Raw genomic sequence first — 55,846 nt, 5'->3', positions numbered from 1 at the left:
CGGTCGGCCGGCGGATCTTCCACCTCACGCCCGCACACGGGTTCGCGGCGGAGATCTCGGCGGCGGCCGTGCTGTACACGACGGCGTTCGTGTTCGCCGCGCCCGTGTCGACGACGCATGTGGTGACCTCGGCGGTGATGGGCGTCGGCGCCACCAGCAGGCAGTCGGCCGTGCGCTGGTCGGTGGTCGGCGACATCGCGCTCGGCTGGGTCCTGACCGCCCCCGCGGCCGCGGGGATCGCGGCGATCGCCTACGGCGTGGTCTCGCTGTTCTAGCGGTAGTTCGCCTCGTAGCGGGCGCGGACCTCGGTCTCGGCGCGCTCGTTGCGCGCGTCGCGGATCGCCTTCGCCGTGCCTGCCGGGTGCCCGTGCTTGACTGCCCGCATGTCGCAGCTCTCCTCCACGTACGACAGGGAGAAGTAGGTGCCGACGATCACGAGCAGCAGCGACATCGCCAGCCGCAGCCCCAGCGGGCCGGGGAACAGCAGGCACGCCGCGGCGAGCGGCAGCACCAGCACGCTCATCCGTGCGACGTGGCGCCACACCCAGGTCCGCGCGGAGACGTCGCGCAGGACCCACGGGCGCAGCGAGGCCGGCAACCGGCCGCCCACGGCGTACCAGAGCCACTGGATCGGGTTCGGTCGTTCAGCCATACCTGTACGCTAACACTTAGTACACTAACTATTAAGGTGACAAGCATCATGGACCTCGGGCCCGACCCGCTCGCTCTCGACCGGCAGGTCTGCTTCGCGCTGTCGGTGGCCTCCCGCAGCGTCATCGCGATCTACCGGCCGCTGCTCGAGCCGCACGGGCTGACCCACCCGCAGTACCTCGTTCTCCTTGCCCTGTGGGAGAAGTCGCCGCGCTCGGTGCGTGACATCGGCGAGACGCTGCGACACGACCCGGCCACCCTCTCCCCCATGCTCAAGCGGCTCGAGGCACTCGGCTACGTCACCCGCCGCCGTGCCAGGGCCGACGAGCGCCAGCTCGAGGTCGACCTCACCGACGCCGGCCGGGCACTGCGCGCGGAGGCCGAGAAGATCCCGTACAAGGTCGTCGAGGAGCTCGGCATGTCCGTCGACGAGCTGGAGTCGCTGCACGCGGCGCTCTCGCGGGTCATCGCCGCTACTCGATGACGCCCGGCGCCACCAGGCCCGACTCGTAGGCCACCATCACCGCCTGCGCGCGGTCGCGCAGCTCCAGCTTGGCGAGGATCCGGCCGACGTGCGTCTTCACGGTCTGCTCGGCCACCACGAGCCGCGCGGCGATCTCCTTGTTGGACAGCCCGCGCGCGATCAGCACGAGCACCTCACGCTCGCGCGGGGTGAGCCCGTCGAGCGACGGCGGCGTGCCGACCGCGCTGGGCTGGCGGGCGAAGTGCGCGATCAGCCGGCTCGTGACCGTCGGCGCGAGCAGCGCCTCCCCGGCGGCGACCACCCGGACCGCCGACACGAGGTCCTCCGGCGTGGCGTCCTTGAGCAGGAACCCGCTCGCGCCCGCCCGCAGCGCCGAGTAGACGTAGTCGTCGACGTCGAACGTCGTGAGCATCAGGACCCGCGCGTGCGTCGGTGTCCGCAGGAGGCGGGCGGTGGCCTCGACGCCGTCGAGCACCGGCATCCGCACGTCCATCAGCACGACGTCCGGCTCGGCCGCGGCGCACACGGTCAGCGCGGCCTCGCCGTCGGCGGCCTGGCCGACGACCTCGATGCCGTCCTGCGCGGCCAGCAGCGCGGCGAACCCGGCGCGGACCATGTCCTGGTCGTCGACGATCACGACCTTGATCACTGTGTCTCCCTCATCGTCTCCCCCATCGGCAGCGTCACCCGGACACGCCAGCCGCCGTCCGGCTGGTCCACCTCGAACGTGCCGCCGAGCAGGGTGGCGCGCTCGCGAAGCCCGACCAGCCCGTGCCCCTCCTCGATGGGCGCGGCCGGCTGGGCGGGTGCGGCGTTGACCACCTCGATCGTGAGCTTTTCCTGGACCGAGAGCGACACGGTGGTCCGCGCGCCGCCCGCGTGCCGGGCCACGTTCGACAGCGCCTCCTGCACGATCCGGTAGGCCGACAGCTGTACCACGCTCGGCGGTGTCGCGAGGTCGCCGTCGACGACGAGCCGGACCGGCGTGCCGGCCGCGGTGATCCGCTCGACCAGCTCGCCGACGTCCGCGAGCGTCGGCTGCGGCGCGAGCACGGGTGCGTCCTGCTCGTCGCGCAGGGCGGTGAGCAGGCCACGCAGCTCGGCGAGCGACCCGCGCGCCAGCTTGGCGATCCCGGTGAACTCCGCGACCACCTGCTCCGGCAGGCCGGCCAGGCGGTAGCGCGCGGTCTCCGCCTGGACGGTGATCATGGACATGTGGTGCGCGACGACGTCGTGCAGCTCGCGGGCGATCCGGGCGCGTTCCTCGACCATCGACCTGCGGGCCCGCTCGGCCGCGCTGACCTGGCGTTCCTCTGCGAGCTGGCCGGCCACCCGGCGGCGCGCGTGCACGACATCGCCGACCACGACGCCGACCCCGCACAGCGCGACGCCGGTCAGGACGCTCGCCCAGTCGCCGCGCTGGAAGGTGAGCTGCAGCCCCGCGCCCAGCACGCCGACGGTCCCCAGCGCGGCGACGGCCTGCCGACGGTTGCCTTGCGCGGCAACGACTCCGGCCATCGGCGCGAGCACCGCGACGCTGCTGGCCGCCCACGGCCACGGCTCGCCCGACGACACCGGCGTGGTCACCAGCGTCGTGCCGAGGACCCCGCCGAGCGTGAGCCACCACGCCTCGAGCGGGCGCCACCGGTAGATGAGGATCGGGACCGCGCGGACGGCGCTGAGGGCGAGCGCGGCCGGTGCGCCGGTTTGGTAGTGCTGGACGAGGTCGAGCGTGCCGAGCGACAGCATCGCCGTGGAGGCGACCCCGATGGCACCGCGGCGCAGCCAGCGTCTGTTCACCGGGGCGACCCTATGCGGTGGGCCGGTGCAGCGCCCGGATGACGGCGAGGCAGGCGACCTGGATGCCGAGCGCGACCATGGCATGCTCGAACCACGCGCCGGCGAGGGTCGGGCCGCCCCACGCCCCGGTGAGGCCGGGGTCGGCGGTGAACGGGTGCCCGATGGCGCCGACGGTGTCCGGCCAGAGCGGGTACAGCCAGCCGCGGGCCACGAGGTAGAGGGCGAGCACCGCGAACGGCCACGCCACGAGTGCCCTGAACAGGCCCGGCCGTGGCTGGATGCGGAGGCGCGTGAGCAGTGCGTTCGTCATGTCCTGGACGCTATGCGCGGCGGCGGCGCGGATCGTCGGGCCGCGGAGCCATCCTGAGCGTCATACCCGGGTACTGGACAATCGGGTCATGCATGTCGGGTCGATCGTCATGGGCGCGTCGGACGTGCGGCGCGCGATGGAGTTCTGGGGCCGGGCGCTGGGCTACGTCCCGCGCGACGAGCCGGAGGACACGTGGGTCGTGCTCACGCCCGCGTCCGGCGGCGGGCCGAACGTGTCGCTGATGCTGAGCGAGACCCCGGTGCAGGAGAAGCCACGCGTGCACCTGGACCTGTACACGCCGGACCAGGCCGGCGAGGTCGAGCGCCTGCTGGCCCTTGGCGCGTCCCATGTGGACTGGCAGGACTACCCCGACGACGCGGACTTCGTCGTGCTGGCGGACCCGGAGGGCAACCGGTTCTGCGTGATCCAGCACGGCTGACGGCCCGCGCTCCCACCACGTCGTCCACAAGTCCGCCCGAGGACACCGAAACCGTCGGTGGCGCTCAGTACGCTGGGTTCCGGGGGCCGGAGGCCAAGCCGGTCAGGCGAGGCCCTCCGACGCCAACATCCGCCGCACCACCTTTCCTGTCGCGTTGCGGGGTAGCTGGTCCATGAAGATCACGTCTCGCGGCACCGCGTAGCGCGGCAGATGCGCGTGCACGTAGTCGCGGACCATGTCGGCGCTCAGCATGGCGCCGTGGCGTAAGGCGACGTACGCGGCGAAACGCTGGCCGTACTCCCTGTCCGGCACGCCGACCACCGCCGCGTCCAGGATCTGGGGCAACGTCAGCAGCAGCTCCTCCACCGGCCGCGGGAACACGTTCTCGCCGCCGGAGATGATCATGTCGTCGTCGCGGCCCGAGACGAAGAGCCTGCCGTCGGCGTCCAGGTAGCCCCTGTCGCCCGTCACCATCATGTCGTCGTAGAGGCGGTTGCTCCCACCACCCGTGTAGCCCTCGAACAGCATGTCGTTCCCGACGCAGATCTGGCCCACGACGCCGGGCGGCACCGGCCGGCCGCGCGCGTCGAGAATCCCCACCCGGGTACCGATCGGGCACCGGCCCGCGGTCGTCGGGGCCGCGCGCAGGTCGGCGGGGTCGGCGATGCTCGCCCACGACACCTCGGTCGAGCCGTACAGGTTGTAGAGCACATCACCGAACTCGTCCATGAACGCCGTGACGAACCCCGCCGACATCGGCGACCCGCTGCTCGCCACCACCCGCAGCGACGACGTGTCGTAGTTCCGGATCACCTGCCGCGGCAGGTCCATGATCCGCTGCAACATCACCGGCACCGCGAACAGCGACGTCACCTGGTGCTCCTCGATCGCCCGCAGCGCCGACTCCGCGTCGAACCTGCGCTGCAGCACCAGCTTCGCGTGCAGCGGCATCCCCAGCTGCATCGCCGCGAGCCCCCACGTGTGGAACAGCGGCGCCGCGATGAGCATCCGCTCCCCCGCCCGCAGCGGGATCCGCGACAGGACCGCCGCCGCCGTGCGCAGGCCGTGCGGGTTGCGCCGCCGCGCGCCCTTGGGGTTGCTGGTGGTCCCGGACGTCAACACGATGATCTTGCCCGCGACAGCCGGCGGCTTCACCTTCTCCGCGGATCCCTGCTCGATCAGCCCGTCGACGGTCGGCTCGGCCCCGCCCCACGTGCCGATCCGCGGCAGCGCCGGCGGCAGCTCGTACATCAGGTGGAGGAACTCCTCGTCCGCCAGCATCGCGACCGGCCGGTGGGTCTGCACGGCATCGGTCACCTGCGTCGCCGACAGGCCCGTGTTCAGCAACAACACCGACGCGCCCAGCTTCCCGCACGCGATCATCGACTCCACGATCGTGCCGTGGTTGCGGCACATCAACGCCACCCGCCGGCCCTGCCGCACGCCGAACTCCGCCAACGCGTTCGCCAGCCGGTTCGTCCGCGTGTCGACGTCGGCGAACGTCAACGCGCCGAGCTCGTCCGCGATCGCGTCGTCCCGCGGCACCCGCGCGGCCGCCGCGCTGTACCCACCGGCCGTCGTGGCGCCCCACCGGGAGAGCGCGTTCAGCTGCTTGGCCACCCGGTCCGGCCGGCCCGGCGAGATCACGCCCGCCTTCGTGAGCACTCGCGCCACCGCCAGCTGCGACTGGCCTTGCGCGGCCTGGTCCAGACCACCGCGGGACGTCGTGGTCGCCCGGCCGGCCAGGTGGTCGTCGACGAGCCCGATCGCCCGGCGCGCCCGCTTGCGCAACGACGACGCGGTCAGCGACGAGTTTTCCGGCAGTGAGATCGCCAGGTGCAGCTCGGTCCTCCGCCGGTCGACGGCGGTGAGCCGGATCGCGACGTGCCCACCCGGCCATTGGTCGCTGACGAGCACCAGGTGCTCCGGCGACCGGTGCACCAGCACCTCGACGTCGTGGCACGCCACCGGCCCCTGGTCGACGCTGAACCGCACCTCGTACTGCGTGCCGACCGCCGCCTCGGCGTGGCCGGTACGGTGCGACCAGGCGATCTCGCGGACGAACCGCGGATAGGCCTCCAGATCGTTCAGCACTCTCCAGAGCCGATCCTGCGGTTGGTTGAGCAGTTCGATCACTTCGACGAGGTCTGTCGACACGAAGCTCCTCCGTTCGCACGGGCGAACGCCCAGAGCTAGATTTACTAGCAGTGTGCTCCATTCGGAGCAAGAGCGGAGTCCCGAAATGTGGACTCTAGAAAACCTTACGTACCAACATCTCTGTGTCAACCGCCGGATTACGGGGCAGGGGTTGCCGCTGTCCGGTCGGTTCAAACCCCTTGCGCACGAACGGCCGCCGGGCCGCGCCGTTCCCGTCCGCTACCTGTCGCTCCACCTGTGACCAGCGGTTTTCCCGCGTCCAGTCGATCACTTCGGTGACAAGCAGGTGCCCGATGCCGTGACCGCGCAGGCCCGGCCGCACCCGATCGTCCGCCTTCGGACGCACGTGACCGCGCTCAGGCGGCAGGACGGGTCAGGCCTCGATGGTGCCCGGCGTCTTGCCCGCCGGAACCACGACCGTCCCCTTCGCCCGGGTGGCGAGCAGCGGCGGGTCCAGCACGTCGGCGGCCGATGGGCCGCGGGACGGCGCCGCCCGGCACAGCACGCGGGCCTCGAACTCGAGGTCGCGGGACCGGTTGCCGACCCGGACGAGCGTGGCGGTCACCTCCACCACGTCGCCGGCCTGGACCGGGGCCAGGAACTCCACGTTCGAGTACCCGGCGAAGAGGCTCTCGTCGCCGTCGGTGTGGATGGACAGGTCCGTCGCCACGTCGCCGAACAGGGCCAGGCCGTACGCGCCGTCGACCAGGTTGCCGCCGTAGTGGGCGTCCGCGTACGGCACGTACCGCCGGTGCGTCACCGAGAACCCCTCGACCAAGCTCACGCGGCCACTCCCCTGTTCTGCGCCATCGCGTGGACAAGATAGCTCGCGACCTCACCCGGCGTCGTCCCGCGGCCGAACACCCGGTCGACGCCGAGGTCGCCGGCCATCATCGGGTCGAAGCGGGGGCCGCCGGCGATGAGCACCGGGCACCGGTCGCCCATGGCCTCGCGGAACGCGGCGGACATCTCCCGCGTGTTGAGGATGTGCGCGTCGCGTTGGGTGACCACCTGCGACACCAGCACCGCGTCGGCCTTCTCGGCGCGGGCGCGTTTCACCAGCTCCGGCACGGTCACCTGGGCGCCGAGGTTGAGCACGCGCAGCTCGCGGTAGTACTCGAGGCCCTTCTCGCCGGCGAAGCCCTTGATGTTGAGGATGGCGTCGATGCCCACCGTGTGCGCGTCGGTGCCGATGCAGCCGCCTACCACGACCAGCTTGCGGCGCAACAGCTTCCGGATCACACCGTTCACTTCGGACGGTGACAGCAGCGGGTACTCCCGCTCGACGACGGTGACCTCGTCGAGGTCGACGAGGTGCTTGGCCGACCCGTAGACCACGAAGAACGTGAAGTCGGCGCCGATGCCGTGCGAGTGCACGACCATCGCCGGGTCGAGGCCCATCTTGTTCGCCAGCTGCATCGCCGCACCCTCGGCCTTCGGGCCGGCCGGCACGGGCAGCGTGAACGACACCTGCACCATGCCGTCCCCGGTGGTGTCGCCGTAGGGCCGCACGTGCCTCTTCGCCGGCTCGTCGCGCGTGGCGGTCACCTGGTCGCCCCCTCGTCGAGCAGGTCGGCGGCGGGGTTCACGTACCCGGACGCCTTCTCGACCACGCCGTCGGCACCCTTTCCCTTGTCCGGCGGGCGTTTCATGAGCCCGAACGTGCCGTCGGCGATCGCGTCGAGGAGGCCGTCGCGGACGATGCGGTCCAGCAGGTCGACGGCCTCGCCGAGCACCTGGTGCGCCCGCTTGACGATGAACCCGTCCGGCGCCGGCCGGAAGTCCTCGCGCAGGCCGGCCGCCGCGTTGAGGACGTACCGGACGTTGGCCAGCGCGAGGTCGCGGTCGGACAGGAACGGCGTGACGACGGCCTCGGTCATCATGCCGACCAGCAGGATCGACTGTCCGGTGAGGACACCGGCGAGGTTGAAGAAGCCGTCGAGGAGGTAGCCGTTGAAGACGTCGCCGGTCATGTGCTTGGTGGGCGGCATCCACTTGAGCGGCGCGTCGGGGAACAGCTCGCGCGCGAGCAGCGCGTGGGAGAGCTCGAGGCGGAACGAGTCGGGCACCGTGGGGTTGATCTCGAACGCGTGGCCGAGGCCGAGCAGCTCGTCGGGCAGGCCGGCCTCGTGCGCGAAGTGCTCGTTGAGCAGCTGCGAGACCGTGACGGTGTGCGCGGCGTCGACGGCGTCGGCGGTGGTGAGGTAGTTGTCCTCGCCGGTGTTGATGACGATGCCGGCGCGGGCGTGCACCTGGCGGGAGAACCGCTGGTCGACGAACGTCCGGATGGGGTTGATGTCACGGAACAGGATGCCGTACATCGAGTCGTTGAGCATCATGTCCAGCCGCTGCAACCCGCCCAGCACCGCGATCTCCGGCATGCACAGCCCGGACGCGTAGTTGGTGACGCGGATGTACCGGCCGACCTCCTTGGACACGTCGTCCATGGCGGCCCGCATGATGCGGAAGTTCTCCTGGGTGGCGTACGTGCCCGCGAACCCGTGGTGCGTGGCGCCCTCCGGCACGTAGTCCAAAAGGGACTGTCCGGTCGAGCGGATCACCGCGATGATGTCGGCGCCGGCGCGGGCCGCGTTGGCGGCCTGGACGACGTCCTCGTCGATGTCGCCGGTCGCCACGATCAGGTAGATCCACGGCCGCTGCTCCGGGTTGCCGAGCTTGGCGATGAGCTTGTCGCGCTGGGCCCGGTTGCGGTCGACCGTGCGGAGCCCCTTCGCGACGGCGGTGCGGCCGGCCTTCGCCGCGCGCTCGGCGTCGCGGCCGGTGGGGACGGTGTACCGGACCTGGCCGGCGGCGGTGGCCCCGGCCAGCTCGGTGAGCGTGGCGAGGTTGTGTTCCTTGAGCGCGTGGAACGCCGGCAGGACAACGCCGTGCTCGAGGCCGCAGTGCTCGCGGACGGTGTCGACGACCCGGTTGACCCACGGCACGTCGCCGGCCCGGTGGGTGGTGTCGGCGCCGGTGATGCCGGCGAGCCGCAGCGTCGCCCGTTCGACGGCCACCGTGGTGTGGGCTCTGGCGATCGTGACGACCGGCTCGGCGGCCCGCGCGGCGAGCTTGCGCGCGGTGTCGACCACTTCGGGATCCAGGTCCAGCAAGGGCATCATCGCACCTCCGTCGAACGGGTCGCTTCGCTCGCCACGTAGATCGTCGTTCCGTCAAGGACGGTGCGCAGGCAGGTCCGGTCCCGCCATACCGCGAACGTGGCGGGAGCGCCGACCTCCAGCGTGCCGCCCTGCTCGCCGGCCGCCGCCCAGCCGCCCGCCGTGTGCGCCGCGAACGCGGCCTCCCGGCCGAGCCCGGAGCCGGGTGTGCGGTGGTCGACCGCGGCGTCGACGGTGGCCCACGGGTCGACCGGGGTGACCGGCGCGTCCGAGCCGAACGCGAGGGTCAGGCCTTGCGCCACGAGCATGGCGAACGGGTTGAGGCCGGCGGCGCGGTCGGGGCCGAGGCGCTGGGCGTACATGCCGGCCGGGCCGCCCCACGTGGCGTCGAACAGCGGCTGCACCGAGGCGACGACCCGGAACCGGGCCAGCTCGGCGGCCTGCTCGACGGTGATCATCTCCAGGTGCTCCAGGCGGTGCCTCGTGCTGGCGAGGGCCTGCTCCCCCACCACCTTCTCGGCCAGCTGGAAGCCGGCGACGACCTCGGCGACGGCCGCGTCGCCGATGACGTGGAAGCCGGCCTGGACGCCCTGCTCGGTGCAGGCGACGAGGTGCGCGGCGATCTGCTCGGCGTCGAGGTAGCGGGCACCGCTCGTGTGCGGCGCGTCGGTGTAGGGCCGGGTGAGGGCGGCGGTGCGGGAGCCGAACGCGCCGTCGACGAAGAAGTCGCCGGCCTTCCCGCGGGCGCCTGCCGGGGCGTCACCGGCCGCGCCCCAGTAGCCGATGACCCTGGGCAGGTTTCCCCTTATCGCGAGGAGGTCAGCGAAGTCCTGGGCGCCCGTGATGTCCGGGCCGCCGCACTCGTGGACGCAGGCGATGCCCCGCGACGCGGCATGCGTCAGGAAGGACAGCTGGGCCGCGTGGCGCTGCTCCGGGGTGATCGAGTCGCCGAACTGCCTGCGGACATGGTGGTGGGCGTCGCGGGTGAGCGGACCGTCGTCCGACCAGCCCGGGGCCGTGCGCGCGGCGGGCACCCGGTCGAGCAGCGCGGTCGAGGCGAGCGCGGAGTGGACGTCGATGCGGGACAGGTAGACCGGGGTGGTGCCGGCGGCCGCATCGAGCTCGGTGCGGGTGGGCGGGCGGTTGTCGGGCCAGCGGGTCTCGTCCCAGCCGTGGCCCCAGAGCACCTCGTCCGTCCCGGCGCGGTCACGGACGGCGTCGAGGACGTCCTCGCGCGACTCGGCCTTGGTGAGGTCGAGCCCGGTGCGCAGCAGGCCGGCGGAGGTGGCGTGCACGTGGGCGTCGACGAACGCCGGGGCGAGGTGGGCGCCGCCCAGCTCCACGGTCGGGCCGGCCTGGGGCGCTGCCGAGGCGTCGCCGAGCCAGGTGAGCACGCCGTCCTCGACGGTGAGCGCGGTGGCCGTCGTGCCGTGGATCCGGGCGCCGGTGAACAGGGTCCTCATGTCCGGGAAGTGTGCCGCTCGCGGCGCTCGAACAGGTCGCGAACCCCTGGGGTGTCGCGCAGGAGGTCGAGGGCGAAGGTGGCGTGACCGGGGACGTAGCCGTTGCCGATGAGCATGCGGACGTCGGCGGCGAGGCCCTCGGCGCCGAGCGCGGCGGCGGAGAACGACGTGGCCATGGAGAAGAAGACGATGGTGCCGCCGTCCGCGGTGGCGAGGACCGCGCCGTGCTCGCAGCCGGGGACGTCGACGCAGACGACCGTGACGTCGACCGGCGCGCCGACGGCCTCGGCGACCGCCACCGGGTTGCGGGCGTCGGCGATCACGACCTCGTCGGCCAGGCCGCTGGCCTCGACGGCGCCGGCCTCGGCCCGGGTGGGGACGAGCGCGACGAGCCGGCCGGCGCCGGCGCGGCGGGCGGCGGCGAGCGAGAGCGAGCCGGACTTGCCACCGCCGCCGAGGACCAGGACGGTGGCGCTCGGGCCGGCGTCGCGGACGACGCGGTCGGTGAGCGCGGGCGCGCCGCAGACGTCGAGGACGGCGAGGGCCAGCTCGTCGGGGAGGTCGTCGGGCAGGACCGCGGCGATGGAGCGGCCGAAGAGGACGGCGGTACCGCGGCACGGGACCTGCTCGCTGTCGCCGGACCAGTCGGCGAGGCCGTCGTCGACGCGCAGCGGGGTCAGGGTGAGCGAGACCAATGTTGCGATTCGATCACCCACGCGCAGCCCGAGCGGCGACTCGGGGCCGACCTCGCGGACGGTGCCGAGCAGCATGCCGCCCGATCCGGTGACCGGATTGTGCATCTTGCCGCGCTCTTCGATGATCTCCAGCACGGCCTTGCGGACCGCCTCCGGCTCGCCGTGCTGCTCCCTGAGCTGGCGGAAGGAGGCGGCATCCAGGTTGAGCCGCGCGACGTCCACCACGACTTCATCGGGCCACGAGCGGGACTCTGTCGAGAGCCGCCAGGCTTGCTGGGGCAGCACCCCGGCCGGTTCCAGCACCCGATGCAACCCGTAGGGGGATGACGACACGCTCGACCACCATCTTCCGTAGGATTTGCGCCAACGATACGTTCTGGCAGCATATCTTTACGTCACCCTAGCGGCGAGGAGAACAGATGACGGCGGCGAACAACCTGGAGTCAGCCGCCACGACGGTCTCCGAAGCAGTCGACGAGACCTCGCGGCAGCCGTACGAGTACGTGCGGCGGGAGCTGGTGGAGCCGGACTGGCGGCGGTTCCCCGGCTGGCGGGAGGTCACGGACGCCCAGTGGCGTGACGCCCAGTGGCAGCGGGTGCACTGCGTGAAGAACGTCAAGCAGCTCCGGGCGGTGGTGGGCGACCTGCTCGAGGAGTCGTTCTACGACGACCTGGTGGCGGACCAGGAGCGGCTCGCGACGATGTCGATGCTGCTGCCGCCCCAGATGCTCAACACGATGGCGCCCTCGGTGGACGGCTCGTTCACGAAGGCGTTCCTGGCGGACCCGATCCGCCGCTACATGATGCCGGTGGCGAGCGACCGCGAGCCGGAGTGGCCGAACCACCCGCACTCGTCGCGCGACTCGCTGCACGAGGCGGAGATGTGGGTCGTGGAGGGGTTGACCCACCGGTACCCGACGAAGGTGCTGGCCGAGCTGCTGTCGACGTGCCCGCAGTACTGCGGTCACTGCACGCGGATGGACCTGGTCGGCAACTCGACCCCGCAGGTGGACAAGCACAAGCTGACGCTCAAGCCGGTCGACCGGCAGGACCAGATGATCGAGTACCTGAAGCGGACCCCCGGCGTGCGGGACGTCGTCGTGTCCGGCGGTGACGTGGCGAACGTGCCGTGGCACCAGCTGGAGTCGTTCCTGATGCGGCTGCTCGACATCGACTCGGTGCGCGACATCCGGCTGGCGACCAAGGCGCTCGCGGGGATGCCGCAGCACTGGCTGCAGCCCAAGGTCGTCGAGGGCCTGGAGCGCGTCGCCCGGACGGCCGGCCGGCGCGGGGTCAACCTGGCGATTCACACGCACGTGAACCACGCCCAGTCGGTGACCCCGCTGGTGGCCGAGGCCGCGCGGACCGCGCTCGAGGTCGGCGTGCGCGACGTGCGCAACCAGGGCGTGCTGATGCGTGGCGTGAACGCGACTCCGGATGACCTGCTGGACCTGTGCTTCGCCCTGCAGGGCGAGGCGAACATCCTGCCGTACTACTTCTACATGTGCGACATGATCCCGAACGCGGAGCACTGGCGCGTCGCGGTGTGGGAGGCCCAGCAGCTCCAGCACGCGATCATGGGTTACCTGCCGGGCTACGCGACCCCGCGCATCATCTGCGACGTCCCGTACGTGGGGAAGCGCTGGGTCCACCAGCTGGCGGAGTACGACCGCGAGCGCGGCATCTCCTACTGGACGAAGAACTACCGCACGGGCATCGAGCGCTCGGACCCGGACGCGCTGAGCCGCCGCTACCCGTACTACGACCCGATCGCCACGCTCCCGAAGGCAGGCCAGAAGTGGTGGGCGGACTACGAGTCCACCACCGCCACGCCGGCCGAGTCCTAGCGGGCCGAGAGAACGCCCGGCGAGCGCAGGGGGCCCGCCGGGCGTTCTCCGTCAGTTGACGGTGTCCGGGCGCGTGCGCAGGCCGCGCTCCGAAGTAGACACCGCGGCCATGTCCTCGGCGTCGCGCTCGAAGTCGAACACGGCAGCAGGCCGCCGCCCTCCGCTTCTCGAAGGCGCGCCACTCTGACCCTCGGTAACGGGTCATACGCAGGGTGAAGTGGCGAGCTGTGGCCCTACCACCATCGTGTTCAGTCAGGAACACTCTCGCAGGTCGGTCGCACACCGTTAGCGACCAAAGTGACCCTAGGAGAGTGGCGTGTCCATCCGAAGAAGGACGCTCGCGGCGGCGATCTTGCCCGTGCTCGCCGCAAGCATGATCGGGCTGACCGCGGCCGTCCCGGCCCAGGCGGGCCCCGCGGTGACCACCGCGGTGACCCAGCAGGACGACCTCCTCGACAGGCTCGAGGCGGTACCCGGGCTGACCGTCGTCTCCGAGAAGCCGGCGCCCGCGCCCGGCTACCGGTTCTTCTTCCTCACCTACCGCCAGGCCGTCGACCACCTCAACCCACAGGGGCCGACGTTCGAGCAGCGCCTCCAGCTCCTGCACCGCGACACCAGCCGGCCGATGGTGCTGCACACGACCGGCTACGGCATGCCCGAACGGGCCTTCCGCTCGGAGCCGACCGCGCTCATCGACGGCAACCAGATCTCCATCGAGCAGCGGTTCTTCACGCCCTCGCGGCCCGAGCCGGCCAACTGGACCAAGCTCAACATCTGGCAGGCGGCGACCGACCACCACAAGATCGTCCAGGCGCTGAAGCCGATCTACTCCGCCAAGTGGATCTCCACCGGCGCCAGCAAGGGCGGCATGACCTCGGTCTACCACCGCCGGTTCTACCCGCGTGACGTCGACGGCGTGGTGGCCTACGTGGCCCCGAACGACGCCAACAACAAGCAGGACACCGCCTACGACGACTTCTTCGCGAGCGTCGGCTCGACCCCGGCCTGCCGCACGGCGCTCGAGACCCTGCAGAAGGAGGCGCTGACCCGGCGCACGAACCTGGTCAACCTCTACGACCAGTTCGCCGCCGCCAACAACCTCACGTTCGACCGGGTCCTCGGGTCGACCGACCGGGCCTTCGAGATGACCGTGCTCGACACCGAGTGGGCGTTCTGGCAGTACTCGCGCGAGGCGGACTGCGGTGCGGTGCCGCCGGTGACGGCCACCGACCAGCAGATCTTCGACTTCATCGACAACGTCGCCGGCTTCGCCTTCTATGCCGACCAGGGGATCCTCCCCTACGCGCCGTACTACTACCAGGCCGCGACACAGCTCGGCTGGCCGCAGCCGAAGTTCAAGTACCTCAAGGGTTTGCTGCACTACCCGAACCTCTACGTGGCCAACTCCAGCCTGCCGCCGGAGCTGCGGTCCAAGCACGACCCGTGGCCGATCGCCGACGTCGACCGGTGGGTCAGCAAGGACGCGAGCCAGCTGCTGTTCGTCTACGGCTCCGACGACCCGTGGGGTGCCGAGCCGTTCCACCCGAGCAACAAGGACTCGTACACCTACACCGCGCCGGGCGCCAACCACGGCGCGAACATCCGGGCGCTGAACCCGGCCGACAACGCCGCGGCGACCGCGACGCTGTTGCGCTGGGCCGGCGTGAGCACCGCCCCGGCCGCCAAGCGGTCCGCGGCGCTCACCGAGCTCGACAGGTGGGACCCGCGGAACATCCGCCGCCCGCTCTGATCATCACCGCCGAACGGCGCCTTCCGGCTTCCGGGAGGCGCCGTTCGCCATGAGCCGGGCCGTCACCAGCATCGCGGCCGGGAGGAGGATCACCGGGAAGCCGGACGGCTCGAGGATCAACGCGCACGCCAGCACCCAGCAGGCGATCGTCCAGGTGACGTAGCCCGGCAGCGCCCGGCCCTCGCGCGCGAGGCGGGCGAGCACCAGCCCGAGCAGCGCCGTCGGCACCGCGAAGCTGCCGACCAGCTGCCAGAAGAACGCCTGGGCCTGCGGCATCGGCGCGCCGATCGGGAGGTCGGCCCAGAGCGCGCCGGAGAGCCAGTCGGGGACGAAGCCCACCGACGTCGCGAAGAAGAACACCAGGTGCGCGGCCGCGATAGCCGCGAGCAGCCGGCCTGCCCAGATAGTCAGCGTGCGGGGGCGACCGATCAACGGTTGCGTGGGCACGCCCACCATCGTCGCGCCGCCCGGCGGCGCGCGGCACTACGCTTGAGCACGATGCGACCGCGGGGATGGCGAGCCTGGATCGGGCTCATGGTGATTGTTCTGCTGCTCGGCTCGGTTCTGCTCGTGGGCGACGACCTCGTCCCTGAGCCGACACCGTTACCCGGTCCGCCGCAGGACGCCCCGCGCGTGGTCGTGGCCATGGGCGACAGCACGATCTCCGGCGAGGGCGCGGGCGACTACGAGAAGGGCACCGACGGCCAGAACGGCAACTGGTGCCACCGGTCCCCGCACGCGTCGGTGCACCGGATGGACCTGCTCACGATCGACCGGACGTTCAACCTGGCGTGCTCGGGCGCGCCGTCGCCGCAGGTCGGGCTGGGTGACGTCGTGCAGTACACGGAGCCGTCGCAGGCCGAGCGGCTGGCGGCGATCGCCGCGCGGAACCGGGTCGTGGCGGTGGTCGTCGGGTCCGGGGCCAACGACGAGCCGGGGTTCTCGCACGTGCTGAACGCGTGTGTCGAGGCGTGGATCGGCCGCGGCGAGCCGTGCGGCGACTCGGTCGGGCCGAAGTGGCAGGAGCGGGTGGACAAGATGGTGCCCAAGCTCGTGCGGGCGCTGTCGGACATCCGCACGGTGATGGGCAACGCGGGCTACGCGGAGGACGACTACCAGCTGATCGTCCAGTCCTACGCGGCGCCGATCGGCACGGATGTGGCGCGGGGCCTGCAGGACCTGTCCGGCTGCCCGTTCCGCTCCGACGACCTGCGCTGGGTCGAGCGGACGGCGGTGCCGGTGCTCACCGCGGGCGTGCGCCTGGCGGCGGCGCGGGTGAACGCGCGGTTCCTGGACCTGTCCCGCGCGGGCATCGGCCACGAGGCCTGCTCGGCCAGCCGCGACCCGGAGCACCACGAGTGGTTCCGCCGCCTGGCCGTCCAGTGGGACGACCTGCAACACGAGGACCGCGCGACGCACGCGTTGCAGGAGTCGTTCCACCCCAACGCGTTGGGGCACGCGCAGTTCGGCAGCTGCCTCGGCGAGTTCCTGAACACGCCGGACCGGGCCGCCGCGTGCCTGGCGGGCGCGGACGGCAACCTGCACGCCGCCTCGTCCCGCGGTCCCTAGCGCGCGGTCCTCGTCGCGCGGTCTTCGCGCGGTCCTCGTCGCGTGGACATCAGAGTGCGTGACCGCCGGCGACCTGGACGACCTGGCCGGTGATCCAGCGGGCCTGGTGGGAGGCAAGGAAGACCACCGCGTCGGCCACATCCGCCGGGTCGCCCACGCGTCCTAACGGGATGATCGACGTCAGGGCCTGGACCTGGTCCTCCGTGATCCATCCCGTTTGGACCGGACCGGGGGCCACCGCGTTCACTCGGACGCCGCGGGGGCCGAGGTCGAGGGCCGCGGCGCGGGTGAACGCCTCCAGCGCGGCCTTCGACGTGCCGTAGCCGATCTTGCCGGGCAACGCGCGGGCGGCGTCGGTAGAGATGTTGACCGCGCACGTGCCGCCGCGGCGGGCCAGCTCGGCCGTGAGCAGCGCCGGGGCGATCGCGTTGACGCGGTAGTGGCGCTCGAGGTTGGCGGCGGTGAGCCTGTCGATGGTGTCGGGGCTCTCGCGGTGGGCCGCGTTGTTCACCAGCACGTCGACGCGGCCGAGCGCGGCCTCGACGTCGTCGAACAGGCAGCGTGGGGCGTCCGCTTCGGACAGGTCGGCGTCGACGGCGACGCCGCCGAGCTCCTCGGCCAGCGGGACGGCGTCGGTGGGCAGGGAGTGCTCCCAGTGGGCACCGTCGGGCGGACCGGGCTCGGCGGCGAGGTAGTGGATCGCGACCCGGGCGCCCTCCGCGGCGAACGCCCGGCTGATCGCCGCGCCGATGCCACCCGCTCCCCCGGTCACCAGCACCACCTTGCCGGCCAGGCGGGTATCGATCACGTCCCCGACTCTGCCACGTCGGCGGTGCCCAGCGTTCACCCGCGTGCCCTACGTTGGGCGGCGCCCTGCTATCCCGACCGACGGAGGTTCTGCCGTGCGGGCCCTGCCCCGATCCCTGTTCCTGCTGCTGGCACTGCTCGGCCTGGTGGCCGGCGCGGTCCCCGCCGCGACCGCGACACCACCCCAGCAGCGGGTCGAGCCGCTGGCGCAGGCCCACGCGCACAACGACTACGAGCACGCCCGGCCGCTGTTCGACGCGCTGGACCACGGCTTCACCAGCGTCGAGGCCGACATCTTCCTCGTGGACGGCGACCTGCTCGTCGCGCACGACCCGGCGGACCTCGACCCGGCCCGCACGCTCCGCTCGCTGTACCTGGACCCGTTGCGGCAGAAGGCTCTCCACGGCGGCATCTACCCCGGGCGGCGGGTGGACTTCCAGCTGCTGATCGACATCAAGACCGAGGGCGAGTCGACCTACGCGGCGCTGGACTCGGTGCTGCGCTCGCCTCGGTACGCGTTCCTGTGGACGTCCTACCGGTCGGGCCGGGTGTGGCGCGGCCCGGTGACGGCGGTGGTGTCCGGCAACCGGCCGCGGGCGACGATGGAGGCGCAGCGCAGCCGGGTCGCGTTCTACGACGGCCGGATCGCGAACCAGTCCGACCTCGGCCCCGGCGCCGACGCGCGCCTGACGCCGCTGGTGTCGGACAACTGGACGACGCTGTTCTCGTGGACCGGCGCGGGCCCGATGCCCGCCGACGAGCGGGCCGAGCTGCGCGCCATCGTGCGGACCGCGCACGACGCCGGCCAGCGGGTCCGGTTCTGGGCGACGCCGGACGTGGCCGGGCCCGAGCGCGAGGCGATCTGGCGCGAGCTCGTGGCGGCGGGCGTGGACCACATCAACACCGACGACCTCGCCGGCCTGGCGGGGTTCCTGCGTTCCTCGGCTCGGCACGCGGCCTGACCCTCGTGACGGTGGCGCCTCTGTCCTGGGGCGCCACTGGCCCCTCTCGGCGCGGTGGCGGCCCTCGCGGGGTTTGGCCCTCGCCCATGGAGAACGCGACGGCCCCTGCGCGGGAACCGGTTCCCGCCTAGCCTGGGGCGGTTTTGCGGGCCCGGAAGGCTGCGGCTTTCACGCGGTTCTGGCACGCGGTCGAGCAGAAGCGGCGGGTGCCGTTTCTCGAGATGTCCACGTACACGCGGTCGCACGCGGAGGCGTTGCAGATGCCGAGGCGGTCGATGGCCGCGTTGCCCAGGACTGTCGCCAGGGCTGTTGCCATCGAGGCCGCCCAGCTTTCGGACCAGGACGCGTGTGCGCTGTGGAAGTGCAGGTGCCACGGCTCGTCGTCGTGGCGGGCCAGGGTGGGGATGGCGTTCGTGGCTCGCATGATGGCGTTCAGGGACGCGCAGGCCTTGGCCACCTCGCCGGCGTCGACCAGCTCGACCACCTCGCGCAGCTGGGTCGCCCAGGCGGCCAGCTCCTCGGCCTCGGCGGCGGTCGGGTGGTCGGGGGTACGGGAGGGCGGCACGGCGTCGCGGACGGCCGCCACCAGGTCGGCCGGCGGCGGGAAGGGGCGGCCGTGGCGCTCACCCGGGGTGACGTCGTTGATCAACGTCACGACGTTTCCCACCACGTCACTTGTGTGACTGTCAAAGTCCACTTGACCAGTTACCTCCACGTCAGCTAGCGTCACTGTCATCAAGCTTATAGCCAGTTACGGAGGTGCGCCATGCAGGTGACGACGGCACAGCGGTGGGTGCGGCGCTGGGACGCTCAGCAGGAGCGGTACATCCCCGACCGCGAGGAGCGGTTCCGGGTGGTGATCGACGTGGTGCGGGCCGCGGTGGGCACCGGGCCGGCCAGGGTGGTCGACCTCGGGTGCGGGCCCGGGTCGCTGTCGGCGCGGATCGCCGCCGCACTCCCCCAGGTCGACGTCGTCGGGGTGGACGCCGACCCGCTGCTGCTCGGGCTCGGCGCGGCCAACACCGGACCGCGGGTGAAGCTGATCGAGGCCGACCTCTGCTACCCGTCGTGGCCGGACCGCACGGGGCTCGCCGGGCCGTGGGACGCCGCCGTGTCGTCGACCGCGCTGCACTGGCTCGACCCCGACTCGCTCGCCGCGCTCTACCGGACCCTGGCCGAGCGGCTGCGGCCCGGCGGCGTGTTCGTCAACGCCGACCAGATGGGACTGGGCGCGTCTACTTTGGACGCTATCGCGGGCGCGGTGCGGGAGGCCCGGACCGCGCGCGTGGGCACCGACCGCAACGAGGACTGGGCCGAGTGGTGGCAAGCCCTCCGCGAGGACGCCGAGCTGACCCCCCTGCTGGACGGCCGGGACCACTCCACGTCGCACACCGAGAACGACCTGACCGTTCACCAGCAGGCAGCGCTGCTGCGCGCGGCCGGCTTCGCGGAGGCAGGGCCGGTCTGGCAGTTCGGCGACGACCATGTGCTTGTGGCGGTCCGTTGAGGGGACCGGTCTTCGTCCGGAGTGGACGGTGGGGCCGGGGCTTGCACGTGGGGCCGTTACAGGGCTGGGGATCGGCCCTCGTACGGAGTGGACAGGACGACTGTCGTACGGGTGGAGACCTTGGCGGCCTCGCGGATCTGGCGTAGCAGCTCCTCCAGGGCGGCTGGGGAGGCCACCCGCACCAGGAGGATGTAGGACTCGTCGCCGGCCACCGAGTAGCAGGACTCGATCTCGCGGATGTGGGTGAGGCGTTGGGGATAGTCGTCCGGTTCGGACGGGTCGATGGGGGTCAGGGAGATGAACGCGGTGAGGGGCAGGCCGATGACCTCCGCGTTGAGCTGCGCGGTGTAGCCCCGGATGACACCGCGCTGCTCCAGGCGGCGCACTCGCTGGTGGACGGCCGACACCGACAGGCCCACGCGCTCGGCGAGGTCGGTGAAGCTGCATCGCCCGTCGGCGGAGAGCTCTCGGGCTATGGCCTGGTCTATGGGCTCCAGCTCCGAGGCGGTCATCGGGTCGGGAGCACGGTCAGCTCGTGCGGCCGGGTGTTGAGCGGCTCGACGCCGTCGGGGGTGACGACCACGATGTCCTCGATCCGCGCGCCCCACCGGCCCGGCTGGTAGATGCCCGGCTCGACCGAGAACGCCATGCCGGGCTCGAGCGGCAGCTCGTTGCCGGCGACGATGTACGGGTCCTCGTGCACGTCGAGGCCGATGCCGTGGCCCGTGCGGTGGATGAAGTACTCCCCGAAGCCCGCGTCGGCGATGACGGAGCGGGCCGCCGCGTCGACGTCCTGCGCGGCCACCCCGGGCCGGACCGAGGCGACGGCCGCGGCCTGGGCCGCCTGCAGCACGGCGTAGGTGTCGGCGACGTCCGCGTCGCGGGGCTCGCCCATGACATAGGTGCGGGTGCTGTCCGAGCAGTAGCCCTCGGGCACCGGCCCGCCGATGTCGATGACGACCACGTCGCCCGCCTCGACCACGCGGGCGGACTGCGAGTGGTGCGGGCTCGCGCTGTTGGGGCCGGAGCCCACGATGACGAACTCGGCCACCGCGTGGCCCTCCTCGACGATGGCCGCCGCGATGTCGGCGCCGACCTCGGCCTCCGTGCGCCCGACCCGCAGGAACTCGGCCATGCGCGCGTGGACGCGGTCGATGGCCGCACCGGCCCGCCGCAGGCCCTCGACCTCGGCGGCGTCCTTGCGCATGCGCAGCTCGCGCACGATCGGGCCCGCCAGCGACTGCTCCGCGTCCGGCAGCGCGCGGCGCAGGGACAGCACGTGCAACGCCGGCATGACATCGCCGAGCGCCACCCGCGACACCTCGCCGAGCAGCGACGCGACCAACGCGTACGGGTCCTCGTCGTCGACCCACGTGGCGATCTCGACACCCAGCTCGTGGGTGGGGACCGCCGCATAGCCCGGCGCCTCCAGCTTCGGCACCACTAACACCGGCGCCCCACCCACGGGCAGCACCAGGCAGCTGAGCCGCTCGAACGAGCTGCCGGAGCCGCCGAGCAGGTAGGTGAGGTCGGAGCCGGGCGCCATCAGCATGGCGTCGACGCCGGCGGCGCCGGCCGCGTCCCGGGCGCGGTCGAGTCGCGCACGCAGGGCCGTGGGGTCGGTGGCGGAAACGGTGGTCGACATGCCGGAAAGCCTAGTCCCGGCGTCAGGTTGACGTTGTCAGCGACATGTCAGGGACCTGTGAGGGCGTCTCAGGGCCGTATCAGCCGCACGGCACATCGTCGGGGTCACCAACCCGACTTCGAGGGGACGAACCATGAACCACGCCGTGCTGGCCGAAGGACTGGCCAAACGGTTCGGGGAGACGACCGCGCTCGACGGCGTCGACCTCGCCGTGCGCACCGGCACCGTGCTGGGCCTGCTCGGGCCCAACGGCGCCGGAAAGACCACCGCCGTGCGGATCCTGGCCACGCTGCTGCGCCCGGACGGCGGCCACGCGCAGGTGTGCGGGTACGACGTCGTCCGCGACGCGCACCGGGTCCGCCAGCTGATCGGCCTCACCGGGCAGTACGCCTCGGTCGACGAGATGCTGACCGGCGCGGAGAACCTGCTGCTCATCGGCAGGCTGCTGGGTGTACCGCGGGCGCGGGCCAAGCGCCGGGCCCGCGAGCTGCTCGAGCAGTTCGACCTGACCGGCGCCGCCAACCGCGCGGCCAAGACCTACTCCGGCGGCATGCGGCGCCGCCTCGACCTGGCCGCGAGCCTGGTCAGCCGGCCGCGGGTGCTGTTCCTGGACGAGCCGACCACCGGGCTGGACCCGCGCAGCCGGCTCGACATGTGGCAGGTCGTCCGCGACCTGGTGGCCGACGGGGTGACCGTGCTCCTGACCACCCAGTACCTGGACGAGGCCGACCAGCTGGCGCACGACATCGCGGTCGTCGACCACGGCCGGGTGATCGCCACCGGCACGCCGGCCGAGCTCAAGGCCCGCGCCGGCGCCCAGCCCCTGGTCGTGCGCCCGGCCGACCCGGCGGACCTGCCGATCGTGCTGTCCGTCGTGCGCGACGTGACCGCCACCGAGCCGGTCGTCGAGGGGTCGACCGTCACGGCGTCGGTGACCGACCCGGCGCTCCTGCCGGCCGTCGTGCGGCGGCTGGACGACGCCGACGTGCTGGTGGCCGAGCTGGCATTGCGGGACGCCAGCCTCGACGAGGTCTTCCTCGGCCTCACCGGCCACCGCGCGACCACCGGCGAGCCCGCCACGCAAGGAGTGCCGGCATGACCACCATGACCCTTGCCCCACGGACCCGGCCCGTCGAGGGCCTCGTGCAGAGCGCCACGCTGTCCTGGCGGACGCTGGTGCAGATCAAGCACAACCCCATGGAGCTGATCGACTTCAGCATCCAGCCGATCATGTTCCTGCTGCTGTTCACCTACGTGTTCGGCGGCGCGATCGCCGGCTCGACGGGCGACTACCTGACCTTCGCGCTGCCCGGGATCGTCGTGCAGAACTGCCTGTTCGGCACGCTCAACACCGGCGTCGGCCTGAACACCGACCTGACCAAGGGCGTGTTCGACCGGCTGCGCGCGCTGCCGATCGCGCGGTGGGCGCCGCTCGCCGGGCGGATCGTGGCCGACATGGTCAAGCAGGCGTGGGCGATGGCCCTGCTGCTGGGCCTCGGCGCGATCATGGGCTTCCGGGTGGGCACCGACATCGCGAGCGTGCTGGGCGCGTTCGGCCTGCTGCTGGTGTTCGCGATGGCGTTCTCGTGGATCTCGGTGCTGGTCGGCATGCTGGTCAACGCGCCGGAGAAGGTGATGATCTTCGGGTTCGCGGTGATGTTCCCGCTGACGTTCGTGAGCAACGCGTTCGTGCCGACCGACACGATGCCGGGCTGGCTGCAGGGCTGGGTGGACGCCAACCCGGTGACCGCGGTCGCCGACGCGGTCCGTGGCCTGCTGGTCGGCGGCCCGGTCGCGGGCCCGGTGACGACGACGCTGCTGTGGACGGCGGGGATCGTGGCGGTCTTCGCGCCGCTCGCGGTCCGCGCGTTCAAGCGGCGGGTGTGACCACCAGGTCCCGCACCGTGTCCATGGTGGCGGACCGGCCACGCGTGGCCGCCTCGGCGAACACCTCGTCGCCGAGCGCGGCCCGCGTGGCCGCCTCCACCCGGACGGCGTCGGCGGAGGACAGGTCCGGCACCCCGCGGATCGCGACGCTGGCGCCGAGCAGGGCCGCGGCGTGCCGGGGGTCGCCGCGGTGCAGGCTCAGGTCGGCGGCGCCGACGAGGGCGTGGGCGATCACCGGGGCGTCGTTGGAGTCGAGCGCCAGGTCCAGCGCCTCGTCGTGGCGCGCGGTGGCGGCCGCCAGGTCGCCCTTGGCGATCTCGAGGTAGCCGAGGGAGGCCGCGATCATCGCGCGGAACTGCGCCGCGACCGAGCCGTGGGCGGCGAGCATCCTCGCCCGGGCGAGGTCCACGCCCGCGGCCTCGAGATCACCGCCGCGGCGGGCGAAGTCGGCTTCCGCGTGGGCCACGCCGGCCAGGCACTCCGGCAGGCCCAGCCGGTCGGCGTCGCGGCGCGCGGCGGCGAGGATCGCCGAGGACTCGGCGGCCCGGCCGAGCTGGAGGAGCAGGTCGGCGAGCCGCAGCCGGTAGCGCACCAGGTCCTCGTTGATGACGAGCTGGGCGAACAGCACGATCGCCTCCTGGTACAGCTCCGCCGCGGTCGCCAGCTCACCGCGCCACGCGATGAGGTCGCCCAGCGAGCACAGCGCGAACGACATGCCCCACCGCTCGCCGACCGACCGGTACGACGCGAGCGCCGCGCGGAAGTCCGACTCGGCCTCGGCGTGCATCCGGCCCGCGTTGAGGAACGCGTGGGCACGCATGGCCAGCGCGGTGCCGGCGACCCACGGGTCGTCGTCGTGCGCGAGCACATCCGCCACGTGCCGGTTCATCGGCTCGGTCGGCCGGCCGAAGGTCCTCATCACCTCCTTGATCGGCCCGATCAGCCTGAGCAGCGGATGCCGGGCCCGGTCGACGCCCTCGGCGGTGTCGACGGCCGTGGTGAAGTAGCGGAGTGCCCGGTCGCCCTCGTGGAGCCCGTCGAGGGACAGCAGCGCGCCGATCGCGAACGCCACCGACCGCACCTCGGCCGGCGTGCCCTCCCCCGGCACGGCCAGCGCCTCGGCGGCCAGCTCGCCGCCCTCCGCCTTGTGCCCGTGCAGCCACCAGTACCAGCCGACGTTGGCGAGGAACCATTGCGCGGTGCGGGCGTCGCCCGCGGCGATCGCCGTCCGCAGCGCGGCGTTGAGGTTGTCGTGGTCGGCGTCGAGCCGGCCGAGCCATTCCAGCTGCTCGGCGCGGCGCAGGTGCGGCTCGGCGGTCTCGGCGAGCCGGCCGAAGCACTCGGCGTGCGCCCAGCGGACCCGCTCGGTCTCGCCGGCCTCGGCCAGCCGCTCCAGGCCGTACGCCCTGATCGTCTCGAGCATCCGGTAGCGCGTTCCCACGAGTACCACCAGCGACTTGTCCACCAGCGCGGACAACACGTCGAGCACGTCGTCCGGCGGCAGGTCGGCACCCGCGCACACCTGCTCGGCCGCCTCCAGCGTGGCGCCGCCGGCGAACACGGCGAGGCGGCGCAGCAGGATCCGCTCGGCGTCGTCGAGCAGGTCCCAGCTCCAGTCGACGACCGCACGCAGCGTCTGGTGCCGCGGCAGCGCGAGCCGGCTGCCGCCGGTGAGCAGCCGGAACCGGTCGTGCAGCCGGGTGGCGACCTGCTCGGGCGACATCGTGCGCAGCCGCGCCGCGGCCAGCTCGATGGCGAGCGGCATGCCGTCCAGCGCCCTGCAGATGTGGATCATGTGGAGGGCCGTGCGGTCGTCGACGGCGAACCCGGGTCGCACGGCGCTCGCCCGGTCGGCCAGCAGGCGCATCGACGGGTAGGTCATCGCCCGGTCGCGGCTCGCGTCCGCCGGCGGCAGCGGCAGCGGGTCGACCGGCCACAGCGTCTCGCCGGTGATGCCGAGCGGTTCGCGGCTGGTGGCGAGGACGCGCAGCTGCGGGCAGTCGCCGAGCAACCGGTGCGCGAGCGCGGCGGCCGGGCCGACCAGGTGCTCGCAGTTGTCCAGCACCAGCAGCAGCGGCCGGGTGGACAGCGCCGCGGCGAGCCGGTCGATCGGGTCGGCGGCCTCGGGCGGGGTGGCGAGCGCCGGGGTGCTGCCGAGGAGTGCCTGCACGCGGATGCCGAGCGCGAACAGCACGGCCTGGGGCAGGTCGCCGCCGTCGCTGACCGGGGCCAGCTCGACCAGCCACACGTCCCGGATCTCGTCGAGCAGGGCGCGGGCGACCTCGGTGGCCAGCCGGGTCTTGCCGGAGCCGCCGGGGCCGGTGAGCGTGACCAGCCGGCAGTCGCGGACCATCGCCGAGACCCTGGCCAGGTCGGTGTCGCGGCCGACGAAGCTGGTGAGCCCCGCGCGGAGGTTGGTGTGCGGGTGGTCCCTGGGTGTCTCGCCGCCGCGCAGGATCTCCAGGTGCAGGGCGGCGAGCTCGGCCGACGGGTCGGCGCCGAGCTCGTCGGCCAGCGCATCGCGGACGCGGGCGTGGACGGCGAGCGCGTCACCCGCGCGGCCGGCATGGCAGAGCGCACGCATCAGCAGGGCGGCGAACCGCTCGCGCAGCGGGTGCGCGGCGACGAGCTCCTCCAACTCGGCGAGGTCCGCGCGGGGCAGCCCGGCCTCGATGCGGTCGCCCAGCACGGCGAGCCGCAGCTCCTCGAGCCGGGCCAGCGGCGCCCGGGCGAAGGCGGCGGTCGCCGCGTCGGCGAGGGCCGGGCCGCGCCACAGCTCCTCCGCCTGCCGCAGGATCGTCGCCGCCCGCGCCGGGTCCTGCCGCAGCGCGGCCCGGCCCTGCGCGGCCAGCTGCTCGAAGCGGTGCAGGTCGACGGCGTCCGGCGGGACCGCGAGCCGGTAGCCGGCCGGGGTCGACTCGACGGCGGGCTCGGGAAGCGCGCGGCGCAGCCGGGAGACCAGGGCCTGCAAGGCGTTCGTGGCCTCGGCGGGTGGGTCCTCGCCCCAGACGCCGTCGATGAGGCGCGCGGTGGTGACCACCCGGCCGGCGTCGAGGGCGAGCAGGGTCAGCAGCGTGCGCAGCCGCGCGCCGGTGATCTCCACCGGCGTACCGTCGTCGGACCGGACTTCCATCAGGCCGAGCATCGCGATCCGCACGTGTCGATTCTGCCTTCCCGGTACGACATGGCAGGCTGGCGCCTGTGAGTCGTCCTCTTGTTCTGCTGGACTCGGCCAGCCTGTACTTCCGCTCCTACTACGCGCTGCCCGATTCGATGACCGCACCGGACGGTACGCCGGTCAACGCGGTGCGCGGGTTCGCCGACACGATCGCCCGAATCCTCACCGAGCGGCGGCCGTCCCGGCTGGTGGCGTGCCTCGACGCGGACTGGCGGCCGGCGTTCCGGGTGAACGCGCTGCCGTCGTACAAGGCGCACCGGGTGGCCGACCCGGTGAACAACGTCGAGGAGGTGCCCGACACGCTCACCCCGCAGGTGCCGATCATCCTCGACCTGCTCGACGCCGTCGGCCTGGCGACCGCGGAGGCCGGCGGGTACGAGGCGGACGACGTGATCGGCACGCTGGTGCACCGCGAGTCGGTGGACCCGGTGGAGGTCGTCTCGGGCGACCGGGACCTCTTCCAGGTGGTGCGCGAGGAGCCGACGCCGGTCCGGGTCATCTACGTGGGCCGCGGGTGGGCCAAGGCCGAGGTGCTCGGGCCGCGTGAGCTGGCCGCCCGCTACGACCTGCCGGAGCTCAACAGCGGCCTGGCCTACGCGGACATGGCGCTGCTGCGCGGCGACCCGTCGGACGGCCTGCCCGGCGTGACCGGCGTCGGCGAGAAGACGGCGGCGAAGCTGATCACCCGGTTCGGCTCGCTGGAGGGCCTGCTGGCCGCCGCGGCCGCGGACGACAAGCTGGTGCCGCTGCGGGTGAAGACGGCGTTGCGGGACGCGGCCGCGTACGTGGCGGCGGCGCCGCTGGTGGTCCGGGTGGCCCTGGACGCCGCGGTGACCGTGGACAGCGCCGACGTGGTGCCCGCCGAGCCGCGCGACCCGGACCGGGTGCGTGCCCTGCAGGAGAAGTGGGACCTGGGCGCGTCGGTGGACCGGCTGCTGGCCGCGCTGGCGGCGGTCCGCGCCTAGCGGGACTGCGCGGCGAAGTCCTTGAGGTCCGGGCCGGTGGGCTTGTCCGGGCCGCAGCCCGCCGTGAGCACGGCGACGACCACGAGAGCCGCCACGAGCACGTGCCGCACCTGCTGACCTTCCGCCGGGGATGTCAGAACAAGCTACCGCACCACGCGGGGCGGTCGGTCGCGAACAGGCGGTCGGCGGCGGGTAGCGCGCCGGGGTCGGTCGCGGTGAGGCGGCCGATCGAGGCGAGCGCGGAGGGGCGCCACGTGCCGAGGTAGATCATGCCGAGGGTCTCGACGGTCATCGTCAGCGCGGCCGGCGCCCCGGTGCGTTCAGTCCCTTGTGGACTGATCAGGTAGCGGCCGGAGTTGGTGGGCAGCAAGGGATCCACGATCTCGATCACCACCGGGTCGGCGGCGCCGTAGGTCCGGCCGGCGAGCGCGGTGGGCACGTCCAGCACGCGGACCCACAGCTCGTCGTCCAGCTCGGTGCGGACGGCGAACAGGTCGACCAGCATCGCCTCGAGCGGGTCGTCCATCGGGCGCATGTAGACGGTGACCTCCTCGATGAGGTCGATGTCGAGCAGGAACCGCCACAGGTCGCTGGTGGCCTCCTGGCCGGCGGCGGTGAAGTCGAGGACACCGATCGCGGCGCCGGCGCGCACGTCGTCGGACGGGAACGGGCCGGGCCGGTACCCGACGAAGCCGTCGATCTCGCCGTCGGGGCGGAAGTGCGCGGCCACCCGGAAGTAGCCGTGCTCCATGCGGCGCTCGTAGTTGAGGGCCCACCACGCCGGCGAGCGGCCCATCATCCCGGCGCGGGCCTGCTGCAGCCGCGGGTACGCCTCGGGCAGCAGGGTGAGCGCCTCGTCCTTGCTGAGCAGCCGGACCGTGCCGGACGTCGGCACCTCCGGGCGGACACGCGCGCGGGCCGGCCGGACCCGCATGATGCGGACCCGGGTGCCGATCCCGTAGCCGAAGCGGCCGTAGATCGTCGGCTCGCTCGCGTGGAGCGTGGCGAACACGTCGCCGGCCGCGGCGCACCCGGCGAGCTGCAGGCGCATCAGCCCGGTGAGCGCGCCGCGCCGGCGGTGGTCGGTCCGCACGCCGACGGCGGTGACCGCGGCCATCGGCAGGATCGCGCCGCCGGGCAGGGTGAGGCTGGAGGTGAGCGAGGTGGTGGTGCCGACCAGGGTGGCGCCGGCGAACGCGCCGTACGTGCGGCCGGGCTCGTAGGCCTTCCTGATGAGGGCCCACTTCTCGTCGTCGAGCGGCTCGTCGTGCAGCGCCTCACGGAAGACGTCGTTGGCCACCCGCAGCTCGGCGTCGTCGTCGTCGAGCGCCCGGAACTCGAACTCGGTGGTCCGCGCGGGCGAGAGCGTCTGGGTCACCCGCCGATGATGCCGTCTCCGCCGTGGCCCCGCCAGCGAGTGCCTCGGTTCGCGGCCTACCGGCTCTCCGGCAGCCCGACCTCGTACCCGCCCGTGTCCGGCCGACCGTCCACGCCCTTCAACCGCCCCGGTTGAACCGAGCTACTTGGCTTCCGGTGTCGAGACCTCGTACTGGCCGTCGTTGTTCACGACGGTGATCTTGACGTTCATCGGCTGGTCGCGGATCGTCGCCGTGCAGTTGAACGTGTTGCCCTGCTTGACTTCCTGGTCGGCCGGGCAGTCGACCTTCGAGATGTCGGCCTTGGGCTCGTGGTAGTTCTCGATGAGGATCTTCTTCACGCCGTTGTCGCCCTCGAGGGCGGACTCGTCGAAGACCTTCTTGTTCAGGAAGCCCGGCGTGACGAAGCCGAGCACGCCGAACGCGCCAGCCGCGAGCACGATGACCACGACCACGACCCAGATCCAGGCGCCGCCACCCTTCTTCGGGGGCTGCTGGCCGTACTGGGGCGGGTACCCGCCCGGCTGCTGCTGCGGCTGACCGTACCCACCGTAGGGCTGCTGCTGCTGACCGTAGGGGTACTGCTGCGTCGGCTGCTGCTGGCCGTACCCACCGTAGGGCTGCTGCGACGGGTCGGGCTGACCATAGCCGGGCGGCGTCGGGTCCTGCTGACCGTACGGCTGCTGCGGCTGCTGCGGCTGCTGCGGCTGCTGCCCATAACCACCCTGACCGGGGCCTTGCGCCGGGAACCCGCCGGACGGCGTGCCCGACGGCGTGCCCGGGGTGGGACCGCCGCCGTAGGGCTGCTGTCCCCACTGCTGCTGCGGGTCGTTCCCACCGGGAGGCCCGTAGGGGCTGGTCATGGTTCGCCTCCGCGAAATCGAGGTCGCACGGTCGGATCTGCTGGGCGCGATCAAACCATAGCGGGAGGTATACGCCCCGTGTGCTCCGCCACGCGAATCCAACCAAGTGGCCGAGTCATGCCGTTCCCAGGGCCACGACCCCGCGCCGCATGGTGCGCACGGCCTCGTCCGCGGCCGCCCCCACCGGGTGCGCCCTGCCCATCACGTCACGCAGCTGGTCGAGCAGGTCGATCACCTGCCGGCACCACCGGACGAAGTCACCGGCGGAGATCTCCGAGCCCGCGGACTCCGACGCGGTCATCACCCGCTCCAGGGTCTCGCCGCGGGCCCACCGGTACACCGTCCACGCGAAGCCCGCGTCCGGCTGCCGGGTCCGCTCCAGCTTATGCCGCCGCTCGTCGGCCTCCAGCGACGCCCACAGCCGGGCGGTCTCGGCCAGCGCGTCGGTGACCGGGCCGGCCGGCACCCGCGGCTCGCTCGGCCCGTCCCGGCGCGCCTCGAACACCAGCGCCGACACCACCGCCGCGAGCTCCGGCGCGGTCAGCGCGTCCCAGATGCCCTGGCGCAGGCACTCGGCGGCCAACAGGTCCGACTCGCTGTAGAGCCGGGCGAGGCGCCGGCCGTCGGCGGTGACCTCGTCGTCGCCGTTCTTCTTCGCGAGGTAGCCGCGTTCGGTGAGCAGCGCGCGGATCCGGTCGAAGCCGCGGGCCAGCGAGTGGGTGGTGGCCGCGACCTTCTGCTCCAGCTGCTCGGTCTCGGCCTGGAGCCGGCGGTACCGCTCGGCCCACCGCGCGTGCACCTCGCGGTCGTCGCAGCCGTGGCACGGGTGCGCGCGCAACGCCCGGCGCAGCGCGGCCAGCTCGCCGTCGTCCTCGCCACCGCCCGCCGAGCGCCGCCGGATGCGGCCGGGCGCCTCGATGCCGGTGTTGCGCAGCGTCGACGCGAGGTCGCGGCGCGACCGCGGCGAGCGCAGGTCGACCTGCTTGGGCAGCTTGATCCGGCCGAGCGCCTCCACCGGCGTCGGAAAGTCGGCGACCGAGAGCCGGCCGGCCCACCGGTCCTCGGTGAGCACCAGCGGCCGCGGCTCCCCCAGCTGGTCGACCCCGGGGTCGATGACGATGGCGAGGCCGGAGCGCCGGCCTGCGGGCACGGCGATCACGTCACCCTTGCGCAGCGACTCCAGCGACCGGGCCGCGTCCGCCCGCCGGGCCGACGCGTTCTTGCGGGACAACGACTTCTCCCGCTCGGACAGCTTGGCGCGCAGCGCCGCGTACTCGGCGAAGTCGCCGAGGTGACACGTCATCGACTCCTGGTAGCCATCGAGGGCCTCGCGGTTGCGCTCGATCCGTCGCGCGAGCCCCACCACCGACCGGTCGGCCTGGAACTGGGCGAACGACTGCTCGAGCAGCTCGCGGGCCTGCTGGGCGCCGAGCCGGTCGACCAGGTTGACGGCCATGTTGTACGCCGGCCGGAACGACGAGCGCAGCGGGTAGGTCCGGGTCGACGCCAGGCCCGCCACGGTCTTCGGGTCGACGCCCGGGGTCCAGACGACGACCGCGTGCCCCTCGACGTCGATGCCCCGCCGCCCGGCCCGGCCGGTGAGCTGGGTGTACTCCCCCGCGGTGAGCTCGACGTGCGCCTCGCCGTTGTACTTCACGAGCCGCTCGAGCACGACCGTGCGGGCCGGCATGTTGATGCCCAGCGCCAGCGTCTCGGTGGCGAACACCACCTTGACCAGGCCGCGGACGAACAGCTCCTCGACGGTCTCCTTGAACGCCGGCAGCAGCCCCGCGTGGTGGCTCGCGAACCCGCGCTCCAGCGCCTCGCGCCACTCCCAGAAGCCGAGCACGCGCAGGTCGGCGTCGGCGAGGTCCTTGGTGCGCGCTTCGACGATCCGGCGTATCTCGGCGATCTCGGCCTCGGTGTTCATCCGCAGGCCCGACCGGGTGCACTGGGCCACCGCGGCGTCGCAGCCGACCCGACTGAACACGAACACGATGGCCGGCAGCAGCCCGGCACCGTCCAAACGGGACACCATGTCGACGCGGGACGGCGGCCGGAACCGGGGGCCGCCGCGCACGGGCGCGGCCCGGCCGCGACCCCGGTTGCGCGGGCCCTGCCACGGCGACTGCTGCCGAGCCGCGTCCTCGGTGCGGCGCAACAGGTCCGGGTTGATCTTGGCGAGGCCCTCGGCGTCCTCGCCGACGAAGAGGTCGAGCATCCGGCCGGACACCATCATGTGCTGCCACAGCGGCACCGGCCGGTGCTCGTCGACCACGACCGTGGTGTCGCCGCGGACCTCGACGAGCCAGTCGCCGAACTCCTCGGCGTTGCTGACCGTGGCGGACAGGCTGATCAACCGCACCCAGTCCGGCAGGTGCAGGATGACCTCCTCCCACACCGCGCCGCGGAACCGGTCGGCGAGGTAGTGCACCTCGTCCATCACCACGTAGCCGAGCCCGTCGAGGGTGGACGAGCCGGCGTAGAGCATGTTGCGCAGGACCTCGGTGGTCATCACCACGATCGGCGCGTTGCCGTTGACCGACGAGTCGCCGGTGAGCAGGCCGACCGACTTGGGACCGTACCGCTCGGCCAGGTCGGCGTACTTCTGGTTGGACAGGGCCTTGATCGGCGTGGTGTAGAAGCACTTGCGGCCCTCGGTGAGCGCGAGGTGCACGGCGAACTCGCCCACCACGGTCTTTCCAGCGCCGGTGGGCGCACACACCAGCACGCCGTGGCCGTCCTCGAGCGCGGCGCAGGCCTGGTCCTGGAAGGGGTCCAGCTCGAAGGGCAGCTGCCCGGCGAACTCGGTCAGCTTCGGGTGGCTGGACCGGCGGCGCGACGCCGTGTAGGCCTCGGCCGGAGACGAAGAAGGGCTGGTGGCCACATCATCAAGACTGTCACATGTCGCGCCGGCTAGGCCGCGCGGCCGACCACGGTGAGCGCCGCGGGGACGCAGCTGACCTCGACGGGGAGCGGCCCGATGCGCTCGCCGTCGGCGTAGGCGACCCAGCCGTTGGCCCCACCGCCGGCCCCGCCGAGCCGGACCTCGCGGGCCCGCGAGGTGGTGACGAGGGGGTTGTGCACGTGGTTGCCGGTGCGCAGCCCGGGCAGCATCTTCACGAGGTCGAACCGGCTGGCCCGGCCGACGAGGGTGATGTCGAGCAGGCCGTCGGTGGGGTCGGCGTCGGGACAGATCGGGATGCCGCCGCCGTAGAACGGGATGTTGCCGACCGCGATCTGGGTGGCCTCCAGCTCCGCGCGGCCGCCGTCCTCGACGACCGTGAGCGGGCCCGGGCGCAGCCTGGCCAGCTCGGCGAGGATCGCCAGGTCGTAGCGGCGCGGGCCGGACGGCCAGCGCATCCGGTTGGCGCGCTCGTTGACCGCGGAGTCGAACCCGGCGCACAGCACGCCGGCGAACCACGGCCCGCCGGCCACCCGGCCGAGGTCGATCGTGCTGCGCTCGCCGGAGCTGATGGCGGCGACCAGCGCGTCGGTGGCCTCGAGCGGGTCCTTCGGCGCGCCCAGCGTGCGGGCGAGGTCGTTGCCGGTGCCCGCGGGGATCACCGCGAGCGCGACGCCGGTGTCCGCGCAGAACTGCACACCCTGGTGGGCCGAGCCGTCGCCGCCGACCACGACCAGCAGGTCGAGGCTCGTGCCGTGGGCCTTCTCCATCAGCCGGCGGGACTCCTCGACGGTGCTCGCCGCCACGATGACGAGGTCGTCGACCGCGCCCCGCAGCCGCTGCGCGACCGTGTCCGCGATCCGGCCCGCCCGGCCGAGGCCGGACGCCGGGTGCACCACCATGGCGGCCCGCATGCGTGCGCCGCCCGTCAGGTCACGTCGTCGAAGCCGGCCGTGCGTTCCGGCACGCTCGGGTCCGGTGCGGGCTTGTCCGGCACGTCCTCCGGCTTGAGGTCGTAGTCCTCCGGGTCACCCCAGCCCTCGGCGACGGCCTCGCGGTCCTTCTTGCGGTCGTGGATCCGGGCGATCTGCACGGCGACCTCGAACAGCACGGTCATCGCGCCGGCGAGCACGAGCATGCCGATCGGGTCGGTACCCGGCGTGGCGATGGCGGCGAACACGAACAGCGCGAAGATGATGCCGCGCCGCCAGTTCTTGAGGTTGCGGTAGGGCAGGATCCCGATCCGGTTGAGCATGGTGATCAGCAGCGGCAGCTCGAAGCTGACGCCGAAGATCATCAGCATCACCAGGACGAACGAGATGTACTGGTCGGCGGCGAGGGCGGTGATGAACTGGTCGCCACCGAAGCTGACCAGCACCGCCAGGCCCTTGGGCACCACGTAGTAGGCCAGCACGGCGCCGCAGGCGAACAGGAGGGAGGCCAGCACGACGAAGATGCGGGTGAACTTCCGCTCGTTGTCGTACAGGCCCGGCGTGATGAACGCCCAGATCTGGTACAGCCACAACGGGCTGGTCAGCACCGCGCCCGCGGCGAGCCCCACCTTGAACTGGACCAGGAACGCCTCGAACGGCTGGGTCTGCAGCAGCCGGCAGTCCGCACCGGTGAGCCGGACGTCGGCCGGCAACGAGCAGTACGGCGCGGTCATCAGGTGACCGAGCGACGGGATCGGACCGACCCGCCACTGGAACCACAGGAACCCGAGGATGCAGCCGACCAGGAGGCTCAGTAACGCCAGGCCCAGCCGGTGCCGCAGCTCGTACAGGTGATCCCGAAGGGACATAGTGCCGTCGGGATTGTGCCGGCGGCTGCGAAGCTTCTTCTTCTCGCTGCCGCCTTCGTCCCGGCGGTGCGTTCTGCGCGCCACCGTTCAGGATCCGTTCTCTCAGCCTGCGTTCTTGTTCTGCTGCGCCTGCTCGACGGGCTGCGCGCCGTTGACCGGCTGCGCGCCGTTGGTCGTGGCGTTGGTCTGCGCGGGCGTCGGCGGCTGGGCCTGCGGCAGCTGCTGCTGCACGACGGGCTGGGCCGGCGTGGCCGGGGTGTCGGCGGTGTCGTCGCCGCCCCGCATGCCCTTGGTCTCTTCCTTGAAGGCCTTGGCGGACTTGCCCAGCGAACGCGCCATCTCCGGCAGCTTCCTGGCTCCGAAGAGCAGGATGATCACCCCAGCGATGATCAACAGCTCGGGTACACCCAAGTTACCCACGGTCATCCTCCTGTCTCCCCCGGCGCCCTGATGGTACGTCAGCCGAGGCATGCTTCACCCGATCGCGGGTCTCCTTCATCGCAACCCCCAAGGCCGCGGAACGGGCCCGGAGCGTGCCGGTCTCGTCGTTGATCCGGGCGTTGACCACCGCGGCCGTGGCGGCGAACCGGCGCACGGTGCGGAGCACCCGGGTGACAACCACTACGAGCAGCACCAACCCTACGGCGACCACGATCCAGGTCGGCAGGTACGACATCACGGTTCATACCGTAGTGGGCGTGTGGTCATGGTGGGGTGAGCGCCTCGGTGACCGGCACCCGGCAAGCCGCCGATCACGGGGTTACCGAGAGCTGTCCGGCACGTGCCAGGGCCCGCCTTGCTCGGTCGCGCAAGCTCACCGCCAGCTCGGCCGGCTCCTCGACCGTGACGTCGCCGCCCAGGCCCAGGAGCAGCCGGGCCATCCACGACAGGTCGGCGTAGCGCATCCTGATCCGGAGCCGGCCGCCGTCGAGCTCGGTGACCTTCTCGACCGGGTAGTACTCCGACACCCAGCGCGCGTCGGGCTCGAGCACGAGCTGGGCGACGGCCTGGTCGGGCTGCTCGCGGAACAGGCCCGCGGTGGTGTCGGTCTGCTCGGCGTAGGGCGGCGGCACGGCGGGCTCGTCGAGCTCGGTGACCTCGTCGATGCGGTCGAGGCGGAAGAGCCGCACGTCCTCGGCGCGCCGGCACCAGGCCTCCAGGTAGCTGCGCCCCTCGACGATGAGCATCCGCATCGGGTCGACCGTGCGCTCGGTGATCTGGTCCTTCGACGCCGTGTAGTAGCTCATGTGCAGGGCACGCCTGGCCTTGAGCGCGCTCTGCACGATCTGGCGGGACTTGACCGTGCGCTCGCCCTCACGGACGCCGAGCCCGACGGCGACCCCGGCTGGCTGGGCCTGCCCGGCCGCGGCCTCGATCTTGGCGACCGCGCGGCGCACGGCGTCGGCGTCGGCCACGCCGGGCGTCTCGAGCAGCGTGCGCAGCGCGACCAGCAGCGCGGTGGCCTCGGCGCCGGTGAGCCGCAGCGGGCGGTTCATGCCGGCGTCGAAGTTGACCGAGATGGTGTCGCCCTCGAAGGACAGGTCGATGAGGTCGCCGGGGCCGTAGCCGGGCAGCCCGCACATCCACAGCAGCTCCAGGTCCTTGCGGAGCTGCTTGACGGTGACGCCGAAGTCGGCGGCCACCTCGTCGACCGGGATGCCCGGCCGGGCGATGAGGTACGGCACCAGTGCCAGCAGGCGTGGCAGCCGGTCCTGCGATCCAGTCACGACTTCCCCCCGGAACCGTCCGCCACCGCGAGCAGCCGCTCGTGCACCGACTTGCGCAGCACGTCCGGCTCGAGGACGACCGCGTCCTCGCCGTAGCCGGCGATCCAGCTGGCCGACGAGTCGGTGTGGAAGACCTCCAGCTCGACGACGTGTCCCTCGACGCCGTCGATGGTGCGCTCGCCGACCACGGTGGCCCGGCGGCGCAGGCCGGCCGCGCGGTTCTTGGCCAGCCACAGCCGGACGAGCGAGGTGTCCGGCGGCTCGCCGCTGCTCTTGGCGACGAACTGCAGCAGGTCGACGTCGGCCGGGCGGGTGACCACGCCGGTGCGGCCGAACGCCTGGACCTCGCCCACGATGCGGGACAGCCGGAAGCAGCGCGGCGCGGCGCGGTCGCGGTCGTGGCCCACGACGTACCAGCGGCCACGCCACGACACGACGCCCCACGGCTCGAGCGTGCGCCTGCGGAGCTCGGCCGGCGTGGGGCGGCGGTAGTCGAACGCGACCGCCTGGCCGGCCTGGACCGCGGCGAGCAGCGGCCCGAACGCCGGCTCGGTGGTGCGCACCTTGGGCTCGACGACCGACGGCACGCCCTGGTCGACGTCGACCCCGGCGGCGCGGAGCTTGAGCAGCGCGCCGGCCGCCGCACCGGTGAGCTCCGGGGAGTCCCAGAGCCGGACCGCGAGCGCCACGGCGGCGGCCTCGTCCGGCTCGAGGTCGATGTCGCCGAGCTCGTAGTCGCGGCGGGCGATCCGGTAGCCGTCGACGAGGTCGAAGGTGGAGGTGCGGCCGGTCTCGAGCGGGACCCCCAGGTCACGCAGCTCGGTCTTGTCGCGCTCGAACATCCGGAAGAACGCCTCGTCGGTGGGCGCGTCGGAGTATCCGGCCACGAGGGACCGGATGCGTTCGGCGGGCAGGTACTGGCGGGTGGACAGCAGACACAGCACCAGGTTGACGAGTCTTTCGGCGCGTGCGACGGACACGTTTCGAACTCTAGCCCGACTGACGCACCTCAGTCCCCCCAACGCGCCCGGCGATTCGTGCGAACGGTCCGTTCGCACGGTTTCGCTACGGGTGGGCGCCGGCCGGGTGGGTGTGGACGGTGGCCGCGGCCAGGCGGGGGACGTCGTGGCACAGCCGTTGCTCGGCCGCGTGCGCGACGTCGTGTGCCTCGCGGAGGGTGAGGTCGTCCGGCACCGCGAGGTCGACCTCGGCGTGCAGCGCGTGGCCGATCCAGCGCAGCCGCACCGAGTCGACGGCGGCGACGCTGGGCGTGCCCGCGAGGACGCCGCGGGCCTTCGCGACGAGGTCCGGGTCGACCGCGTCCATCAGCCGGGCGAGCACCTGGCGGGCCGCGGACCAGGTGACCGTGACGATGGCGGCCGCGATCGCGAGGCCGACGACCGGGTCGGCCCACCGCCAGCCCAGGGCCGCGCCGCCCGCGGAGAGCAGGACAGCGAGCGAGGTGACGGCGTCGGTGCGGGCGTGCAGGCCGTCGGCGACGAGGGCGGCCGAGCCGATCCGGCGGCCGGTGCGGATGCGGACCTGGGCGGCGATCTCGTTGCCGACGCAGCCGACCACGGCCGCGACCGCCACGGCCGGGAGGTGGGTCACCTCGGCGGGCGCGGCCAGGCGGCGGACGGACTCGACGGCGGCGAACACCGCGGAGGCGGCGATGACCGCGACGACCACGACGCCGGCGACGTCCTCGGCGCGGCCGTAGCCGTAGGTGAAGCGGCTGGTCGCGGGCCGGCGGCCGAGGAGGAACGCGATGCCGACCGGGACGGCGGTGAGCGCGTCGGCGACGTTGTGCAGGGTGTCCGACATCAGCGCGACCGACCCGGACAGCACGACGACGCCGGCCTGGAGGACGGCCGTCGCGCCGAGCACGACGAGCGAGATCCAGAGGGCTCGCATGCCGTCCCGGGAGGTCGGCATGCCGTGCCCATGACCGTGCCCGTGTCCGCGTGCCACGCGGGCATAATACGTGCTCATGCACGCACGCGACGACACTGCAACAGCACCCGACTGGCAACAGCTGCCCCCGGTGGCCCAGGTCGACGCGGCGGTCGAGGGCTTCCGGATGCTGGCCGACCCCACCCGCCTGCGCATGCTGTGGCTGCTGTGCGGCGCCGAGTACGACGTGACGACGCTGGCCACGGCCGTCGGCATCGCCCGGCCGGCCGTGTCCCAGCACCTGGGCAAGCTGCGCCTGGCCGGCCTGGTCACCACCCACCGCGACGGCCGCCGAGCGGTGTACAAGGCGCGCGGCGGCCACGTCCGCCGCTTGCTGGCCGAAGCCGTCGGCGCGGCGGTCCACCACCTCCACGACATCCCCGACCACGACTGACTGGTCTGACCACTTGACCGTCAGGGCTCTGGGTCGGCAAGGTGGTGGGCATGGCATTGCAACCCGTCGCCCGGCGGTCGGTTCCCGACGCCGTGTTCGAGCAGATCCTCGCCGACGTCGTCAGCGGGGAGTTCGCGCCGGGGGACGCGCTGCCCAGCGAGCGACGGCTCGCCGAGGTGCTCGGCGTCTCGCGGCCGGCCGTGCGGGAGGCACTGCAGCGGGTGGCCGCGGCCGGGCTCGTCGAGGTCCGGCAGGGCGACACGACCACGGTCCGCGACTACCGCCGGCACGCGAGCCTCGACCTGCTCCCCCGGCTGCTGGCGCCGCGCGGCGAGCTCGACCTCTCGGTGGCGCGCAGCGTCCTCGAGGCGCGGCTGCACATCGGCCCCAAGGTCGCCGAGCTCGCCGCCGAGCGGGCCGGCACCCGGCTCGACACCGCGCTGCACGACACGGTCACCGCACTCGAGGCGTCGGACGACGCGGTCGAGCGGCAGCGGCAGGCGCTCGTGTTCTGGGACCACATCGTCGACGGCGCGGACTCGATCGCGTTCCGGCTGATGTTCAACAGCCTCCGCGCCGCCTACGAGCCCGCGCTCGCCGTGCTGGCCACGGTGATGGACGCCGAGGTCGGCCGGATCGAGGTCTACCGCGCGCTCACCGACGCCATCGTCGTCGGCCACGCCGCCGAGGCCCGCCGCGTCGCCGAGGACCTGCTCGGGCCCGCCACCCAGGGCCTGCTGACGGTGATCCGGAAGCTGGAGGAGCATCCAGATGACTGACGACACCGAGACCCGGGCGCGGGAGCGGGTCCGCGCCGACGAGGCCGCCATCACCGGATCCCGCCGCCGCCCGATCGGGTTGCGCGCGTCCGCCGCCGCGTTCTGGCGGCATCCGTCGCCGTGGCTGGTCGGCACCGTGCTGGTCGCCGCGCTGACGGCCCGGGTGGTCGTGGGCGACTGGCGGCCCGGCGACGCGCTGACCCCGGTGATCATGGTCGCCGTCTTCCCGTTCTTCGAGTGGGCCGTGCACGTATGCGTGCTGCACTGGCGACCGCGCCGGCTGGGCCGGGTCACCATCGACCCACTGCTGTCCCGCAAGCACCGCGCGCACCACGCCGACCCCCGCGACGTGCCGCTGGTGTTCATCCCCTGGCCGGTGCTGCTGTGGCTGCTGCCCGCGGTCACCGCGATCGGGCTGCTCGCGTTCCCCCGGCCCGGCCTCGGCCTGACGTACCTGACCGTGGTCGCCGTCCTCGCGCTGGGCTACGAGTGGACGCACTACCTGATCCACAGCGACTACCGCCCGCGGACGCGGCTGTACCGGGCGATCTGGCGCAACCACCGGCTGCACCACTACAAGAACGAGCACTACTGGTTCACCGTCACCAGCGCCGGCACCGCGGACCGCGTGCTCGGCACCCACCCCGACCCGCGGCGGGTGACGACCTCCCCCACCGTGCGGGACCTGCACTCCCGGGAAGCGGCCGCCGGCTAGAGCCCTCAGGTGACGGTCTTCATCTCGTCGGCCAGCAGGGCCTCCTGCTCCGGGGTGAGGCCGTTGCCGGACAGGCCGTGGCCCAGGATCAGCATCGCCTTGACCACCGCCTCCTCCCGGACGTCGGCCGGCAGGTCGCGGAGCGGGCCGTCGAGCAGGGCGGCGAGGCCGTGCACCACCGCCCACGCGGCCACCTCGGCGAGCGGGCGCCGCTCCACGCTGAGGTAGCCGACCGCGACCAGCTCGTCGAGTGAGTCGAGCAGCAGCTGGAACGGGTCGCTCTGCTCTCTCGCACGCAAGCCCGGATCGCCGGCGAGCGGGCCCTCCCAGGCGAAGACCGTGCGGAACAGGCCCGGCTGCGCCCTGGCGAAGGCGATGTACCCGCGTCCGAGCGCGGCGAGACTGCCCAGTGCGTAGCGGATGGGATCCTCGGACTGCGGGCGGGCCGCGAGCTCCTTGTGCATCGCCTCGGTGAGCTCGTGGAGCGCGGCGTCCTTCGCGGCGCCGAGGAGCTCCTCCTGGTTCGTAAAGTGTCGGTAGGCCGCGGTCGGGGTGACACCCACCAGGCGGGCCGCCGCGCGGATGGTCACCGAGGCCGGGCCGCCCTGTGCGGCGAGCTCGGCCGCCGCGGCGATGAGCGCGTTGCGCAGGTTGCCGTGATGGTAGGCGCGCTTCGATGAGCCTGAGGAAACCATGAGACCGATGTTGACACCAGCAAACATCGATGGCAAGTTAACAGGCGACAAGTTTACGTCTGTACACATTCCAGCGATGCAGGGGGCATGTCATGTTCGGTCGAATCGGCCGGTTCGTCGCCGGTCACGCTCGCGCGGTTCTCGTCGTGACTGTCCTGGTCCTGATGGGTGCCGGCGCGCTCGGGTTCACCGCGTTCGGCAAACTCAAGACCGACGGCGGCTTCCAGGACCCCGCCGCCGACTCCAGTCAGGCTCAAGAGCTACTCAAGTCGCAGTTCGGCGGCGAGAACGACGTCGTCTTCCTGATGAGCGCGAAGTCCGGCACCGTCGACTCCCCGGCCGTGCGGTCCGCGGCCACCGCGCTCACCGAGCGCCTGCGGTCCGACGCCACGCTCGTCGACTTCACCTCCTACTTCACGACCAACGCGCCGCCGATGAGGTCGGCGGACGGCAAGCACGCGATCGCGGTCGCCAAGTTCGCCGGCAACGGTGACGTCGAGAGCCTCCGGAACGCCTACGACACCGCGAGCGGGCCGCTCGACGTGACCATCGGCGGGCGGGCCGCGGTCGGCACCGACATCGGCGCCCAGGTCGGCAGCGACCTCGCGCTGGCCGAGTCGATCGCGGTGCCGATCATCCTGGTGCTGCTCGTGGTGGTGTTCGGCAGCGTGGTCGCCGCGCTGCTGCCGCTCGCGATCGGCGCGATCGCCGTGCTGGGCACGTTCGCGCTGCTGTCGATCCTCGGCTCGGCCACCGACGTGTCGGTGTTCTCGATCAACCTGACCACCGCGCTGGGCCTGGGCCTCGCGATCGACTACGCGCTGCTGATGGTGTCCCGGTTCCGCGAGGAGCTGGCGGCCGGACGCGACACGACCGAGGCGGTCGTCCGCACGGTCGAGACGGCCGGCCGGACGATCATGTTCAGCGCGCTGACGGTCGCCGTCGCGCTGTCCGCGCTGCTGATGTTCCCGCTGTACTTCCTGCGGTCGTTCGCCTACGCCGGGGTCGGCGTGGTGATCATCGCGATGGTCAGCGCGATCCTGGTGCTGCCGGCGCTGCTCGCGGTGCTGGGCCCGAAGGTCAACTCGGCGCGGCTGCCGTGGGTGAAGAAGACGCCGGGCTCGGTGTCCGCGATGTGGGCCAAGATCGCGAGCACCGCCATGCGCCGGCCGCTGCTCACCGGCGCGCCGGTGGTGATCCTGCTGGCGATCGCCGCGATCCCGTTGCTGCGCGTGGAGTTCGGCACGCCGGACGAGCGGGTGCTGACGACCGCGTCGGAGACCCGGGTGGTGGGCGACGTGCTGCGCGCCGACTTCCCGAGCGACGACAGCAAGGCCATGCAGCTGGTCACCCGCGGCCCGGCCGACGTCACCGACTACGCCGCGCGCCTCTCGCAGCTGCGCGGCGTCGAGTCGGTCGCGACGAGCACCGGCACGTACGTCGACGGCCGGTCGACCGGTCCGGGCAACCCGGCGATGGCCGCGGAGTCGGGCATCCAGCGCCTGACGCTGGCCACCGGCTACGACGCCCACTCGACCGCGGGCCAGGACCTCGTCAGGACGGTCCGCGCGGTGCCGGCGAACGGTGCGGACGTGCTGGTCGGCGGGGAGGCGGCGCGCCTGGTGGACAGCAAGGCCGCGATCTCGAGCCGGCTGCCGCTGGCCGCGGGCCTGGTCGCGATCAGCACGTTCCTGCTGCTGTTCCTCTTCACGGGGAGCGTGCTGCAGCCGCTGCGGGCGCTGCTGTTCAACGTGCTCGGGCTCTCCGCGACGCTGGGCGTGATGGTGATGATCTTCCAGGAGGGCTGGCTGTCCTCGTGGCTCGGCTTCACGCCGCTACCGCTCGACACCAGCATGCTGGTGCTGCTGTTCTGCATCGTGTTCGGGCTGTCGATGGACTACGAGGTGTTCGTCGTGAGCCGGATCAAGGAGATGCACTCGCTCGGCGCTGACCCGCGCACCGCCGTCACCCAGGGGCTCGGGCGCACCGGGCGGCTGATCACCATGGCCGCCGTGTTGCTCGCCGTCTCGCTGCTCGCCTTCGGGACCAGTGGGGTCAGTTTCATTCAGATGTTCGGGATTGGGTCCGGGCTCGCGATTTTGATCGATGCCACGTTGATCCGGGGGGTTCTGGTTCCCGTGGGGATGCGGGTGTTGGGGCGGGCTGCCTGGTGGGCTCCGTCTTGGATGCGGCGGGTGCACGGGCGGGTCGGTCTGTCGGAGGGGCCGTCGCCTGAGTCGCCGGAGGCTCCGGACTCGCCGGAGCGGGAGTTGGTCAAGGTCTGAGGCCTACCATCTGAGGCCTGTCAGAGGGGGCGCCGTGGTTCTGCACGGCGCCCTCTTCCTTGTGGGCTGCTCCTACAGGGAGGCGATCAGCCTTTCGACTCTTTCGTCCACTGCTCGGAACGGGTCCTTGCACAGGACCGTCCTCTGCGCCTGGTCGTTCAGCTTCAGGTGGACCCAGTCGACCGTGAAGTCTCGGCCCGCTTGCTGGGCGGCGGCGATGAAGTCGCCCCTCAGCTTGGCCCTCGTCGTCTGCGGTGGGGTGTCCTTCGCGGCCTCGATCTCGCCGTCGTCGGTGACTCTCGCTACCAGGTCCTTGCGTTGCAGCAGGTCGAAGATCCCTCGGCCGCGGCGGATGTCGTGGTACGCCAGGTCCAGCTGGGCGATGCGGGGGCTCGACAGCTCCATACCGTGCTTCGCGCGGTAGCGCTCCACCAGGCGATGCTTTATCGCCCAGTCGATCTCTCTGTCGATCCGGCCCAGGTCCTGCGCCTCGATCGCGTCGAGGGTGCGGCCCCAGAGCTCGATCACCCGATCGGCGACCGGGTCCGGGGAGCGCTTCGCCACGTGCTCGACTGCTCTGGAGAAATACTCGCGCTGGATGTCCAGGGCCGACGCCTCCCGGCCGCCGGCCAGACGGACCAAGCGGCGGCCCGTGAGGTCGTGGCTGATCTCGCGGATCGCCCTGATCGGGTTGTCCAGGCTGAAGTCCCGGAACTGGACGCCGTCCTCGATCATTTCCAGGACCAGGTTCGCGCTGCCGACCTTCAGCAGCGTCGTCGCCTCGGCCATGTTGGAGTCGCCGACAATCACGTGTAGGCGGCGGTAGCGCTCGGCGTCCGCGTGGGGCTCGTCGCGGGTGTTGATGATCGGGCGGGACCTGGTCGTCGCTGAGGAGACGCCTTCCCAGATGTGCTCCGCACGCTGGGACAGGCAGTACACCGCGCCGCGGGGGGTCTGCAGCACCTTGCCGGCGCCGCAGATCAGCTGCCTCGTGACCAGGAAGGGCAACAGGACATCAGCGATCCGGGAGAACTCGCCGGCCCTCGTGACCAGGTAGTTCTCGTGGCAACCGTAGGAGTTGCCCGCCGAGTCGGTGTTGTTCTTGAACAGGAAGATATCCCCGCCGATGCCCTCGTCGGCCAGCCTGCGTTCGGCGTCGACCAGGAGATCCTCGAGGATCCGCTCGCCCGCCTTGTCGTGGGTGACCAGCTGCACGAGGTCGTCGCACTCCGCGGTGGCGTACTCGGGGTGTGAGCCGACATCCAGGTAAAGGCGCGAGCCGTTGCGCAGGAACACGTTCGAGGAACGACCCCAGGACACCACTCGCCGAAACAGGTACCGCGCGACCTCGTCCGGGCTCAGTCTGCGCTGGCCGTGAAACGTACAGGTCACGCCGAACTCGGTTTCGATGCCGAAGATCCGCCGCTGCATTCTCTTAGCCTATGCGCTGATGGCCCGAAGGTGGTCGGGCCTCTCCGAGGTGAGATGAACGCGTCATCGATCCGAACGGCCGATGAACGGCGTCCGCCCTAGTCAGAGCCGTTCGAGTCACCGTCCGGCCTGGGGTCGATCGGCTCGCCCTCCGGCTTCTCGTCCGGCTCGGAACCCGCCGGCAGGACCGCGGTGAGGGCCGCGCCCTCGATGCGGCGGAACGCCCGTCGGGGCCGGGACCGCTCGAGGACGGCGACCTCCAGCTTGCCGACGGTCTGCCCACTGTCGCCGTTGCTGTTGGCCGCCGTGGCGCCGGCGGTGAGCGCGCGCACCGCGAACGCCACCGCGTCCTCCAGCGCCATGCCCTCCTCGTAGGAGTCCTTCATGGTGTTGGAGATGGGCTCGGTCTGGCCGCCCATCACCAGGTACTGCGGCTCGTCGACGATGGAGCCGTCGTAGGTGAGCCGGTAGAGCTGGTCGGACTCCGGCGTGGCCCCGACCTCGGCCACGCAGATCTCCACCTCGAACGGCTTGAGCTGGTCGGTGAAGATGGACGCCAGGGTCTGCGCGTAGACGTTGGCGAGCTGCCGCGCCGAGACGTCCTGCGGGTCGTTGGCGTACCCCCACAGGTCGACGTGCCGGATGCCGCCGCGGCGCAGGCTCTCGTACTCGCTGTAGCGCCCCGCCGCGGCGAAGCCGATGCGGTGGTAGATCTCGGAGACCTTGTGCAGCGTGGTGGACGGGTTCTCGGCCACGAACACCACGCCGCCCGCGTACTTGAGCGCGACCACACTGCGGCCCTTCGCGATGCCCTTGCGGGCGTACTCCGAGCGGTCCCGCATCAACTGCTCGGGCGAGGCGTACAGCGGCATGGTCACGGCGATGGCTCCTCGTTCGCGAAGGGGGGTTGGGGTCAGCCGCGGGGCTGGGCGGACCGCTCGGTGACGACGGCCTCGGTCACCGCGGCGGCCTCGTCGTCGGAGAGGTGCACCGTGCCCTCGGCGCCGGTGATGGTGATGATGCTGGGGTAGATCTTGCGGGCCAGGTCGGGACCGCCGGTGGCCGAGTCGTCGTCCGCGGCGTCGTAGAGCGCCTCGACCGCGTGCCGGATGGCGGCCTCGGCGTTGCTGCCCGGGTCGTAGAGCTTCTTGAGCGACGACCGAGCGAACAGCGAGCCGGACCCGACCGAGTGGAAGCCGGCCCGTTCCTCGTAGCGGCCGCCGACCACGTCGTAGGACACGATCCGGCCGGCCTTGGCCGGGTCGCCGGCCGACAGGTCGAACCCGACGAACAACGGCAGCACCGCGAGGCCGGCCATCGCCACGTCGAGGTTGCCCCGGACCAGCGCGGCCAGCTTGTTGGTCTTGCCGTTGAGGGACAGGGTGACGCCCTCGATCTTCTCGTAGTGGGACAGCTCCAGCGTGAAGAGCCGAACCAGTTCGACGGCGATGCCCGCGGTGCCGGCGATGCCCACCGCCGAGTAGTCGTCGGTGACGAACACCTTCTCCATGTCGCGCTGGGAGATGAGGTTGCCCGACGTGGCGCGGCGGTCGCCCGCGATGAGCACGCCGCCGTCGAAGGTGACGGCGACGATCGTGGTGCCGTGGGGCGGCGGCGTGCTCAGGCCGGCCGTCTGCCGGCGTGCCTGCACGGGTTCGGCCGACCCCAGCCCACCGAGCGAGCCGGGGAGCAGGTGGGGGGCCTGCACCCGCAGGAAGTCGGTGAACGAGGACGTTTCGGCCGTCAGGTAGGCAGCCGGCAACGATGCGCCGGGCGTGGCGCGAGAGGGGGTGTGTTCCATGCCTGCTTTCGTTCCTGGTTTACGGATGCCGACCGGGTGTCGGGAAGAACCTACTCGCCACCCTTTTGGACGTATGCGCGGACGAAGTCCTCGGCGTTCTCCTCGAGCACGTCGTCGATCTCGTCGAGGATCGTGTCGACGTCCTCGCCGAGCTTCTCCCTGCGCTCCTGACCGGCCGGCGCGCCGCCGTCGACGTCCTCGTCGCCGTCACCGCCGCCTTGCCGCTGAGTCTGCTCCTGGGCCATGTCGCCTCCCGGATCGGGATTGTTGTCTCAAGATTACCGGCCGGGACCGACATAATCGCGGACCAGCACGGCGATGATCGCTATTCGCTGTCGGCGAACAGCCTGGCGGACCAGTCAGCGGCGGGGTCCCCCGGTGAGCGCGTCGACCAGCTCCTCCGCGGTGGCCGAGGCCTCCAGCAGCTCTCCGACGTGCGCCTTCGTGCCGCGCAGCGGCTCCAGCGTGGGGATGCGGACGAGCGACTCGCGACCCAGATCGAAGATCACCGAGTCCCACGAGGCGGCCGCGATAGCGTTCGGGTAACGCTCCAGGCAGCGGCCCCGGAAGAAGGCCCTGGTGTCCAGCGGCGGGGTGGTGATGGCCGCGGTGACCTCCTCCTCGGTGACGAGGCGCTTCATCGAGCCACGGGTGACCAGCCGGTTGTAGAGGCCCTTCGCGAGCCGCACGTCGGAGTACTGCAGGTCGACCAGGTGCAGCCGGGGCGAGGACCAGCCGAGGCCGTCGCGGGCGCGGAAGCCCTCCAGCAGCCGCAGCTTGGCCGGCCAGTCGAGCCGGTCCGCGCACTCCATCGGGTCCCTGCCCAGCGTGTCGAGGATGTCGCCCCAGGTGCTGAGGACGTTCATGGCGACCGGGTCCTGCTCGGTGCGGTCGAGGTTCTCCGAGATCAGCTCGTGGTAGGCGTGCTGGATGTCCAGGCCGGTGAACTTGCGGCCGTTGGCCAGCTCGACGGTGGCCTTGAGCGTGGGGTCGTGGGAGAGCGTGTGGACCGCGCGGACCGGGTCGGCGAGCTTCAGGTGGTCGAACCGCAGGCCGCTCTCGATCATGTCGAGGACCAGCGCGGTGGTGCCGACCTTGAGGTAGGTGGACATCTCGGCCAGGTTGGCGTCGCCGATGATGACGTGCAGGCGGCGGTACTTGTCGGCGTCGGCGTGCGGCTCGTCGCGGGTGTTGATGATGCCGCGCTTGAGCGTGGTCTCGAGGCCCACCTCGACCTCGATGTAGTCGGCGCGCTGGGACAGCTGGAAGCCGGCCTCCTCGCCGGCCACGCCGATGCCGACCCGACCGGAGCCGACGACCACCTGGCGCGAGGCGAAGAACGGGGTGAGGCCGGCGATCACCGAGGTGAACGGGGTGTTGCGGGCCATCAGGTAGTTCTCGTGGGTGCCGTAGCTGGCGCCCTTGCCGTCCACGTTGTTCTTGTAGAGCTGCAGGCGCGGCTGGCCGGGCACGGTGGCCGCGCGCATGGCGGCCTCCTCCATGATCCGCTCCCCCGCCTTGTCCCAGATGACGGCGTCGCGGGCGTTGGTGACCTCGGGCGCGGAGTACTCCGGGTGCGCGTGGTCGACGTAGAGGCGGGCGCCGTTGGTGAGGATGACGTTGGCCGCGCCGAGGTCCTCGACCTCGGGGTCGGCGGGTGGCATGCCCGGCGCGCCGAGGTCGAACCCGCGCGCGTCGCGCAGTGGTGACTCGACCTCGTAGTCCCACCGCGCCCGCCGGGCACGCGGGATGTCCGCGGCAGCGGCGTAGGCCAGTACGACCTGGGTGGAGGTCAGTACCGGGTTGGCGGTGGCATCTCCGGGAACGGCAATGCCGTACTCGACCTCGGTGCCCATGATCCGGCGCATGTCACCACCCTACGGGGACAGCGGTCAGGACCAGGCAAGGGCGGCTCGATCCTTCCAGTAGGTCTCGGGATCCACCGCCAGGTCCGTGACCTGCGTCACCGCCGGCACGCGCAGGGCGTCGAGATTGCTCCGCAGCTGCCGCGGACCCGAGGGACCCAGCAACACCGTGTCCGCCCACGGCTGGGCCAGCACGGCGGCCAGCGCGACCGCGTCCGGGCCCACCCCGTGCCGGGCGGCGAGGTCCGCGACGGGCCGCGGCGGCGAGACCGCCAGGCGGCCGTTGGCCAGCGCCTCCTTGACCAGCACGTGAGCGCCCGTCGAGTGCGCCTCTGCCAGCGCGGGGCCCACCGACGGCTCCAGCACGTTCCAGGTCGACTGCACCGCGGTGAAGACCGGGACCCCGTGCCGCTCCAGGGCCAGCGCCCGGCGGACCGCGTCGGCCTGGCGGGGGCCGGACGTGGAGAAGCCCACGCGTACCGGGAGCGCCGCGAGGGCGTCCTGCAGCGGGAGGTCGTCGAACAGCGGGCTGTCGACGGTGAGCGAGTGGACCTGGTAGAGCGCGAGGTGTGCGCCAAGCAGCGCCGTGCTCTCCGCCCACTGCTCGGTGAACCGGGCCAGCGAGTGCTCCTTGACCTCGTGGACCGGCGCGTCCGTGCGCCACTCCCCCACGTAGGTGTAGCCCCACTTGCTCGACACCGTCACGTCGGCCGGCGCGCGGGCGCGGAGCCAGCCGGCCAGGAACTCCTCCGCGAGCCCGTAGGAGCGCGCCACGTCGACCCAGCGCACGCCAGCGGCGTAGGCCTGGTCGAGGACGTCCCACGAGGCGGCCCGCATGGCCTCGACCGTGCGGTCCGCGGGCAGTTCGGCGCGGCCGACGTTGAGGTAGGCCGGACGGCCGAGGGCGGCGAGCCCGAGCCCAAGTCGCTCGATGCCCGCCGCCCTCGGGACAGCCATGGGTCTAGAGGTACTGACCCGTGTTGGTGGCCGTGTCGATCGCCCGGCCGGACTCCTGGTTCTTGCCGGTGACGAGCGTGCGGATGTAGACGATCCGCTCGCCCTTCTTGCCGGAGATGCGTGCCCAGTCGTCCGGGTTGGTGGTGTTGGGCAGGTCCTCGTTCTCCGCGAACTCGTCGACGATGGCGTCCAGCAGGTGCTGCACGCGCAGGCCGGGCTGCTTGGTCTCGAGCACCGACTTGATCGCCGCCTTCTTGGCCCGGTCCACGATGTTCTGGATCATGGCGCCGGAGTTGAAGTCGCGGAAGTAGAGCACCTCCTTGTCGCCGTTGGCGTAGGTGACCTCCAGGAAGCGGTTGTCCTCGGTCTCCTCGTACATCCGCTCGACCGTGTGCTGGATCATCGCCTCGATGGTGGCCGCCGGGTCGCCGCCGAACTCCGCCAGGTCCTCGGTGTGGATCGGCAGGGTCTTGGTGAGGTACTTGGAGAAGATGTCCTTGGCGGCCTCCGCGTCCGGCCGCTCGATCTTGATCTTGACGTCGAGCCGGCCCGGGCGCAGGATCGCCGGGTCGATCATGTCCTCCCGGTTGGAGGCACCGATGACGATGACGTTCTCGAGTCCCTCGACGCCGTCGATCTCACTGAGCAACTGAGGGACGATGGTGGTCTCCACGTCCGAGGACACACCGCTGCCTCGGGTGCGGAAGATCGAGTCCATCTCGTCGAAGAACACGATGACGGGCGTGCCCTCCGAGGCCTTCTCCCGGGCGCGCTGGAAGATCAGCCGGATGTGCCGCTCGGTCTCGCCCACGAACTTGTTGAGCAGCTCGGGGCCCTTGATGTTGAGGAAGTACGACTTGGCGTCCTTGGCGTTGCCGTCGCCCCTGCTGGCCGCCACCTGCTTGGCGAGCGAGTTGGCCACCGCCTTGGCGATGAGCGTCTTGCCGCAGCCGGGCGGGCCGTAGAGCAGGACGCCCTTGGGTGGCCGCAGCTCGTACTCGTGGAACAGCTCGGCGTGCAGGAACGGCAGCTCGACCGCGTCACGGATCTGCTCGATCTGCCGGAACAGGCCACCGATGTCGGCGTAATCCACGTCCGGGACCTCTTCGAGCACGAGATCCTCGACCTCGGCCTTGGGCACCCGCTCGTAGGCGTACCCGGACTTGCTGTCGACCAGCAGCGAGTCGCCAGGCTTGAGCGTGGCCTCCCGCAGCGGGTCGGCGAGCCACACGACGCGCTCCTCGTCGGCGTGCCCGACGACCAGCGCGCGTGCCGGCGGCACGCCCTCCTCGACCTCCGCGAGCAGCTCGCGCAGCGTCGACACCTCGCCGATCCGCTCGAACTCACCCGCCTCGACGATGGTCAGTGCCTCGTTGAGACGTACCGACTGACCACGGCGTAACTGGTCCACCTCGACAGCAGGCGACGCCGCGACCCGCATCTTGCGGCCCGCGGTGAACACGTCGACCGTGCTGTCCTCGTGAGCCGCCAGGAAGACGCCGTAGCCGCTGGGCGGCTGGGCCAGGCGATCCACTTCCTCTCGCAGGGCCAGTAGCTGGCTCCGCGCCTCGCGCAACGTCTCGACAAGCTTGGCGTTGCGCTCGGTCAGCTGGCTGACCCGCTCAGACGCCTCGGCAAGCCGCTGCTCGAGCAGCCGCGCGTGGCGTGGCGAGTCCGTCAACTTCCGGCGCAGCAGCGCTACTTCCTCCTCGAGGAACCGGATCTGGGCGGTCTCCGACGGTTCATGCCCAGAAGCCGGCTCGGGTCCAGCGCCGTGCTCGTCGGCCTCCTCTGGCCGACCACCGGGACGATCGTGCTGCATGTCGGCACCTCCTCCCGCTAATTCTCCTACCCCCCACGGTACCGGTGCATACCGACAAAGTAAGAGCATCCACATCTCGGAACCATCGCGTCACATCGCCGAAACCGAGGTCGCGGCCGGTGGGTTGGGCCATCTCAGCGAGTCGGGGAACCGATGACCCGCTACGGTGCGTCAGGTTGAGGGCGACGTCGGGACGCCGGCGTCCACACCAGACTTGGCGACGGGGTCGCCGTGAACAAGGAGATGTACCGATGTCGCAACCGCCGCAGCAGCCAGGTCCCTGGGGAGGACAGCCCGGCTACGGACAGCAGCCAGGCCCTGGTCAGCAGCCTGGTGGCTATCCGCAGCAGGGCGGTTACCCGCAGCAGGGGGGCTATCCGCAGCAAGGCGGCTACCCGCAGACCGGACCGCAGCCGCAGCAGCCCGGCGGATACGGGCAACCGGGGCAATATGGACAGCCCGGGCCGTACGGCCAGCCGGGTGGTTATGGTTACGGTCCGCAGAAGAAAAGCCCCTTGCCGTGGATTCTCGCGGGCGGGGGTGTCGTGGTCGTCGCCGTCGTCGTCGTCCTCATCATCGTGCTGTCCGGCGGCTCGGACACGAGCAGTCCTGAAGGCGTCGCCAAGTCCGCCGTGGACGCGGTGAACAACCAGGACTACGAGGCCGTGGCCAAGATCACGTGCGGCGGGAGCGCCAGCGGCAAGGACGTCGCCAACGTCAGCAAGATGGGCCTGCCGGACGGCGTCACGGCCAGCTTCGAGCTCGGCGCGGTCAAGAAGGACAGCGACAACGCGGCCAGCGCGGAAGTGACCATCAAGCTCGGTGGCAACCTGCCGCCCGAGGCCCAGGGCATGAGCCAGATCAGCGCCACGCTCAAGATGAAGAACGAGAACGGCAGCTGGTGCATCGACAAGCTGCAGCCCAACCTCTGACGGGCGCCACAACTCGATGACGATCGCCGCCGGGCACGTCCCGGCGGCGATCCTCGCATACGGGGCCATACGATGTCGTTCCGTAGGGGAACGGGTCGTTCGACGGCTCCGTCTAGCTAGGTGTTCGCACACATGTTGAAGGAGTCCCGGCCGAGATGACCTACCCACCGCAGCAGCCAGGCCCCTACGGGCAGGACCCGTACGGCCAGCAGCAACCCCCGCAGACTCCGCCCTACGGCGGCCAGTCCTCCTACCAGGGCCTCGGCAGCTACGGCACGCCTCCGCCGCCTCCCCCGAAGAAGCGCAACACCGGCATGATCGTCGCGATCATCGTCATCGTGGTGCTGGTCCTCGGCGGCGGTGGCGTCGCGCTCGTCGTCCTCAACAAGGACGACAAGCCCGCCGCGCAGAACAACAACCAGACCCAGGCACCCAAGTCGAACGACCCCACGACATCGCCGTCGAACGACAACTCGACCAGCAGCGACCCCTCCAGCGACAGCACGTCCGGCAACGCCAGCAACACGCCGGACGACGTGCGCGACGCCTACATGGCCGCCTACGAGAGCAAGAGCTTCACCGAGGTCGTCAGCACCGCCTGCGCGGCCTACAAGAGCAAGTACGGCACCGACACCTCCGAGCTCGAGAGCACCCTCGCGCCCTACGACATCACCGCCACGGCCAGCGGTTCGCCGAGCGTCAACGGCAACACCGCCACCGCCAACATCGACCTCCAGCTGTCCAAGGGCGGCACGACCGAGAAGCCGAGCATCTTCATCAAGATCGTCGAGGAGGGCGGCCAGTGGCGGTTCTGTGGTGAGGGGGAGGCCTGATCACCGACCGACCGCTGGTCCGGCGCGCCGGCATGATCGCCGTGCTGCTGCTGGCCTTGCTGTTGGTGCTCGGTGTCATCGGCTTCGGCGGCTGGCTGCTGTTCGGCCCGGACGACAAGCCGCGAGCCGGCCCGCCGCCGGCCACAAGTACGAGCGCGCCGAAGGCCCCGGGCGGGTCGCCGCCACCGGCGTCGCACGACACCGGTGGCTCGGGCCCGGGCACCGGTGCCGCGTCGTCCGCCGTCAAGGGCCCGGCCCGGTCCGGCGACCTCCAGGCGACCGCGCGGGACTACGTTGACGCGGTGAACGCCCGGGACAAGGCCGCGGCCACCGCGCTCACCTGCGAGCGGGCCGACCCGGGGACGCTGTACTCGGTCACCGGGGGACGCGACGTCCGGCTGGGCAAGGTCGAGGTACTGGAAGGAACGGTCGGCACCGCGCAGGTGACCGTCGGGGACGGCGAGACCGCGTTGTTGCTGGAGAACAGGGAGAACGGCTGGTGCGTGGCGATCTGAGGGCGGTCCGGTGACCGACGACGCGAACCAGGACTTACCTAAGCAGGACTTACCGAAGCAGGACTTACCCGAGCAGGACCCGCCCGAGGATAAGGCCAGCAAGCGCGGTGCCGTCGTCGCGGTCGTCGGCGCGGTCGTCGTGCTCGCCGTCGTGGGCCTGGTGGTCTACCTGCTGGTCAAGCCGGGCGACGGGAGCGACAACGCCAACCCGGACCTGCCGACGATCTCGGACACCGCGCCACCCGGCTCCCCCGCGCCGACGTCCGAGCCGGGCGGCAAGCAGCCGAGCACGGTCGTTCCCGTCCCGCCGCCCGCGGACCAGAACGTGGCCGCCGCCCGCACGGTCGCCGAGCACGCCGCCGCGGCGATCGAGAGCCGGGACATCTCCGCGATGCAGCAGCTGGCCTGCGACCCGAACGCGGTCGGCACGGTCGAGGAGTTCCCGCCCGACGCCACCGCCCGCCTGGTGGAGAACCCGCAGATCAGTGGCAACAAGGCCACCGCACAGGTCGAGCTGACCATCGACGGCAGCGAGCCGACGGTCGTGCCGCTGCCGCTGGAGAAGCGCGGCGACGGCTGGTGCGTGCCCTGACCGGTCAGCCCCGCTGAGCCCGGCGCTGCAACCGGGGCGGCACCACGCCCTCGGCCAGGCGCCGGGCGGTCAGCACGAACGCGGTGTGCGCGACCATCCGGTGATCCGGGCGCACCGCCAGCCCGACCACGTGCCAGGGCCGCATGAGCGTCTCCCACGCCTGCGGCTCGGTCCAGCACTGCTGCTCGCGCAGCGCCTCGGTGACCCGGGACAGCTGGGTGGTGGTTGCCACGTAGATCACCAGCACGCCGCCGGGGATCACACTCCGCGCGACGACCGGCAGCATCTCCCACGGCGAGAGCATGTCCAGGATCGCGCGGTCGACCTCGCCCTCGTGCTCGGCCAGGTCACGCACGTGCAGGTCCCAGTTGTCCGGGCGCTCGCCGAAGAACGTGGTGACGTTGCGCTCGGCGTGCTCGGCGTGGTCGGCACGCACGTCGTAGGAGGTCACCCGGCCGTCGGGCCCCACCGCGCGCAGCAGCGAGCAGGTGAGCGCGCCGGAGCCGGCGCCGGCCTCGAGCACCCGGGCGCCCGGGAAGATGTCGCCCCACATGATGATCTGGCCGGTGTCCTTCGGGTAGATCACCTGCGCGCCACGCGGCATCGAGAGGACGTAGTCGGCGAGCAGCGGGCGCAGCGCGAGGTAGGAGGTGCCGCCGACGGAGCTGACCAGCGAGCCCTCTGGCTTGCCGAGCACGTCGTCGTGGGACACCGCGCCGCGATGCGTGTGGTACTGCCCGCCGGGAGCCAGCACGAGGGTGTAGTGCCTGCCCTTCGGATCGGTGAGCTGCACCCGATCCCCCACCCGAAACGGACCGCTCGCCCTGACCTCGGCCACCCTGCTCCCTCTGTCCTCGCCGTGTGCGTGCCGGTGATCGTCGCAGAGACCCGGCCGAGGCCGAATGGGGGTACCACCACTACTCTGACCCGCGCCACGCAGGGCGCTCATCAGGGGGAGCCATGACGTATCCGCCACAGCCACCCGGCCCGTACGGTCAGCAGCCAGGTCCCTACGGCCCGCAAGGTCCCAACGGGCCGCAAGGTCCCTACGGCCCGCAAGGTCCCAGCGGGCCGTACAACCAGGGCCCCTACAACCAGGGGCCGTACGGTCCGGACGCGTATCCGCCGCAGACGCCGTGGGCCTCGGGTCCACAGGGCGGGTTCCCGGTGGGGCCGCCGCCGTCGAAGCCGCGGACCGGCCTCATCACGAGCCTGATCATCGTGGCGATCCTCGTCGTCGGCGGTGGCGGGGTCGGCGCGTACCTCTTGCTCAGCAAGGACAACAAGGCCAGCGGCGACAGCGGCGGCTCGGACCCCCGATCGGTGGCCGAGACATACGTGAGCAAGCTGAAGACGCTCCTCAACACCGACCTCGCGGACATCGACCTCCAGCCGCTGCGTCCGCTGGCCTGCGCCGACGACTACAGGCGGCTGGACAAGGAGATCTCGGACGCCCGCGACTTCTCCAAGAGCTACAGCGCGTCGCCGGGCAAGGCGCCGCAGTTCGACCTGACGATGAGGAGCTACGAGGCCACGTCCCAGGGCGCCACGTTCACGCTCGTCCAGACCGCCGACGGCGACAAGAGCGAATCGCGGGACATGACGGTGGCCAAGGAGAACGGCGACTGGAAGGTCTGCGGCCTCTACCGCTCCCACGGCCAGCCGTCCACCAGCAGCAGCAGCGGGGAGGACGACCACTCGCCCACCACCAGCCGCCGCGTGCCGCCGAACCCGTTCCCACCGTCGAGCTGAGACTGCCCGCCGGACGGTGTCGAGAGGCGCCGTCCGGCTCCGACTCCTCGGGACGGACCACCGCCCGCGAGGAGACAAACCGATGGACTTCGACCGCCACTGCGCCGAGATCGTCACCCAGACCGAGCTGCTCACGAGCGGTCTGCGAACCGCGGACCTGCGCGCGTCCGTGCCGCCCTGCCCTGGCTGGAGCCTCGGGAACCTCGTGCGCCACATCGGTGGCGGGCACCGCTGGGCAGAGGAGATCGTCCGCACCCGCGCGACCGAGTTCCGGCCCGACGACCAGGTCCGCAAGCTCGACGGCGACGACTCCGCCGACCTGCCCGCCGCCTGGCTCCTCGACGGCGCCAGCAGGCTCGCCGAGACCCTGCGCGCGGCCGGGCCCGACGCCGCGCTGTGGACCCCGTTCGAGTACGCCACCACCGCGTTCTGGGCCCGCCGGTTCGCCCACGAGACCCTCGTCCACCGCGCCGACGCGACCCTCGCCGCCGGGGTCGGGTTCGAGGTGTCCCCCGAGATGGCCCTCGACGCGATCGACGAGTGGGTGGAGCTCGACGTCAACCCCGCGCACTTCGACCTCACCCCGGACAAGCGCGACGTCCTCGGCCCGGGGCGGAC

Annotated in this window: 57 protein-coding genes (1 of these 57 cut by a window edge); 21 read left to right on the top strand and 36 right to left on the bottom strand. The window is 71.9% G+C overall.

What is annotated here, in order from left to right:
- A protein-coding gene (locus VGD70_RS03340) for an inorganic phosphate transporter (protein ID WP_331077969.1) crosses the window boundary here: on the top strand, window positions 1-275 show its end. The gene continues 715 nt to the left of window position 1, outside the view; only the last 275 of its 990 coding nucleotides appear in the window; the start codon falls outside the window, past its left edge; it ends in the stop codon at window positions 273-275.
- Here the strand turns inward: VGD70_RS03340 and VGD70_RS03335 are convergent.
- Window positions 272-652 carry a DUF5313 family protein gene (locus tag VGD70_RS03335; RefSeq protein WP_331077968.1) on the bottom strand — a complete coding sequence of 127 codons (381 nt, stop codon included), beginning with the start codon at window positions 650-652 and terminating at the stop codon, window positions 272-274. The two genes, VGD70_RS03340 and VGD70_RS03335, sit on opposite strands and share 4 nt — an antisense overlap.
- 48 nt (window positions 653-700) lie before the next feature.
- Here VGD70_RS03335 and VGD70_RS03330 point away from each other — a divergent pair, with 48 nt between their 5' ends.
- A complete protein-coding gene (locus VGD70_RS03330) occupies window positions 701-1,135 on the top strand; it encodes a MarR family transcriptional regulator (RefSeq protein WP_331078015.1) in 435 nt (144 codons plus the stop codon).
- Here VGD70_RS03330 and VGD70_RS03325 read toward each other — a convergent pair.
- The 3 genes from VGD70_RS03325 to VGD70_RS03315 are packed head-to-tail and all read right to left on the bottom strand — an operon-like array spanning window position 1,125 to window position 3,245.
- Window positions 1,125-1,784, bottom strand: a complete 660-nt coding sequence (locus VGD70_RS03325) for a response regulator transcription factor (RefSeq protein WP_331077967.1) — start codon at window positions 1,782-1,784, stop codon at window positions 1,125-1,127. The two genes, VGD70_RS03330 and VGD70_RS03325, sit on opposite strands and share 11 nt — an antisense overlap.
- Window positions 1,781-2,935, bottom strand: a complete 1,155-nt coding sequence (locus tag VGD70_RS03320; protein WP_331077965.1) for a sensor histidine kinase — start codon at window positions 2,933-2,935, stop codon at window positions 1,781-1,783. Before VGD70_RS03320 ends, VGD70_RS03325 begins: the two co-directional genes overlap by 4 nt.
- Before the next feature lie 10 nt (window positions 2,936-2,945).
- Window positions 2,946-3,245: a hypothetical protein gene (locus tag VGD70_RS03315; protein WP_331077963.1), complete on the bottom strand. Its 300-nt coding sequence runs from the start codon at window positions 3,243-3,245 to the stop codon at window positions 2,946-2,948.
- Window positions 3,246-3,333: 88 nt separating this feature from the next.
- On the opposite strand from VGD70_RS03315, the gene VGD70_RS03310 reads away from it, so the two are divergent.
- Window positions 3,334-3,684: a VOC family protein gene (locus VGD70_RS03310; protein ID WP_331077961.1), complete on the top strand. Its 351-nt coding sequence runs from the start codon at window positions 3,334-3,336 to the stop codon at window positions 3,682-3,684.
- Between the two features lie 102 nt (window positions 3,685-3,786).
- On the opposite strand, the gene VGD70_RS03305 is transcribed toward VGD70_RS03310, so the two are convergent.
- The 7 genes from VGD70_RS03305 to VGD70_RS03275 form a co-directional block, all read right to left on the bottom strand.
- Complete coding sequence (locus tag VGD70_RS03305) at window positions 3,787-5,778, bottom strand: AMP-binding protein (RefSeq protein ID WP_414637879.1); 1,992 nt, start codon at window positions 5,776-5,778, stop codon at window positions 3,787-3,789.
- 157 nt (window positions 5,779-5,935) lie between these two features.
- Window positions 5,936-6,187: a GNAT family N-acetyltransferase gene (locus VGD70_RS03300; RefSeq protein WP_331077957.1), complete on the bottom strand. Its 252-nt coding sequence runs from the start codon at window positions 6,185-6,187 to the stop codon at window positions 5,936-5,938.
- A 27-nt stretch (window positions 6,188-6,214) separates the two neighbouring features.
- Window positions 6,215-6,625: a hotdog domain-containing protein gene (locus VGD70_RS03295; protein WP_331077955.1), complete on the bottom strand. Its 411-nt coding sequence runs from the start codon at window positions 6,623-6,625 to the stop codon at window positions 6,215-6,217.
- Window positions 6,622-7,389: an OAM dimerization domain-containing protein gene (locus VGD70_RS03290; RefSeq protein ID WP_331077953.1), complete on the bottom strand. Its 768-nt coding sequence runs from the start codon at window positions 7,387-7,389 to the stop codon at window positions 6,622-6,624. Before VGD70_RS03290 ends, VGD70_RS03295 begins: the two co-directional genes overlap by 4 nt.
- Entirely contained in the window at window positions 7,386-8,960 is a 1,575-nt protein-coding gene (locus VGD70_RS03285; RefSeq protein ID WP_331077951.1) for a lysine 5,6-aminomutase subunit alpha, read from the bottom strand. Before VGD70_RS03285 ends, VGD70_RS03290 begins: the two co-directional genes overlap by 4 nt.
- The gene (locus VGD70_RS03280; RefSeq protein WP_331077949.1) at window positions 8,960-10,423 is read right to left on the bottom strand and encodes an amidohydrolase; all 1,464 of its coding nucleotides are present in this window, start codon (window positions 10,421-10,423) and stop codon (window positions 8,960-8,962) included. Before VGD70_RS03280 ends, VGD70_RS03285 begins: the two co-directional genes overlap by 1 nt.
- Window positions 10,420-11,451 carry an L-erythro-3,5-diaminohexanoate dehydrogenase gene (locus tag VGD70_RS03275; protein WP_331077947.1) on the bottom strand — a complete coding sequence of 344 codons (1,032 nt, stop codon included), beginning with the start codon at window positions 11,449-11,451 and terminating at the stop codon, window positions 10,420-10,422. Before VGD70_RS03275 ends, VGD70_RS03280 begins: the two co-directional genes overlap by 4 nt.
- A gap of 86 nt (window positions 11,452-11,537) precedes the next feature.
- On the opposite strand from VGD70_RS03275, the gene VGD70_RS03270 reads away from it, so the two are divergent.
- Entirely contained in the window at window positions 11,538-12,965 is a 1,428-nt protein-coding gene (locus tag VGD70_RS03270) for a lysine 2,3-aminomutase (protein ID WP_331077945.1), read from the top strand.
- A gap of 316 nt (window positions 12,966-13,281) precedes the next feature.
- A complete protein-coding gene (locus VGD70_RS03265; protein ID WP_331077943.1) occupies window positions 13,282-14,715 on the top strand; it encodes a S28 family serine protease in 1,434 nt (477 codons plus the stop codon).
- A 3-nt stretch (window positions 14,716-14,718) separates the two neighbouring features.
- Here the strand turns inward: VGD70_RS03265 and VGD70_RS03260 are convergent, their stop codons facing one another.
- A complete protein-coding gene (locus tag VGD70_RS03260) occupies window positions 14,719-15,162 on the bottom strand; it encodes a DUF6463 family protein (RefSeq protein ID WP_331077941.1) in 444 nt (147 codons plus the stop codon).
- 87 nt (window positions 15,163-15,249) lie between these two features.
- Here VGD70_RS03260 and VGD70_RS03255 point away from each other — a divergent pair, with 87 nt between their 5' ends.
- A complete protein-coding gene (locus VGD70_RS03255) occupies window positions 15,250-16,284 on the top strand; it encodes a GDSL-type esterase/lipase family protein (RefSeq protein WP_331077939.1) in 1,035 nt (344 codons plus the stop codon).
- 49 nt (window positions 16,285-16,333) lie between these two features.
- On the opposite strand, the gene VGD70_RS03250 is transcribed toward VGD70_RS03255, so the two are convergent.
- The gene (locus VGD70_RS03250) at window positions 16,334-17,092 is read right to left on the bottom strand and encodes an SDR family NAD(P)-dependent oxidoreductase (protein ID WP_331077937.1); all 759 of its coding nucleotides are present in this window, start codon (window positions 17,090-17,092) and stop codon (window positions 16,334-16,336) included.
- Window positions 17,093-17,195: 103 nt separating this feature from the next.
- Between VGD70_RS03250 and VGD70_RS03245 the strand changes: the two genes are divergently transcribed.
- The gene (locus VGD70_RS03245; protein ID WP_331078013.1) at window positions 17,196-18,053 is read left to right on the top strand and encodes a phosphatidylinositol-specific phospholipase C/glycerophosphodiester phosphodiesterase family protein; all 858 of its coding nucleotides are present in this window, start codon (window positions 17,196-17,198) and stop codon (window positions 18,051-18,053) included.
- Between the two features lie 127 nt (window positions 18,054-18,180).
- Here VGD70_RS03245 and VGD70_RS03240 read toward each other — a convergent pair whose 3' ends face one another.
- Window positions 18,181-18,708: a CGNR zinc finger domain-containing protein gene (locus VGD70_RS03240; protein ID WP_331077935.1), complete on the bottom strand. Its 528-nt coding sequence runs from the start codon at window positions 18,706-18,708 to the stop codon at window positions 18,181-18,183.
- 111 nt (window positions 18,709-18,819) lie between these two features.
- On the opposite strand from VGD70_RS03240, the gene VGD70_RS03235 reads away from it, so the two are divergent.
- The gene (locus tag VGD70_RS03235) at window positions 18,820-19,560 is read left to right on the top strand and encodes a class I SAM-dependent methyltransferase (protein WP_331077933.1); all 741 of its coding nucleotides are present in this window, start codon (window positions 18,820-18,822) and stop codon (window positions 19,558-19,560) included.
- A 56-nt stretch (window positions 19,561-19,616) separates the two neighbouring features.
- On the opposite strand, the gene VGD70_RS03230 is transcribed toward VGD70_RS03235, so the two are convergent.
- Both VGD70_RS03230 and VGD70_RS03225 read right to left on the bottom strand, forming a co-directional pair.
- A complete protein-coding gene (locus VGD70_RS03230) occupies window positions 19,617-20,072 on the bottom strand; it encodes an Lrp/AsnC family transcriptional regulator (RefSeq protein ID WP_331077931.1) in 456 nt (151 codons plus the stop codon).
- Window positions 20,069-21,205: a Xaa-Pro peptidase family protein gene (locus VGD70_RS03225; protein ID WP_331077929.1), complete on the bottom strand. Its 1,137-nt coding sequence runs from the start codon at window positions 21,203-21,205 to the stop codon at window positions 20,069-20,071. The genes VGD70_RS03230 and VGD70_RS03225 overlap by 4 nt, the downstream gene beginning before the upstream one ends.
- Before the next feature lie 133 nt (window positions 21,206-21,338).
- Between VGD70_RS03225 and VGD70_RS03220 the strand changes: the two genes are divergently transcribed.
- Both VGD70_RS03220 and VGD70_RS03215 read left to right on the top strand, forming a co-directional pair.
- Window positions 21,339-22,304: an ATP-binding cassette domain-containing protein gene (locus tag VGD70_RS03220; protein ID WP_331077928.1), complete on the top strand. Its 966-nt coding sequence runs from the start codon at window positions 21,339-21,341 to the stop codon at window positions 22,302-22,304.
- Window positions 22,301-23,092 (top strand): ABC transporter permease, encoded by a 792-nt coding sequence (locus VGD70_RS03215; protein ID WP_331077925.1) that lies wholly within the window; start codon window positions 22,301-22,303, stop codon window positions 23,090-23,092. Before VGD70_RS03220 ends, VGD70_RS03215 begins: the two co-directional genes overlap by 4 nt.
- Here the strand turns inward: VGD70_RS03215 and VGD70_RS03210 are convergent.
- On the bottom strand, window positions 23,076-26,249 hold the full coding sequence (locus tag VGD70_RS03210; RefSeq protein WP_331077923.1) for a BTAD domain-containing putative transcriptional regulator: 3,174 nt from the start codon (window positions 26,247-26,249) through the stop codon (window positions 23,076-23,078). The genes VGD70_RS03215 and VGD70_RS03210 overlap by 17 nt on opposite strands.
- A gap of 44 nt (window positions 26,250-26,293) precedes the next feature.
- Here VGD70_RS03210 and VGD70_RS03205 point away from each other — a divergent pair, with 44 nt between their 5' ends.
- Window positions 26,294-27,235: a 5'-3' exonuclease gene (locus tag VGD70_RS03205; RefSeq protein WP_331077921.1), complete on the top strand. Its 942-nt coding sequence runs from the start codon at window positions 26,294-26,296 to the stop codon at window positions 27,233-27,235.
- A gap of 133 nt (window positions 27,236-27,368) precedes the next feature.
- On the opposite strand, the gene VGD70_RS03200 is transcribed toward VGD70_RS03205, so the two are convergent.
- The 10 genes from VGD70_RS03200 to VGD70_RS03155 all read right to left on the bottom strand — a co-directional run bounded on the left by VGD70_RS03200 (window position 27,369) and on the right by VGD70_RS03155 (window position 37,878).
- On the bottom strand, window positions 27,369-28,613 hold the full coding sequence (locus VGD70_RS03200) for a GNAT family N-acetyltransferase (protein ID WP_331077919.1): 1,245 nt from the start codon (window positions 28,611-28,613) through the stop codon (window positions 27,369-27,371).
- Between the two features lie 141 nt (window positions 28,614-28,754).
- Window positions 28,755-29,474: a DUF4333 domain-containing protein gene (locus VGD70_RS03195; protein ID WP_331077917.1), complete on the bottom strand. Its 720-nt coding sequence runs from the start codon at window positions 29,472-29,474 to the stop codon at window positions 28,755-28,757.
- Window positions 29,475-29,589: 115 nt separating this feature from the next.
- On the bottom strand, window positions 29,590-32,361 hold the full coding sequence (locus VGD70_RS03190; RefSeq protein WP_331077915.1) for a DEAD/DEAH box helicase: 2,772 nt from the start codon (window positions 32,359-32,361) through the stop codon (window positions 29,590-29,592).
- Between the two features lie 29 nt (window positions 32,362-32,390).
- Window positions 32,391-33,293 carry a diacylglycerol/lipid kinase family protein gene (locus VGD70_RS03185; protein ID WP_331077913.1) on the bottom strand — a complete coding sequence of 301 codons (903 nt, stop codon included), beginning with the start codon at window positions 33,291-33,293 and terminating at the stop codon, window positions 32,391-32,393.
- Window positions 33,294-33,307: 14 nt separating this feature from the next.
- Entirely contained in the window at window positions 33,308-34,264 is a 957-nt protein-coding gene (tatC, locus tag VGD70_RS03180) for a twin-arginine translocase subunit TatC (protein WP_414637878.1), read from the bottom strand.
- 18 nt (window positions 34,265-34,282) lie between these two features.
- Window positions 34,283-34,606, bottom strand: coding sequence for a Sec-independent protein translocase subunit TatA (gene tatA, locus VGD70_RS03175; protein ID WP_331077911.1), 324 nt, complete (start codon window positions 34,604-34,606; stop codon window positions 34,283-34,285).
- A complete protein-coding gene (locus VGD70_RS03170; RefSeq protein WP_331078009.1) occupies window positions 34,593-34,856 on the bottom strand; it encodes a bacteriophage holin in 264 nt (87 codons plus the stop codon). Before VGD70_RS03170 ends, tatA begins: the two co-directional genes overlap by 14 nt.
- A gap of 76 nt (window positions 34,857-34,932) precedes the next feature.
- On the bottom strand, window positions 34,933-35,907 hold the full coding sequence (locus VGD70_RS03165) for a WYL domain-containing protein (RefSeq protein WP_331077909.1): 975 nt from the start codon (window positions 35,905-35,907) through the stop codon (window positions 34,933-34,935).
- The gene (locus tag VGD70_RS03160) at window positions 35,904-36,887 is read right to left on the bottom strand and encodes a helix-turn-helix transcriptional regulator (protein WP_331077907.1); all 984 of its coding nucleotides are present in this window, start codon (window positions 36,885-36,887) and stop codon (window positions 35,904-35,906) included. Before VGD70_RS03160 ends, VGD70_RS03165 begins: the two co-directional genes overlap by 4 nt.
- 85 nt (window positions 36,888-36,972) lie before the next feature.
- Window positions 36,973-37,878, bottom strand: a complete 906-nt coding sequence (locus VGD70_RS03155) for a cation diffusion facilitator family transporter (RefSeq protein WP_331077905.1) — start codon at window positions 37,876-37,878, stop codon at window positions 36,973-36,975.
- Between the two features lie 19 nt (window positions 37,879-37,897).
- On the opposite strand from VGD70_RS03155, the gene VGD70_RS03150 reads away from it, so the two are divergent.
- From VGD70_RS03150 to VGD70_RS03140, 3 genes are read left to right on the top strand one after another with little or no spacing between them, the layout of a single operon-like run.
- Window positions 37,898-38,254, top strand: a complete 357-nt coding sequence (locus tag VGD70_RS03150) for a metalloregulator ArsR/SmtB family transcription factor (protein ID WP_331077903.1) — start codon at window positions 37,898-37,900, stop codon at window positions 38,252-38,254.
- Window positions 38,255-38,304: 50 nt separating this feature from the next.
- Entirely contained in the window at window positions 38,305-39,033 is a 729-nt protein-coding gene (locus VGD70_RS03145; protein WP_331077901.1) for a FadR/GntR family transcriptional regulator, read from the top strand.
- Window positions 39,026-39,748 (top strand): sterol desaturase family protein, encoded by a 723-nt coding sequence (locus tag VGD70_RS03140; protein ID WP_331077899.1) that lies wholly within the window; start codon window positions 39,026-39,028, stop codon window positions 39,746-39,748. The genes VGD70_RS03145 and VGD70_RS03140 overlap by 8 nt, the downstream gene beginning before the upstream one ends.
- A gap of 5 nt (window positions 39,749-39,753) precedes the next feature.
- On the opposite strand, the gene VGD70_RS03135 is transcribed toward VGD70_RS03140, so the two are convergent.
- A complete protein-coding gene (locus VGD70_RS03135) occupies window positions 39,754-40,443 on the bottom strand; it encodes a TetR/AcrR family transcriptional regulator (protein WP_331077898.1) in 690 nt (229 codons plus the stop codon).
- Window positions 40,444-40,589: 146 nt separating this feature from the next.
- Here VGD70_RS03135 and VGD70_RS03130 point away from each other — a divergent pair, with 146 nt between their 5' ends.
- Window positions 40,590-42,728: an MMPL family transporter gene (locus VGD70_RS03130; protein ID WP_331077896.1), complete on the top strand. Its 2,139-nt coding sequence runs from the start codon at window positions 40,590-40,592 to the stop codon at window positions 42,726-42,728.
- A 72-nt stretch (window positions 42,729-42,800) separates the two neighbouring features.
- Here VGD70_RS03130 and pafA read toward each other — a convergent pair whose 3' ends face one another.
- From pafA to arc, 7 genes are all read right to left on the bottom strand, one after another.
- Entirely contained in the window at window positions 42,801-44,159 is a 1,359-nt protein-coding gene (gene pafA, locus VGD70_RS03125) for a Pup--protein ligase (RefSeq protein WP_331077894.1), read from the bottom strand.
- Between the two features lie 98 nt (window positions 44,160-44,257).
- The gene (prcA, locus tag VGD70_RS03120; protein ID WP_331077892.1) at window positions 44,258-45,037 is read right to left on the bottom strand and encodes a proteasome subunit alpha; all 780 of its coding nucleotides are present in this window, start codon (window positions 45,035-45,037) and stop codon (window positions 44,258-44,260) included.
- A 35-nt stretch (window positions 45,038-45,072) separates the two neighbouring features.
- Window positions 45,073-45,960, bottom strand: coding sequence for a proteasome subunit beta (gene prcB, locus VGD70_RS03115; RefSeq protein WP_331077890.1), 888 nt, complete (start codon window positions 45,958-45,960; stop codon window positions 45,073-45,075).
- Between the two features lie 50 nt (window positions 45,961-46,010).
- Window positions 46,011-46,205: a ubiquitin-like protein Pup gene (locus VGD70_RS03110; RefSeq protein WP_331077889.1), complete on the bottom strand. Its 195-nt coding sequence runs from the start codon at window positions 46,203-46,205 to the stop codon at window positions 46,011-46,013.
- A 114-nt stretch (window positions 46,206-46,319) separates the two neighbouring features.
- Window positions 46,320-47,828 carry a depupylase/deamidase Dop gene (dop, locus tag VGD70_RS03105; protein WP_331077887.1) on the bottom strand — a complete coding sequence of 503 codons (1,509 nt, stop codon included), beginning with the start codon at window positions 47,826-47,828 and terminating at the stop codon, window positions 46,320-46,322.
- Between the two features lie 24 nt (window positions 47,829-47,852).
- Complete coding sequence (locus VGD70_RS03100) at window positions 47,853-48,782, bottom strand: aldo/keto reductase (protein WP_331077885.1); 930 nt, start codon at window positions 48,780-48,782, stop codon at window positions 47,853-47,855.
- 4 nt (window positions 48,783-48,786) lie between these two features.
- Window positions 48,787-50,604: a proteasome ATPase gene (gene arc / locus VGD70_RS03095; protein ID WP_331077883.1), complete on the bottom strand. Its 1,818-nt coding sequence runs from the start codon at window positions 50,602-50,604 to the stop codon at window positions 48,787-48,789.
- A gap of 251 nt (window positions 50,605-50,855) precedes the next feature.
- Between arc and VGD70_RS03090 the strand changes: the two genes are divergently transcribed.
- The 4 genes from VGD70_RS03090 to VGD70_RS03075 all read left to right on the top strand — a co-directional run bounded on the left by VGD70_RS03090 (window position 50,856) and on the right by VGD70_RS03075 (window position 53,476).
- Window positions 50,856-51,536, top strand: a complete 681-nt coding sequence (locus tag VGD70_RS03090; RefSeq protein WP_331077881.1) for a hypothetical protein — start codon at window positions 50,856-50,858, stop codon at window positions 51,534-51,536.
- A gap of 155 nt (window positions 51,537-51,691) precedes the next feature.
- Window positions 51,692-52,369 (top strand): hypothetical protein, encoded by a 678-nt coding sequence (locus VGD70_RS03085; protein ID WP_331077879.1) that lies wholly within the window; start codon window positions 51,692-51,694, stop codon window positions 52,367-52,369.
- A 32-nt stretch (window positions 52,370-52,401) separates the two neighbouring features.
- Window positions 52,402-52,884 (top strand): hypothetical protein, encoded by a 483-nt coding sequence (locus VGD70_RS03080; RefSeq protein ID WP_331077877.1) that lies wholly within the window; start codon window positions 52,402-52,404, stop codon window positions 52,882-52,884.
- Window positions 52,885-52,894: 10 nt separating this feature from the next.
- A complete protein-coding gene (locus tag VGD70_RS03075) occupies window positions 52,895-53,476 on the top strand; it encodes a hypothetical protein (RefSeq protein WP_331077875.1) in 582 nt (193 codons plus the stop codon).
- A gap of 4 nt (window positions 53,477-53,480) precedes the next feature.
- On the opposite strand, the gene VGD70_RS03070 is transcribed toward VGD70_RS03075, so the two are convergent.
- On the bottom strand, window positions 53,481-54,314 hold the full coding sequence (locus VGD70_RS03070) for a tRNA (adenine-N1)-methyltransferase (RefSeq protein WP_331077873.1): 834 nt from the start codon (window positions 54,312-54,314) through the stop codon (window positions 53,481-53,483).
- Between the two features lie 122 nt (window positions 54,315-54,436).
- Here VGD70_RS03070 and VGD70_RS03065 point away from each other — a divergent pair, with 122 nt between their 5' ends.
- A complete protein-coding gene (locus VGD70_RS03065) occupies window positions 54,437-55,228 on the top strand; it encodes a hypothetical protein (protein ID WP_331077871.1) in 792 nt (263 codons plus the stop codon).
- Window positions 55,229-55,310: 82 nt separating this feature from the next.
- The coding region (locus VGD70_RS03060; protein WP_331077869.1) for a maleylpyruvate isomerase family mycothiol-dependent enzyme at window positions 55,311-55,846 on the top strand (536 nt) is incomplete at its 3' end.

It is taken from the genome of Actinophytocola sp. (genome assembly GCF_036402745.1).
Classification (GTDB): Bacteria; Actinomycetota; Actinomycetes; order Mycobacteriales; family Pseudonocardiaceae; genus Actinophytocola.
The sequence above is the reverse complement of the archived record's forward strand: the minus strand, read 5'-3'. Positions and strand labels throughout refer to the sequence as shown.

What these genes read in the sequence shown, in the direction of transcription:
- dop (WP_331077887.1), bottom strand. Translation starts at nt 47,828, where the DNA reads ATGCGCCGGATCATGGGCACCGAGGTCGAGTACGGCATTGCCGTTCCC.
- VGD70_RS03220 (WP_331077928.1), top strand. Translation starts at nt 21,339, where the DNA reads ATGAACCACGCCGTGCTGGCCGAAGGACTGGCCAAACGGTTCGGGGAG.
- VGD70_RS03310 (WP_331077961.1), top strand. Translation starts at nt 3,334, where the DNA reads ATGCATGTCGGGTCGATCGTCATGGGCGCGTCGGACGTGCGGCGCGCG.
- VGD70_RS03090 (WP_331077881.1), top strand. Translation starts at nt 50,856, where the DNA reads ATGTCGCAACCGCCGCAGCAGCCAGGTCCCTGGGGAGGACAGCCCGGC.
- VGD70_RS03065 (WP_331077871.1), top strand. Translation starts at nt 54,437, where the DNA reads ATGACGTATCCGCCACAGCCACCCGGCCCGTACGGTCAGCAGCCAGGT.
- VGD70_RS03315 (WP_331077963.1), bottom strand. Translation starts at nt 3,245, where the DNA reads ATGACGAACGCACTGCTCACGCGCCTCCGCATCCAGCCACGGCCGGGC.
- VGD70_RS03230 (WP_331077931.1), bottom strand. Translation starts at nt 20,072, where the DNA reads ATGACCGCCTCGGAGCTGGAGCCCATAGACCAGGCCATAGCCCGAGAG.
- VGD70_RS03225 (WP_331077929.1), bottom strand. Translation starts at nt 21,205, where the DNA reads ATGTCGACCACCGTTTCCGCCACCGACCCCACGGCCCTGCGTGCGCGA.
- VGD70_RS03170 (WP_331078009.1), bottom strand. Translation starts at nt 34,856, where the DNA reads ATGTCGTACCTGCCGACCTGGATCGTGGTCGCCGTAGGGTTGGTGCTG.
- VGD70_RS03145 (WP_331077901.1), top strand. Translation starts at nt 38,305, where the DNA reads ATGGCATTGCAACCCGTCGCCCGGCGGTCGGTTCCCGACGCCGTGTTC.
- VGD70_RS03100 (WP_331077885.1), bottom strand. Translation starts at nt 48,782, where the DNA reads ATGGCTGTCCCGAGGGCGGCGGGCATCGAGCGACTTGGGCTCGGGCTC.
- VGD70_RS03135 (WP_331077898.1), bottom strand. Translation starts at nt 40,443, where the DNA reads ATGGTTTCCTCAGGCTCATCGAAGCGCGCCTACCATCACGGCAACCTG.
- arc (WP_331077883.1), bottom strand. Translation starts at nt 50,604, where the DNA reads ATGCAGCACGATCGTCCCGGTGGTCGGCCAGAGGAGGCCGACGAGCAC.
- VGD70_RS03195 (WP_331077917.1), bottom strand. Translation starts at nt 29,474, where the DNA reads ATGACCAGCCCCTACGGGCCTCCCGGTGGGAACGACCCGCAGCAGCAG.
- pafA (WP_331077894.1), bottom strand. Translation starts at nt 44,159, where the DNA reads ATGCAGCGGCGGATCTTCGGCATCGAAACCGAGTTCGGCGTGACCTGT.
- VGD70_RS03140 (WP_331077899.1), top strand. Translation starts at nt 39,026, where the DNA reads ATGACTGACGACACCGAGACCCGGGCGCGGGAGCGGGTCCGCGCCGAC.
- tatA (WP_331077911.1), bottom strand. Translation starts at nt 34,606, where the DNA reads ATGACCGTGGGTAACTTGGGTGTACCCGAGCTGTTGATCATCGCTGGG.
- VGD70_RS03150 (WP_331077903.1), top strand. Translation starts at nt 37,898, where the DNA reads ATGCACGCACGCGACGACACTGCAACAGCACCCGACTGGCAACAGCTG.
- VGD70_RS03235 (WP_331077933.1), top strand. Translation starts at nt 18,820, where the DNA reads ATGCAGGTGACGACGGCACAGCGGTGGGTGCGGCGCTGGGACGCTCAG.
- VGD70_RS03255 (WP_331077939.1), top strand. Translation starts at nt 15,250, where the DNA reads ATGGTGATTGTTCTGCTGCTCGGCTCGGTTCTGCTCGTGGGCGACGAC.
- VGD70_RS03335 (WP_331077968.1), bottom strand. Translation starts at nt 652, where the DNA reads ATGGCTGAACGACCGAACCCGATCCAGTGGCTCTGGTACGCCGTGGGC.
- VGD70_RS03280 (WP_331077949.1), bottom strand. Translation starts at nt 10,423, where the DNA reads ATGAGGACCCTGTTCACCGGCGCCCGGATCCACGGCACGACGGCCACC.
- VGD70_RS03185 (WP_331077913.1), bottom strand. Translation starts at nt 33,293, where the DNA reads ATGCGGGCCGCCATGGTGGTGCACCCGGCGTCCGGCCTCGGCCGGGCG.
- VGD70_RS03085 (WP_331077879.1), top strand. Translation starts at nt 51,692, where the DNA reads ATGACCTACCCACCGCAGCAGCCAGGCCCCTACGGGCAGGACCCGTAC.
- VGD70_RS03215 (WP_331077925.1), top strand. Translation starts at nt 22,301, where the DNA reads ATGACCACCATGACCCTTGCCCCACGGACCCGGCCCGTCGAGGGCCTC.
- VGD70_RS03270 (WP_331077945.1), top strand. Translation starts at nt 11,538, where the DNA reads ATGACGGCGGCGAACAACCTGGAGTCAGCCGCCACGACGGTCTCCGAA.
- VGD70_RS03110 (WP_331077889.1), bottom strand. Translation starts at nt 46,205, where the DNA reads ATGGCCCAGGAGCAGACTCAGCGGCAAGGCGGCGGTGACGGCGACGAG.
- VGD70_RS03330 (WP_331078015.1), top strand. Translation starts at nt 701, where the DNA reads ATGGACCTCGGGCCCGACCCGCTCGCTCTCGACCGGCAGGTCTGCTTC.
- prcB (WP_331077890.1), bottom strand. Translation starts at nt 45,960, where the DNA reads ATGGAACACACCCCCTCTCGCGCCACGCCCGGCGCATCGTTGCCGGCT.
- VGD70_RS03080 (WP_331077877.1), top strand. Translation starts at nt 52,402, where the DNA reads ATGATCGCCGTGCTGCTGCTGGCCTTGCTGTTGGTGCTCGGTGTCATC.
- VGD70_RS03285 (WP_331077951.1), bottom strand. Translation starts at nt 8,960, where the DNA reads ATGCCCTTGCTGGACCTGGATCCCGAAGTGGTCGACACCGCGCGCAAG.